The 44,828-nt window shown below is 41.2% G+C and carries 43 protein-coding genes and 2 tRNA genes; 25 read left to right on the plus strand and 20 right to left on the minus strand.

From position 1 onward, the window contains the following. Positions 1 to 303 precede the first annotated feature (303 nt). The 6 genes from NWQ57_RS11060 to NWQ57_RS11085 form a co-directional block, all read right to left on the minus strand. A tRNA-Val gene (locus tag NWQ57_RS11060) sits at positions 304 to 380 on the minus strand. A gap of 176 nt (positions 381 to 556) precedes the next feature. Beyond that, the gene (locus NWQ57_RS11065) at positions 557 to 1,600 is read right to left on the minus strand and encodes a DUF3080 family protein (protein WP_306022208.1); all 1,044 of its coding nucleotides are present in this window, start codon (positions 1,598 to 1,600) and stop codon (positions 557 to 559) included. Next, entirely contained in the window at positions 1,581 to 1,781 is a 201-nt protein-coding gene (locus NWQ57_RS11070; protein WP_372340914.1) for a CPXCG motif-containing cysteine-rich protein, read from the minus strand. The genes NWQ57_RS11065 and NWQ57_RS11070 overlap by 20 nt, the downstream gene beginning before the upstream one ends. A gap of 15 nt (positions 1,782 to 1,796) precedes the next feature. Continuing rightward, a complete protein-coding gene (locus NWQ57_RS11075; protein ID WP_306022209.1) occupies positions 1,797 to 2,540 on the minus strand; it encodes a pteridine reductase in 744 nt (247 codons plus the stop codon). A gap of 67 nt (positions 2,541 to 2,607) precedes the next feature. Then, positions 2,608 to 3,468 (minus strand): fructosamine kinase family protein, encoded by an 861-nt coding sequence (locus NWQ57_RS11080; RefSeq protein WP_306022210.1) that lies wholly within the window; start codon positions 3,466 to 3,468, stop codon positions 2,608 to 2,610. A gap of 91 nt (positions 3,469 to 3,559) precedes the next feature. Beyond that, positions 3,560 to 4,216 carry an START domain-containing protein gene (locus tag NWQ57_RS11085; protein ID WP_306022211.1) on the minus strand — a complete coding sequence of 219 codons (657 nt, stop codon included), beginning with the start codon at positions 4,214 to 4,216 and terminating at the stop codon, positions 3,560 to 3,562. Positions 4,217 to 4,387: 171 nt separating this feature from the next. On the opposite strand from NWQ57_RS11085, the gene thrS reads away from it, so the two are divergent. The 7 genes from thrS (at position 4,388) to ihfA (ending at position 11,452) form a co-directional block, all read left to right on the plus strand. Further along, positions 4,388 to 6,304 (plus strand): threonine--tRNA ligase, encoded by a 1,917-nt coding sequence (thrS, locus tag NWQ57_RS11090; protein WP_306022212.1) that lies wholly within the window; start codon positions 4,388 to 4,390, stop codon positions 6,302 to 6,304. Positions 6,305 to 6,339: 35 nt separating this feature from the next. After that, the gene (infC, locus tag NWQ57_RS11095; protein ID WP_306022247.1) at positions 6,340 to 6,867 is read left to right on the plus strand and encodes a translation initiation factor IF-3; all 528 of its coding nucleotides are present in this window, start codon (positions 6,340 to 6,342) and stop codon (positions 6,865 to 6,867) included. 114 nt (positions 6,868 to 6,981) lie between these two features. Then, a complete protein-coding gene (gene rpmI, locus NWQ57_RS11100) occupies positions 6,982 to 7,179 on the plus strand; it encodes a 50S ribosomal protein L35 (RefSeq protein ID WP_068375755.1) in 198 nt (65 codons plus the stop codon). A gap of 14 nt (positions 7,180 to 7,193) precedes the next feature. Then, positions 7,194 to 7,550 carry a 50S ribosomal protein L20 gene (gene rplT / locus NWQ57_RS11105; protein ID WP_068375759.1) on the plus strand — a complete coding sequence of 119 codons (357 nt, stop codon included), beginning with the start codon at positions 7,194 to 7,196 and terminating at the stop codon, positions 7,548 to 7,550. A 221-nt stretch (positions 7,551 to 7,771) separates the two neighbouring features. Then, on the plus strand, positions 7,772 to 8,752 hold the full coding sequence (gene pheS / locus NWQ57_RS11110) for a phenylalanine--tRNA ligase subunit alpha (protein ID WP_306022213.1): 981 nt from the start codon (positions 7,772 to 7,774) through the stop codon (positions 8,750 to 8,752). Between the two features lie 14 nt (positions 8,753 to 8,766). Then, positions 8,767 to 11,151: a phenylalanine--tRNA ligase subunit beta gene (pheT, locus tag NWQ57_RS11115; protein ID WP_306022214.1), complete on the plus strand. Its 2,385-nt coding sequence runs from the start codon at positions 8,767 to 8,769 to the stop codon at positions 11,149 to 11,151. Between the two features lie 4 nt (positions 11,152 to 11,155). Then, positions 11,156 to 11,452, plus strand: a complete 297-nt coding sequence (gene ihfA, locus NWQ57_RS11120) for an integration host factor subunit alpha (protein ID WP_306022215.1) — start codon at positions 11,156 to 11,158, stop codon at positions 11,450 to 11,452. A gap of 62 nt (positions 11,453 to 11,514) precedes the next feature. Here the strand turns inward: ihfA and NWQ57_RS11125 are convergent, their stop codons facing one another. The 4 genes from NWQ57_RS11125 to NWQ57_RS11140 all read right to left on the minus strand — a co-directional run bounded on the left by NWQ57_RS11125 (position 11,515) and on the right by NWQ57_RS11140 (position 15,780). Further along, positions 11,515 to 12,705: an amino acid aminotransferase gene (locus NWQ57_RS11125; protein WP_306022216.1), complete on the minus strand. Its 1,191-nt coding sequence runs from the start codon at positions 12,703 to 12,705 to the stop codon at positions 11,515 to 11,517. An 84-nt stretch (positions 12,706 to 12,789) separates the two neighbouring features. Further along, complete coding sequence (locus tag NWQ57_RS11130; RefSeq protein ID WP_306022217.1) at positions 12,790 to 13,563, minus strand: NRDE family protein; 774 nt, start codon at positions 13,561 to 13,563, stop codon at positions 12,790 to 12,792. A 13-nt stretch (positions 13,564 to 13,576) separates the two neighbouring features. Then, positions 13,577 to 14,533 (minus strand): FHA domain-containing protein, encoded by a 957-nt coding sequence (locus tag NWQ57_RS11135; protein WP_306022218.1) that lies wholly within the window; start codon positions 14,531 to 14,533, stop codon positions 13,577 to 13,579. After that, positions 14,524 to 15,780, minus strand: a complete 1,257-nt coding sequence (locus tag NWQ57_RS11140; protein WP_306022219.1) for a serine protease — start codon at positions 15,778 to 15,780, stop codon at positions 14,524 to 14,526. Before NWQ57_RS11140 ends, NWQ57_RS11135 begins: the two co-directional genes overlap by 10 nt. 133 nt (positions 15,781 to 15,913) lie before the next feature. On the opposite strand from NWQ57_RS11140, the gene NWQ57_RS11145 reads away from it, so the two are divergent. After that, positions 15,914 to 16,546, plus strand: a complete 633-nt coding sequence (locus tag NWQ57_RS11145) for a lysophospholipid acyltransferase family protein (protein ID WP_306022220.1) — start codon at positions 15,914 to 15,916, stop codon at positions 16,544 to 16,546. Then, on the plus strand, positions 16,543 to 17,781 hold the full coding sequence (locus NWQ57_RS11150; protein ID WP_306022221.1) for a cystathionine gamma-synthase family protein: 1,239 nt from the start codon (positions 16,543 to 16,545) through the stop codon (positions 17,779 to 17,781). Before NWQ57_RS11145 ends, NWQ57_RS11150 begins: the two co-directional genes overlap by 4 nt. 121 nt (positions 17,782 to 17,902) lie before the next feature. Here NWQ57_RS11150 and yfaE read toward each other — a convergent pair whose 3' ends face one another. The 4 genes from yfaE to ubiG all read right to left on the minus strand — a co-directional run bounded on the left by yfaE (position 17,903) and on the right by ubiG (position 22,975). Further along, a complete protein-coding gene (gene yfaE, locus NWQ57_RS11155; protein ID WP_306022222.1) occupies positions 17,903 to 18,172 on the minus strand; it encodes a class I ribonucleotide reductase maintenance protein YfaE in 270 nt (89 codons plus the stop codon). A gap of 6 nt (positions 18,173 to 18,178) precedes the next feature. Next, positions 18,179 to 19,309, minus strand: coding sequence for a class Ia ribonucleoside-diphosphate reductase subunit beta (gene nrdB / locus NWQ57_RS11160; protein ID WP_306022223.1), 1,131 nt, complete (start codon positions 19,307 to 19,309; stop codon positions 18,179 to 18,181). A gap of 77 nt (positions 19,310 to 19,386) precedes the next feature. Continuing rightward, entirely contained in the window at positions 19,387 to 21,702 is a 2,316-nt protein-coding gene (nrdA, locus tag NWQ57_RS11165) for a class 1a ribonucleoside-diphosphate reductase subunit alpha (protein WP_306022224.1), read from the minus strand. A 559-nt stretch (positions 21,703 to 22,261) separates the two neighbouring features. Further along, entirely contained in the window at positions 22,262 to 22,975 is a 714-nt protein-coding gene (ubiG, locus tag NWQ57_RS11170) for a bifunctional 2-polyprenyl-6-hydroxyphenol methylase/3-demethylubiquinol 3-O-methyltransferase UbiG (RefSeq protein ID WP_306022225.1), read from the minus strand. Between the two features lie 268 nt (positions 22,976 to 23,243). On the opposite strand from ubiG, the gene gyrA reads away from it, so the two are divergent. The 9 genes from gyrA to pyrF all read left to right on the plus strand — a co-directional run bounded on the left by gyrA (position 23,244) and on the right by pyrF (position 33,680). Then, entirely contained in the window at positions 23,244 to 25,931 is a 2,688-nt protein-coding gene (gene gyrA / locus NWQ57_RS11175; protein WP_306022226.1) for a DNA topoisomerase (ATP-hydrolyzing) subunit A, read from the plus strand. Between the two features lie 127 nt (positions 25,932 to 26,058). Then, complete coding sequence (gene serC, locus NWQ57_RS11180; protein WP_306022227.1) at positions 26,059 to 27,144, plus strand: 3-phosphoserine/phosphohydroxythreonine transaminase; 1,086 nt, start codon at positions 26,059 to 26,061, stop codon at positions 27,142 to 27,144. Then, a complete protein-coding gene (aroA, locus tag NWQ57_RS11185) occupies positions 27,144 to 28,427 on the plus strand; it encodes a 3-phosphoshikimate 1-carboxyvinyltransferase (RefSeq protein WP_306022228.1) in 1,284 nt (427 codons plus the stop codon). The genes serC and aroA overlap by 1 nt, the downstream gene beginning before the upstream one ends. 106 nt (positions 28,428 to 28,533) lie before the next feature. Next, positions 28,534 to 29,232, plus strand: a complete 699-nt coding sequence (cmk, locus tag NWQ57_RS11190) for a (d)CMP kinase (RefSeq protein ID WP_306022229.1) — start codon at positions 28,534 to 28,536, stop codon at positions 29,230 to 29,232. A 101-nt stretch (positions 29,233 to 29,333) separates the two neighbouring features. Next, complete coding sequence (gene rpsA, locus NWQ57_RS11195) at positions 29,334 to 31,004, plus strand: 30S ribosomal protein S1 (RefSeq protein ID WP_306022248.1); 1,671 nt, start codon at positions 29,334 to 29,336, stop codon at positions 31,002 to 31,004. Between the two features lie 92 nt (positions 31,005 to 31,096). After that, a complete protein-coding gene (ihfB, locus tag NWQ57_RS11200; RefSeq protein ID WP_306022230.1) occupies positions 31,097 to 31,378 on the plus strand; it encodes an integration host factor subunit beta in 282 nt (93 codons plus the stop codon). A 160-nt stretch (positions 31,379 to 31,538) separates the two neighbouring features. Beyond that, complete coding sequence (locus tag NWQ57_RS11205; RefSeq protein WP_306022231.1) at positions 31,539 to 31,811, plus strand: LapA family protein; 273 nt, start codon at positions 31,539 to 31,541, stop codon at positions 31,809 to 31,811. Further along, the gene (gene lapB, locus NWQ57_RS11210; RefSeq protein ID WP_306022232.1) at positions 31,811 to 32,980 is read left to right on the plus strand and encodes a lipopolysaccharide assembly protein LapB; all 1,170 of its coding nucleotides are present in this window, start codon (positions 31,811 to 31,813) and stop codon (positions 32,978 to 32,980) included. The genes NWQ57_RS11205 and lapB overlap by 1 nt, the downstream gene beginning before the upstream one ends. A gap of 1 nt (position 32,981) precedes the next feature. Beyond that, entirely contained in the window at positions 32,982 to 33,680 is a 699-nt protein-coding gene (gene pyrF, locus NWQ57_RS11215) for an orotidine-5'-phosphate decarboxylase (protein WP_306022233.1), read from the plus strand. Between the two features lie 91 nt (positions 33,681 to 33,771). Here the strand turns inward: pyrF and ald are convergent, their stop codons facing one another. Further along, on the minus strand, positions 33,772 to 34,905 hold the full coding sequence (gene ald / locus NWQ57_RS11220; protein WP_306022234.1) for an alanine dehydrogenase: 1,134 nt from the start codon (positions 34,903 to 34,905) through the stop codon (positions 33,772 to 33,774). 139 nt (positions 34,906 to 35,044) lie between these two features. On the opposite strand from ald, the gene lrp reads away from it, so the two are divergent. The 6 genes from lrp to serS all read left to right on the plus strand — a co-directional run bounded on the left by lrp (position 35,045) and on the right by serS (position 41,748). After that, entirely contained in the window at positions 35,045 to 35,530 is a 486-nt protein-coding gene (gene lrp / locus NWQ57_RS11225; RefSeq protein WP_306022235.1) for a leucine-responsive transcriptional regulator Lrp, read from the plus strand. 125 nt (positions 35,531 to 35,655) lie between these two features. After that, positions 35,656 to 38,067, plus strand: a complete 2,412-nt coding sequence (locus NWQ57_RS11230) for a DNA translocase FtsK (RefSeq protein WP_306022236.1) — start codon at positions 35,656 to 35,658, stop codon at positions 38,065 to 38,067. A gap of 6 nt (positions 38,068 to 38,073) precedes the next feature. Next, positions 38,074 to 38,706: an outer membrane lipoprotein chaperone LolA gene (gene lolA / locus NWQ57_RS11235; RefSeq protein ID WP_306022237.1), complete on the plus strand. Its 633-nt coding sequence runs from the start codon at positions 38,074 to 38,076 to the stop codon at positions 38,704 to 38,706. Then, entirely contained in the window at positions 38,703 to 40,052 is a 1,350-nt protein-coding gene (locus NWQ57_RS11240) for a replication-associated recombination protein A (RefSeq protein ID WP_306022238.1), read from the plus strand. Before lolA ends, NWQ57_RS11240 begins: the two co-directional genes overlap by 4 nt. Then, on the plus strand, positions 40,053 to 40,445 hold the full coding sequence (gene crcB / locus NWQ57_RS11245) for a fluoride efflux transporter CrcB (RefSeq protein WP_306022239.1): 393 nt from the start codon (positions 40,053 to 40,055) through the stop codon (positions 40,443 to 40,445). It abuts the gene before it with no gap. Positions 40,446 to 40,455: 10 nt separating this feature from the next. Next, positions 40,456 to 41,748 carry a serine--tRNA ligase gene (serS, locus tag NWQ57_RS11250; protein ID WP_306022240.1) on the plus strand — a complete coding sequence of 431 codons (1,293 nt, stop codon included), beginning with the start codon at positions 40,456 to 40,458 and terminating at the stop codon, positions 41,746 to 41,748. 321 nt (positions 41,749 to 42,069) lie between these two features. Here serS and NWQ57_RS11255 read toward each other — a convergent pair whose 3' ends face one another. The 5 genes from NWQ57_RS11255 to NWQ57_RS11275 all read right to left on the minus strand — a co-directional run bounded on the left by NWQ57_RS11255 (position 42,070) and on the right by NWQ57_RS11275 (position 44,237). After that, positions 42,070 to 42,408 carry a TusE/DsrC/DsvC family sulfur relay protein gene (locus NWQ57_RS11255; protein WP_306022241.1) on the minus strand — a complete coding sequence of 113 codons (339 nt, stop codon included), beginning with the start codon at positions 42,406 to 42,408 and terminating at the stop codon, positions 42,070 to 42,072. A gap of 23 nt (positions 42,409 to 42,431) precedes the next feature. Next, positions 42,432 to 42,719 (minus strand): sulfurtransferase complex subunit TusB, encoded by a 288-nt coding sequence (tusB, locus tag NWQ57_RS11260; protein WP_306022242.1) that lies wholly within the window; start codon positions 42,717 to 42,719, stop codon positions 42,432 to 42,434. After that, positions 42,719 to 43,087 carry a sulfurtransferase complex subunit TusC gene (tusC, locus tag NWQ57_RS11265; RefSeq protein WP_306022243.1) on the minus strand — a complete coding sequence of 123 codons (369 nt, stop codon included), beginning with the start codon at positions 43,085 to 43,087 and terminating at the stop codon, positions 42,719 to 42,721. The genes tusB and tusC overlap by 1 nt, the downstream gene beginning before the upstream one ends. 20 nt (positions 43,088 to 43,107) lie before the next feature. After that, the gene (tusD, locus tag NWQ57_RS11270; RefSeq protein ID WP_306022244.1) at positions 43,108 to 43,497 is read right to left on the minus strand and encodes a sulfurtransferase complex subunit TusD; all 390 of its coding nucleotides are present in this window, start codon (positions 43,495 to 43,497) and stop codon (positions 43,108 to 43,110) included. A 71-nt stretch (positions 43,498 to 43,568) separates the two neighbouring features. Beyond that, positions 43,569 to 44,237, minus strand: a complete 669-nt coding sequence (locus tag NWQ57_RS11275) for a Bax inhibitor-1/YccA family protein (protein WP_306022245.1) — start codon at positions 44,235 to 44,237, stop codon at positions 43,569 to 43,571. Positions 44,238 to 44,498: 261 nt separating this feature from the next. On the opposite strand from NWQ57_RS11275, the gene NWQ57_RS11280 reads away from it, so the two are divergent. Next, a tRNA-Ser gene (locus NWQ57_RS11280) sits at positions 44,499 to 44,590 on the plus strand. The last annotated feature ends 238 nt before the right edge of the window (positions 44,591 to 44,828 follow it).

Here is a 44,828-nt window from a genome sequence, read left to right on the forward strand (position 1 = left end):
CCTATTGTTGGAAGATGTTTGGTTTGAATGTGAAGAATTAGGAAAGAAAATTTGAAACATCACTTTTGGGTGCTTTTGAAAAATATGATGAGGCGGAACATATTGTGAAAGCTTTTATTCCTATTAGCGAAACGCTAGTTGACTTGATCGAGCCTGAAAATGAAGTGTTAGCTTAATCTGAATCGATGCTTTCACATCTAAATACATCAATATACGAAGACAAACAGTGTATGTAATTGTGCGACATATGAGAGGTTTTTAAAGGTATCGTTAGTGTGTACTTCGGCTAAAAGCCTTTAGAATTGGTACAACCGAGTGGACTCGAACCACCGACCCCTACCATGTCAAGGTAGTGCTCTAACCAACTGAGCTACGGTTGTATTTTGCATTTGCTTGTCGGTCTGTTCCCCTCTAAGCGGCGCGTATAATAACGATGCACTTTAGTCTCTGCAAGTTCTTTTTACACTAAACTAGATTAGTTGCTGGACAATTAAACGATTTACTAATTTTCGCGTGTTAATAATGGATGACGAACGCGATTTAAGTCTGCGTTAACTCATTTTCCTGGTTTGAGATGACACGAACGGTACAGTGTTTGCCAATATTCAATATGTTTTTTCATTGCTATTTGATAGTGGCCGAAGTGTTGATGGTGTTGTAGTGCAATATAGTGAGTGAATGACTTGGATAGGTGTGGATTTTGTATCAGTCGGTCAAGGACAGGATTAAGCTGATAGTGGTAATAGTTGACCTGACTTGCTACTACTTGAATTTTTTCTATAAAGAATAACTGAAACACGTTATTTAAGTAGGAGATTTTTTGTTTATTGTGTGACGATTCCGTGGTGCACATCTCTCCAACTGCCTGTTGTTCGAGCCACTTGGTGGTATTTTCAATATTGTTGGCAAGTAAGGTTTGACTGCGCCACAATTTAGCCAACAATGAAAGTTGAGCGAACTTTTTAAGATGGCTTTCTAATTCAGCTGAGCTGAGATCAGTGCTTTCAATACTTTGTTCAAAAAAAGTCAAAGCCGCGATGGTGTCACTTAAACCATCATTTTCATCTCCCTCAATAAAACCATTATTGGCACTCATTCCTTGTTTTATTTCTGAGCTGGTCTGCAGCATGTCAGTCCAAGCATGTCTGACACTTTGTTGTTTGCGGTTTAACCAGATGTTCAGTTTTGCTTTTAACTCTGTATCTCGTGTTTCTAAAATGCAGGCTTCCAGAGCTTTAGTAACTGTTTTCTCGTAGATAAATCGTGTAGAAGGCAGTTGTACTTTACCCAGAGTGGTGTTGCGCACCGCTATGACACTGGAAAGCTGACAATGTTTTAATTCGTAAAACTCAGTGAGTTTTATAGAGGTGTTTTGGGTCTGTTGACGCAGCTCTGTTAAGGCAGGATATGGCGGTAAAAGGACGTCATTGAAGTTGGCTTCAGTTTGTTCAAGTACTGAGGCCATTCTCTGCTGATAGCTTTGTATATTATTAGCTAATTGATGCTGTGAATTGCAGGCTACCAATATACTGGCTGATAACCATAAAAGAATGTATTTAATGTGTGATTGGTGTGTCGCTTTAATATAATTGCTCGTCATCTGCACTCACGGCTAGTTCTAATTTCTTAGACAAGTCATTTATATGCATATTGAGGTGAATTGGACTAAAGCAATTTGCGCAATCTTCAAAATAGTCTTGGTCTCCTTCACAAAAATCAAGATCTAGATGCACTGGGTGGCCACAGTGAGGGCAACTAATAATGGTGTGTTTCATATTCATGTTATTTACCTCTGCTTATGCTTTTTCATTAGAAGCGATGCTTCGACCTCCGTCTATGGTTAAGATTTGGCCGGTGACATAACTTGCATTGACCAAATACTCGATCCCTTTAGCAATGTCGATCATTGACCCTAATTTTTGTAGGGGGATCTGTTTGAGTATTTTTTCTTTTTCCTCATCCAGTAAGGAGGATTCTGGCCACAAAATTGCGCCAGGGGCAATACCATTGACTCTTACCTTTGGGGCCAGCTCTTGCGCTAAGGATTGGGTCATAGTGATTAAAGCCGATTTCGCCATGCAATAAAGAGTATGGCTTCTTAGTGGATGACTTGCATGGATATCGACCATGTTTATTATTGCCCCATTATTTTGCTGTAAACTGGGTGTGCAGTATTGCGCTAAAAACAAAGGGGCTTGCATATTACTGCCCACTAGATTTAGCCAATCATTTTCAGTGATTGAACCGATGGGGGTGGGATAAAAGGCTGAAGCATTATTAACTAGCGCATCTAATTTACCGTAGGCATTTATTGCCTGAGCAGCCACCGCTTCGGTGTCAACAATAGTGGATAACGAGCCTTGTACGACTTTGACTGAATTGGCTCTCCCTGCGTTTAACTCTTCACTTAGGGCGAGGGCTTGTTCTTTAGAATGATTGAAATGTAAGACGATATTCCAACCTAATTGGTGGAAATATTGGACGGTAGTGGCGCCGATTCGTTTTGCACCACCGGTAACTAACATCACTTTAGGACTCATTAATTTGGCTATATTTGGTTAATATAACGCTAGGATAACGTGACATCCTTTTAAGAATAAAGTCATTTTATTGCTCCATATTTTTTAAGATAGCTTGGGCTGACTGAATATAGTGCTCACCAAAAATTAGCGCATGGTTGAGCACGTGGTATAGCTGATACACAGGTTTACGATATTCGTAACCCGGATCCAAAGGCCATGTTGCTTGGTAACCCTCATAAAAAGCGGTGGGTAAGCGCGCAAATAGTTCACTCATGGCAATATCGGTTTCACGATCACCGTAGTACAAAGCGGGATCAAAAAGGGTGGGAAGACCTTTATGAAATCCACTGTTACCTGACCAAAAATCACCGTGTAACATACTGGCAACAGGCACATGTCCGGCAAGTAATTTGAAAACTGCGGCGACTATCTTATCGATATTAGCCAAGTTTTTGCCTTTTTCTGCCAATAACTGCAGCATAAAACCGATGCGTTGCTCAGCAAAAAACTGACACCACTTTTTATTCCACTTATTGGGCTGCGGGCTTAAACCGATATAATTATCTTCTTGCCAACCGTACATATTTTGCGTTTGCGTTTGGTGTTGTTGTGCGAGTAGTTGACCGAATTGGAACCAGTCTTCTGTAGTACCTTCGCTTAGGGTCAAAAACTCTAAGACCAGAAAGGCTTTATCAGCAACAACACCTGAGCAAATTATTTTGGGTAGCCTAAATAGCTGGGCTTTGGAAAGATGCGTTAAACCATCTATTTCAGATTCAAAATGGGGCAAATAGGATTTTTGATTCGTTTTCACAAAGTATCGAGATCTACCATCTGTGATTTTGAATGCCTTGTGTGAATGACCAGAGCTGATTTCTCTGATGTCGTCACAAATAAAATCTTTGTTGATACTTTTAGATATTTCTTCGCTAATAAAATGCCACATAATTTGCTCCAGCAATAAGCGTTTTGCCTAATTATGGTCGAGCTTTAATTTTTGTATGTTCGATTACGCTATTTCAAGGTAGTTCATTAGATTAAGGAGTAATTAGGCCTCTCTGATAGCTCTGCTCGGTAATGATCTTGTTTAATCGCAAAAATGTCGAAAACGTTGAATCAACTAATACTTTATTGGCAAGCCAGGTTGGCACTTTGCCAGAAGCATTACCTGAACCTTGATACGATATTCTGACTAGCTCTTGGGATAATTGCGTCACAGTCCACAAGCCGCGAATATGAGTCATACGCACAGTGTTATTTTGTTCAGGGTACTGCTGACCTGCATCTGTTACTTCTATGAAAATAGAGTCCGCATTAACCTTGGTCACTGATTGAATAACCATATCCCGGTTTTGTAGTGGCCACGGCGCAGCAAAAGTACTTCTTACTATTTTAGTATTTGAAGTAGCTCCCGCTAGTACTTTTACCTCTAAGCAGTTGTCTATCCATTCAGGGGCGTTGGCTGTGTCATCTAACAATGCCAGTAAAGAAGCGCTTGACGCTTTGACTACCGTTGTTGCTTTCACTTCTTTTTCGGCTTGCTTCTCGCTGTTTTCGACCAATTGACGACTTGAAATCTGGGTTTGTCCAGAAGATTTTTCTATTTGCCACTCTTGACTATGGGCGCTCATAACGAGACTAAAATACAACAGCAAAATCGCTATCTTACTGCTAAACGTGATTGTGCGTTGCATCGGGTACTCTCTTATTTGTATAATCACATTTTGCTCTGATGGTAACAGAGCGTGTTATCTTAACACCCTAAAAGGGTGTTTTTTTATGAATAGCAATAAGAGTTGAGCTCTCGATGCTTTCCCATTTGCACGTGGCGCTTGGTAGGTGTCACCACTGCGTAAGGAATTTATATGCCCATAATTACACTTCCCGACGGTAGTAAACGTCAATTCGATAAGTCTGTATCTACTTTAGATGTTGCCCTTGATATTGGTCCAGGTCTAGCTAAAGCCACCGTTGCTGGCAAAGTAAATGGTAATTTAGTCGATGCCTGTGACTTGATAGAGCAAGATGCGACCTTGCAAATCATTACCGCTAAAGACCAAGAAGGGATCGAAATCATTCGACATTCTTGTGCTCACTTAATTGGCCATGCAATCAAGCAACTTTATCCAGATGTTAAAATGGCAATAGGTCCAGTTATCGATAACGGCTTTTATTATGATGTTGACTTAGAAACACCGTTAAATGAAGCGGATTTAATCAAGATCGAAAAACGCATGCTTGAATTGGCAAAGACAAATTACGACGTTGTTAAAAATGCCGTGAGTTGGCAGGAAGCACGCGATACCTTCGAGCAGCGCGGTGAGATGTATAAGATGCAAATCTTGGATGAAAATATACCAAAAGACAGCTCACCCGCTTTGTATCATCATGAAGAATACACTGATATGTGTCGTGGTCCTCACGTGCCTAATATGCGTTTCTGCCAACACTTTAAATTGATGAAAGTAGCCGGTGCTTATTGGCGTGGAAATAGCGACAATAAAATGTTGCAACGAATTTATGGCACAGCGTGGGCAGATAAAAAACAACTAGCGGCATATTTACAACGTTTAGAAGAAGCTGAAAAGCGTGACCACAGAAAAATTGGTAAGGCTTTAGACTTATTCCATTGGCAAGAAGAAGCACCCGGTATGGTGTTTTGGCATAACGATGGTTGGACTATTTACACTCAGCTCGAAAAATTCGTGCGGGAGAAACTAGGTAACTACGATTACGACGAAGTTAAAGGTCCGTTAATGATGGATCGGTCGTTGTGGGAACGCTCAGGTCACTGGGAAAAATATGCTGATGCGATGTTTACCACCACATCAGAAAAACGTGAATACGCTATTAAACCCATGAACTGCCCAGGTCATGTGCAAATCTTTAACCAAGGTTTGAAGTCTTATCGTGATTTACCGTTGCGTATGGCTGAGTTTGGCTGTTGTCACCGTAACGAACCCTCTGGGGCCTTGCATGGTTTAATGCGAGTCCGTGGTTTTACCCAAGATGACGCACATATATTCTGTACCGAAGAACAAGTGTTGGCAGAAGTCGGCGGTTGTATTGATATGATCTACGATACGTACAAGACCTTTGGTTTTGAAGAAATCGTAGTGAAATTGTCTACTCGTCCAGAAAAGCGTGTCGGTAGCGAAGAAATGTGGGACAAGGCAGAGCTCGCTTTAGCTGACGCATTGAAGAGCAAAAACATTGAATTTAGCTATTTACCGGGCGAAGGTGCTTTTTATGGACCTAAAATAGAATTTACTTTGCATGATTGTTTAGATCGCGCTTGGCAATGTGGTACAGTACAGCTCGATTTTTCCATGCCAGGTCGTTTAGGGTCAACTTATGTGGCTGAAAATGGTGAAAGAAAAGTTCCAGTAATGATCCACAGAGCAATACTGGGCTCGATTGAACGTTTCATTGGGATTTTAACTGAAGAGTATGCGGGTCTGTTTCCTTTATGGTTGGCTCCTACTCAAGCAGTCGTAATGAATATTACCGACAATCAAGCTGAATATTGTCAAAATGTGGTAAAAAAACTGAAAGAAAGTGGATTTAGAGCAAAGTCTGACTTGAGAAATGAGAAGATTGGCTTTAAAATCCGCGAGCATACGCTCAAGCGTGTCCCGTATTTGTTAGTAGTTGGTGATAAAGAAATGGAAACCGGCGAAATTGCAGTGCGTTCACGCAAGGGTGATGACCTTGGAAAGATGTCTATAGAGGCATTTATACAGCACGCAGGTGCTGAGGTCGCAAACAAACAAATCCGATAAATTTCGTGGAGGAATGACATATTAAAGGCGCTAACATTAAGGCTAAAGATCCGAATAAAGCTCGGATTAACGATGAAATAACGGCAAAAGAAGTCCGTTTGGTTGGTAAAGATGGTGAGCAAATTGGCGTAGTGTCGATTCGTGAAGCGATTGAAACTGCTGAGCAATCAAGTTTAGACTTGGTTGAGATTAGCCCTAATGCAGAGCCGCCCGTATGTAAAGTAATGGATTACGGGAAATTCATCTTCGAAAAAAGCAAGTCTCTTAAAGAGCAAAAGAAAAAACAGAAGCAAATTCAGGTCAAGGAGATTAAATTTCGCCCTGGCACTGATGAAGGCGATTACCAGGTAAAACTGCGCAACCTGCGTCGCTTTCTAGAAGGGGGTGATAAGGCTAAAGTAACGATTCGTTTTCGCGGACGTGAAATGGCTCACCAAGAGATCGGCATTAATCAATTAACTCGAGTTAAAACCGACTTAGCTGATATTGCAAACTGCGAATCTTTCCCAAACAGGGTAGAGGGTCGTCAGATGATCATGGTGCTCGCCCCAATTAAGAAGTAGTTAAGGTCTACAAGTAATCAGGATTCTGCCCCCTGACTCACCTTACTACATTGTAATCACAAGACTTATCGTTTCTGCAAAACTTTAAGTCATTAACAATGCGGAGTTTTAGCAATGCCTAAAATGAAATCAAACCGTGGAGCAGCCAAGCGTTTTAGAAAAACCGCTTCAGGCCGTTTCAAAAGCAAGCAGTCTCATTTGCGTCACATTTTGACAAAAAAGAGCTCTAAACGTAAACGTCACTTACGTGGCAAAAAATTAGTTCATACGTCGGATACAGCACTTATCCAACGCATGTTACCGTACGTTTAAGAGGAGACTGAACAATGGCAAGAGTAAAACGTGGTGTTGTAGCACGTGCCCGTCACAAAAAGGTACTGAAGCAAGCCAAAGGTTATTACGGAGCTCGTAGTCGAGTTTATCGTGTTGCTGTCCAAGCAGTAACTAAAGCAGGTCAATATGCATATCGCGACCGTCGTCAGAAAAAACGTCAATTCCGTCAATTGTGGATTGCACGTATTAACGCTGCCGCTCGTCAAAACGGTTTGTCTTATAGCCGATTCATCAATGGTTTGAAAAAAGCCTCTGTTGAAATCGATCGTAAGATTTTGGCCGATATCGCGGTTCATGACAAAAATGCATTTAGCGCATTAGTAAATGCTGCTAAAGGTGCATTAGCTTAATATTAAACATTAAGTTTAAGTTCTTTCGGAAAACGGCGAGCATGATGCTCGCCGTTTTTCGTTTTGGAACTGGAAAAAGTACAAATTGCTGTTAGAGCGTTAATTTATCAAGACTTTTTATTTTTAGCGGTGGCGAGCTCACATCGTGATCGTGTAGAATTGCCGGTCATTTTTAAGTATCTAGACCAGATACGTATTATCTAATTCAAATTGGGGAAACTATGGATCTCAATGCCATAATTGCACAAGCCGAAGCACAGATTAATGAGGCACAAGATGCGGTGTCTTTGGATTTAGTACGTGTTGATTTTATGGGTAAAAAGGGGCTGTTAACTGAGCAGCTTAAAAGCCTTGGGAAATTAACTTCGGAAGAACGTCCTGCGGCTGGCCAGCGCATAAATGACGCGAAACAGCTTATTCAGCAATTAATTCAAGCTCGAGGGGATTTACTTCGCAGCGCTGAGCTAGAAACGAAATTAGCCAGTGAGAAAATTGATGTGAGTTTACCCGGTCGTGGTTTAGGCATGGGTGGACTACATCCGGTTACCCGCACCATTAATCGCATTGAGAGTTTCTTTAATGAATTGGGTTTTCAAGTTAAAACCGGCCCTGAAATTGAAGATGGGTTTCATAACTTCGATGCTTTAAATATTCCGGCTAATCATCCAGCCCGCGCTGACCACGATACTTTTTATTTTAACCCAGATGTGATGTTAAGAACTCAAACCTCTGGCGTACAGATAAGAACAATGGAAACCGAAAAGCCGCCTTTACGCATTATTTCGCCAGGCCGTGTATACCGAAACGACTACGATCAAACACACACACCGATGTTTCATCAAGTAGAAGGGTTGATGGTTGATAAAAATGTCAGTTTTGCCGAACTAAAGGGCATCTTGCATGATTTTCTGAATAACTTTTTTGAAGCTGATTTACAGGTTCGTTTTCGTCCTTCTTATTTCCCTTTTACCGAGCCGTCAGCAGAAGTTGACGTGATGGGTAAAAATGGCAAATGGTTAGAAGTATTGGGCTGCGGTATGGTGCATCCCAATGTGCTTAGAGCAGTGAACATTGATCCTGAAATCTATACAGGTTTTGCTTTTGGTATGGGTGTAGAGCGCCTAACTATGTTGCGTTATGAGGTCAATGATCTACGTGCATTTTTTGAAAATGATTTACGTTTCCTTAAGCAATTTAATTAAGTCGAGTTGAGCATATGAAATTTAGTGAAAAGTGGTTAAGGGAATGGGTCAACCCAAATATTAGCAGTGAGCAGTTGTCAGACCAACTCAGTATGGCCGGTTTAGAAGTCGATGGTATGGATGCTGTCGCTGGTGAATTTAGTGGTGTGGTGGTTGGTGAGGTTGTTGAGTGTGGCCAACATCCTGATGCAGATAAACTGCGTGTGACTAAAATCAACGTTGGTGAAAACGAACTGATTGATATTGTTTGTGGTGCGCCTAATTGCCGTCAAGGCCTAAAAGTAGCTGTTGCCAGAGTAGGGGCAATTTTACCGGGTGATTTTAAAATCAAAAAAGCCAAATTACGCGGTCAGCCTTCAATGGGAATGTTGTGCAGTTTTTCTGAATTAGGTATTTCAGATGATCACAATGGCATTATTGAATTGCCCCTCGATGCACCAATTGGCGTTGATATTCGCGATTATTTGCAATTAGACGATATTTCCATTGAAGTGGATTTAACACCCAACCGAGCTGATTGTCTTGGAATTAAGGGCTTAGCTCGTGAAGTTGGTGTACTTAATAGCTCAGAGGTATGTTCACCTTCAGTAGACGCTGCTACCGTCACTATTGAAGAGACTCGTAATATTATCCTAGATGCGCCAGAAGCCTGTCCACGTTATCTAGGGCGCGTCATTAAGAATATTAACGTAGATGCAATTACTCCCTTATGGATGGTTGAAAAATTACGTCGTTCAGGCGTAAGAAGTATCGACCCGGTAGTTGACGTGACTAATTTTGTCTTATTAGAGTTAGGTCATCCTATGCACGCTTTTGACAATGATAAGCTGCAAGGTGATGTGGTTGTCAGGTACGCTGAGCAAGATGAGAAGCTTACCTTGTTAGACGAAAGTGAAGTGACATTAAAACCTGAAACCCTTGTTATTGCAGATGAAAAACAAGCTTTAGCTATGGCGGGCATTTTTGGCGGGCTGAACTCCGGGGTCACCGAAGCGACTCGAAACATCTTTTTAGAAAGTGCTTTTTTTGCACCTGACTTAATCCGTGGCAAGGCAAGACTGTATGGATTGCATACCGATGCCTCTCATCGTTACGAGCGTGGGATTGATCCACAATTGCAGCGCACTGCAATGGAAAGAGCGACCACTTTGTTACTTAGTATAGTGGGCGGTCAGGCAGGACCTATTGTTGAAGCTGTGAGTGAAGAGAACGTCCCGCAAGAAAAGCAGGTCAGTTTACGCCAATCACGTTTAACAAAAGTATTAGGCCTGGAAATTGCTCAAACAAAGGTGACTGAGATTTTAAGCCGACTTGGTTTTGCGGTTACATTTAAAGATGCAACATGGACTGCAATCGTTCCTGCTTATCGTTTCGATATAAGTATAGAAGAAGATTTGATTGAAGAAATTGCTCGGGTATATGGCTACAACCAAATACCTAACATTGCACCAGTTGCCAGTTTACAGATGTCTAAACATCAGGAACAAGCGATTCAAATAAATCAGTTAAAACAAAGTTTAGTGGATAACGACTATCAAGAAGCGATTACCTATTCGTTTGTTGATCCCAAAATTCAAGGTTTATTGTTTCCTGAATTGTCAGGCCTAACTTTGCCTCACCCCATTTCAGTAGAAATGTCTTGCATGCGCGTAAGTCTATGGACGGGTTTGTTGCAAGCTGTGTCTTACAATCAAAAACGCCAACAAGGCAGAGTTAGACTGTTCGAAGCGGGCTTGCGTTTTATCCCTGACTCGTCTGAAAAAACCGGTGTCGTGCAACAAGCTGTAATTGGTGGTGTGGTAAGTGGGCTAGTTAGCGACGAACACTGGGATAAAACGACTCGGCCGGTGGATTTTTTCGACCTCAAAGCAGATGTTGAACGTTTACTCGCTGTTACCGGTCGCAAGGATTTCAGATTTGAAGCATGTAAACACAGCGCTTTGCATCCAGGTCAATCTGCTGCCATATTTAGTGGCGACTTATGCCTTGGGTACATGGGCGCTATTCATCCTCAATTTGAGAAAAAATTGGGTATTAATGGCCGAACTTTTGTTTTTGAATTAGAAATTGCTCAGCTAGGGTTAAAAAAGCTACCTCAAGCGAAAGAAATTTCAAAATTTCCAGCAAATCGACGTGACATTGCAATCGTAGTAGACGATGATAAAGTTATTGGCGAAATATTGACTTGTATTGAAAAATTTGGCGCAAATCAATTAGTTGGCCTAAACTTGTTCGATGTGTACAGAGGTAAGGGAATTGCTCCGGGCTTTAAGAGCTTAGCAATATCTTTAATATTACAAGATAAAACCAGAACACTTGAAGAACAAGAAATTCAAACATTTGTTGATGGTATTCTGACGGAATTGTCAGAGAAATTTGGGGCATCTTTGAGGGATTGACGATATGGCGTTAACCAAAGCCGAAATGGCTGAACACTTATTTGAAAAGTTGGGTATTAATAAACGAGATGCAAAAGATCTTGTAGAAACTTTTTTCGAAGAGGTGCGTGAAGCTTTAGAATCTGGAGAGCAAGTTAAATTATCAGGCTTTGGTAATTTTGATTTGCGCCAGAAAAATGAAAGACCTGGACGTAACCCAAAAACAGGGGAAGACATTCCGATTAAAGCACGTAGGGTAGTGACATTTAGACCAGGGCAAAAGCTCAAAAGTCGTGTGGAAAATACTAAACCAGTTGAATAATAAAATCTTGTAATAAAAAACCGGCTCATCATGGCCGGTTTTTTAATGCTCAAATGTTAATTTTATAACACTGAAACCAGTGATTTGGCCAAGCTGTCTACATTTTTTAAGCTGATGCCGGCGATATTGACTCGACTAGACTCAACAAAATAAACGCTGTGCTTATCACGCATCGCTCTTACTTGCTCTGGGGTAATACATAAATAAGAGAACATGCCTTTTTGACGATTAACAAAATCAAAATCACGTTTAGCACCATATTCTTTCAACTTGCTGACTAAAAGTGCTCTCAAATCCTGCATACGGTTACGCATCATATCCACTTCGCTGATCCACTCGGCACGCAACTCAGCATTGTTTAATACGATATCAACTAAAGCACCACCGTACGAAGGGGGCATGGAGTATATTGCTCGTGCAATTGATTGGATCTGTGTTTGAATCGCGTTTCGTGTCGTACTATTTTGCGTGACCATCAACGCTAAACCCACTCGCTCGCGGTACAAACCAAAGTTTTTAGAACATGAAGCGGCAATAATAACTTCAGGAAGGTTGTTTACTAACAAGCGAGTACCGTAAGCATCATCTTCTAAGCTATCACCAAACCCTAAATAGGCCACGTCGATAAAAGGGATAAACCCGGTTTTCTGGGCTAATTTTAGAACCACCTGCCATTGCTCTTTGGTTAAATCAGCTCCCGTTGGGTTGTGGCAGCACCCGTGTAAAAGTACGACATCACCTGATTTTACATTTTCAAGAGATTCAACCATGGCATCAAAACGTATGCTGGCTTGGTCTTTATCGAAATAAGGGTAGGTTTCAATTTTTAAACCCGCATTACCGATCAATGGAATATGATTAGCCCATGTTGGATCGCTCACCCACACTGTCGTCTCTGCATTACAGCGCTTGATTAACTCAGATAAAATACGCAGCGCTCCACAACCGCCAGGAGCTTGTACCGCAGCGACGCGGTTTTCTAGTACGGCTGGATTTGCTTTACCAAGTAACAATTCAGTTAAGCCGTCAATGTAACCTTGTACGCCCTGTGCAGGTATATAAGTTTTAGATGTTTCGGTCTCGAGCAAAATCTTTTGTGCTTTAGCGATGGCAGTGACAATCGGGGTTTGGCCATTTTCATCTTTATAAACACCTACACCTAAATCAATCTTTAGGGGGTTGGGATCAGCCTTGAATGCAGCTGATAGGCCCAATATAGGATCGGCGGGAAGTTGTGGTAGTACTTCAAACATAGGGTTCCTCAAAAACTCAAGATGATAGGCAGGTTAGGGCGGTCATTATGCCATCGACATTAAAAATTTCGAGAGAAATAGTAACTAATTTATATCAAATTGGTAGTTTTGTTCAGAAATACACACAGCGCCGCTGTTGTAGGTATGCTCGCACCAGCTTACTTTCTGATTTGTATCAATTTTTAATACTGTCGAGGCGCGAGTCCCGTAATGATCGGCCTGAATAAATATCGATGAGAGTTTGCGCTCCCATTCCATCGGGATACCTGTCCTAGGTAACTCATTTTCATTGGCTTTGTTGGGGTCTCGTAAAAGTTCAAATAGTTGCTTATCAATAATATGCTCTGGATCTTGGGATGTATTCTCACAGTAGGTTTTTAAGCGAGCGAGCCCCTTTACTATTTTAGGCCAAGGGCTGTTTAAACTGGCGTTTGATAAACCGTAAAAACCCTTTTTTAAGTGAGTAAGATGATTGAGATGGTTATTATAAACGTAAAGATTCTTCCAGTGTCCGAAGAGTAAGTTGTAGCCGTTGAAGTCTTGCCGTGATTGTTCCAAGGCTTGCTGATAATTAGTAGTAGGCTGTTGAAGATAGTGACTTACCAATTCGCCACGACTTTTGACATGTGGCTTGAGTGTCTGTGGTGCTCTAATATTGGTTAAGGCAGCCAAATAACCCGCTTTATTTACGCCCATCCATGTACCGCCAGCTTCTTGATCAATGCCTGACACTATATTACGAGACGGTCCCCAAACATGGGATGGGAGAGTGGGGCGATTAAAAAACTCATCCCTATTAGCCGCAATAATGAGCGGATAACGTGGATGCTGTTCAATCGCCACAAAAACGATACACATAAATGATCGCTGGCTATAACTCTTTTTGTTTGTCTACACGGCTAAATAACGATTCGCTGCTTTCTATGAAAGCGCTTGTTTCAACAGAGCCCGTAATATTGTATGCGGGTGGCAGCAGCGTTAAATCGTAATCAGGGCGGCTACTGAAGTCTTCTTCATTGAAAAAGCCAAAAAGGACTAAGGGAGCAAGTATTAAAGTGGACATAAACAAAGTAATGGCATTGCGCTTAGCTGTGGGTTGATGGAAGGCCACAAACAAGCTAAGCCAAATAAAAGCCATCATAATTAAGGCCACGATGAGCAATTCTACCCACGCAAACCAACTTCCCGGATTGACGTTAAACATGAAAAATGACTGCAACAAATTCAGCACAAAAAACACTAGGGTGACAATCAAAGTCAAATTTATTTGGTTTATTAAGTGACTCTCTTTTTTCACTACTTTAGCCAATACTGCAAAGGTCAAAGGCCATAAGCTAATGACAGCCAGTTGGCCTAACTCACTGGGTAAGGCGGCAAGTAATTTAAACTCGGCCACGGTGTTGATGTATTTAGAGAATAATAAATAGCCTAAACACGCGATACTTAAACTCATCGCTAGAGTGGCTTTGTTCAACCAACTTAAGTTTTCTTCCAACTCACTCAGTGGCATTGCCTTGGGTAATTGCGCCTTAGTATCAATGATTCTGAGGCGTGTGCGGCCAATCTTAATTATATCGTTAGGTTTAAGTGTTGATTGATTCACAAACTTATTATTGATTTTAATGCCATTGGTAGATTGGCAATCATTAACCATTAACAAGCCTGATTCTGGATCAACAGCAACCAGCATGTGACTGGGACAAACATAAGGATCATCAAGTCTTAGGTCATTGTTAAAATCCCGACCTACGCACACATAGTCTTGCTCAAATTTGTAATGCTTAAGGGGAATGTTTTTGCGTGATAAAAGCTCTAATACTATTGCCATTCGACAGCATCCATAAATTGTTTGATGAAACGTAACGCAGAGTCTTTGGCAACACCAGCTAAGGTAAAATGACTAATCAGTCCCTGTTCTTTATGATCTAAGGTTGCTCCAACAAACAAGACATCATAAAGCCCATCAAATTCTTTGTACGCTCTGATACATAATACTGTTTTACTCGTGACATTATGTTTGTTGGTCACTTTATTATTTTTACACTGGTAGTTTGTTACATCGGTTTTGGTCGCTGCATTACCTGCGCCCGCGCCGATAACACTGCTGTTATACAAGGAGTAAAAACGGTTTTCACCGAGCTTTTGGCCGTTTAGCCACTCAAATTCCAACTCAATCCCACCACTGCGTAAACCGCTATGTAAAAATATTTGCTCATCTAAACGGCAGCGGTTTTCAACGGATAAAAACAAAGCGTCTTCGTCGTTGGTATTAGAATCACCCCAGCACGATAAAAATTCTCCTACTTTAGCTGGAATACTGGCTCGGCCTAACGGGGCCATTTGCCATGCTGCATTTTGTAATTTACTAAACAACTCGGTTTGGTTAGCCAAAAGTTGTTGCGCTATTGCAGTTTTAAATCCATCAATAGGTAGAGGTGCATCAGCGTGTTTGGCGGCAAGATGTTCAATTTTGCTCAGAGGGATCAAAAAACCTATTTGGTTCCCGGCCGTTGCTACATTTACGCCCATCACCTGGCCATTTTCGTTCACTACTGGCCCCCCGCTCATGCCTGGGTTGATGGCGCCGGTAAAATGGATGCGTTGATAAAAGCTATTTTTCTTAATGCCATTAAAGGTGCCAGGCACCACAATCATACCTAAATCATGCGGATTACCCAGTGAATATATGGTGGTACCTTGATCGGGCAGCGTAGTCGCCAATGGAAAAATATCTTCTGTTTCTCCAAGTTCGGTTTTTCTAACAAGGGCCAAATCGTTAACAACATCAAAATTAATCAGTTCGAGAGGGCCGCTGTTACCGTTTATGGTTAGATATTCAATCCGATATTTATCAGGGTTATAAACGTACTCAGATACCACATGGTAATTAGTGACCATGTTGCCTTGAGCATCAATTTGAAAACCAGAGCCAATCGATGATTTGTTACCCGACTCTAATTCTATTATTCGAATTTGATAGAGAGCCGACTGATATTGACTAAATAGATTTTGGGCGGTTTGTTGACTGTGGGCAAATGCACTAAAAATAAACAATAAAATTAAAAAACGTCTCAATATCATCTTCCTGTAAATTAAATAACGTCAATTACCTACGACTTGCTTAGCAATAAGACGGGGCTGCGGCTCGACAAAATGTATTAGTTAAGCGAACATTGTCCTAGTTTAAATTGCACAAGCAAAGAATTAAATGGGCAAACCATTAAATATCCCTGTCCTAGCAGAAGAAATTCCTAGGATAGGCAATAAATTTAGTTGTTGGTTGGGCCAACGAGTCCTAAACGTAATGGGGTGGAGTTTTTCAGGGGAATTTCCTCGACATCCTAAAATGATCATTGCCGTTGCACCTCATACATCAAACTGGGATTTTGTTATTGGTATAGCCGTGGCGTTTTCATTGCGCTTGAAAATCACTTTTTTTGGAAAACACAATTTATTTGTTCCCCCCTTTGGTTATTTTATGCGGCGTTGGGGCGGGGTGCCCGTAGAGCGTTCAAAATCCCATGGCGTAGTCGAACAAATGGCTGATGCAATGCGCAAGGCTGATAAAATGGTTTTGTGTTTAGCGCCAGAGGGCACTCGAAGTCGTGTCGAGCGTTGGAAAACAGGATTTTTACACATTGCCTATAAAGCTCAAGTGCCTGTTTTTTTAGTGGCATTTGATTATAAGAAAAAACAGATTGAATTTGGTCCTTCGCTGATTATCGGTGATGATATTCAATATGAGCTAAATCGCATTTATACATATTTTAATGATGTTGAGGCCAAGTTTCCTGACAAAGTGGCCACCATCGTTGTACCTCAAATTGGAGATAAAGATTGAATAACAAAGGCTTCACCACTCGCCTGATCCACGCAGACCGTTTAATAAATCAACCTGAAAGTGGCGCTGTTCATCAAGCGACAAATAATTCAGTACTATTTGAATTTAAACGTGCTCAAGAGTTGGTTGATGTATTTCAAGGAAAACAAACTGGACATGTTTATTCTCGTTCATCATCGTCTTCAACAGTGGCACTACAAAATATTCTCAATAATTTAGAAGGTGGTGCAGGGGCGGTTACGTTTGCAACCGGCATGGCCGCTATTACCGCGACTATGCTGAGTCTTTTCAAAGCTGGCGATCATCTCATTCTAAGTCGGTTTTTATTTGGCAATACCCGCAGTTTAACCGAAACCATGGAAAGCTTAGGGATATCACTTAGTTTTGTAGATGTGACTGATTTAACAAAAGTTGAAAAGGCCCTACAAGTCAATACTAAAGCGGTGTTTCTAGAAACTATCGCTAACCCTGTTACGCAGGTTGCAGATTTGACTGCTATTGGACGGTGGTGCACAGCGAATCAACTGTTGTTTATTATTGATACCACGATGACACCACCCAATTTATTTGATGCAAAATCAGTATTGGCTTCGCTGACTATCAGTTCTTTGACTAAGTATATCGCTGGACATGGCAATGTTTTAGGTGGTGCAGTCGTAGATTGTGGGACGTTTGATTGGTCAAAATTCGACAATATACTCGACATTTATCGAGGAGCCGCTGTGGCGCAATGGGGATTAACCCAAATTCGCAAAAGAGGCTTACGAGATATGGGCGGGACGCTTGCCCCTGACTCTGCTCATGCTATTTCGGTAGGTTTAGAAACGTTAGTACTCAGAACACAAAGGATTTGTGATAACGCTTTGCGTTTAGCAAGGTATTTACAGTCACATCCTAAAATAGCCAAGGTGTATTATCCTGGGTTAGCTGACCATCCCCAGCACGCTCGTGCTAAAGAGCTGTTTAAAGGCTTTGGTGGTATTCTGAGTTTAGATTTAGCCGATGGAATCGATCCGATTGCGTTTTTAGATCAATTAAAATTAGTTATCTGCGCAACTCACTTAGGCGATACCCGCACCTTAGCTTTACCGGTTGCATCTACCATTTATTTTGAGAGCAGTGCAGAGCAGAGAAAGCAAATGGGGGTTAACGACAACATGATCCGCATGTCTATTGGTATTGAAGACTTTGAGGATTTGGTCAGTGACTTTGACCAGGCCTTTAGTCATTTTTAAAAAAAAGGCCATTTGTGTTGCGTTGGACGTTTTTGATGTGGTCTCATCAGACCTGCAAACGTCCACCTTACCTAAATGGCATATAAACCGCTGTGAAATGAAGGGTAAAGATCATCAGGCCCTAGGCGAGTTCTATTTCAATATCTGTCGTTGGATAGCAGCAGCAAGGTAGAATTTCATCGTCGTCAATGTAGGCGAGTGGAAAGTTAGGATACTCAACTTTTCCGCTTAATAATTTTGTACGACAAGCCCCGCAGTAACCCTCTCGACAATGAAAGTGCACATCAATTTGGTGCACTTCAATACTTTCTAATAAGGTACGCTGGGGCTGATGCAGAACAGTTTTATGTTGCTTAATATTGACCTGCAAACTGTCCTTGTTGTTACTCATAATTAATTAAAGATCAAAATCACCAAAGTCGTCAGCATTAACTTCAGAGTCGATTTGACCCACTAAGTAAGAGCTAATTTCAGATTCTTGTGGAGCGACTTGCACGTTGTCTGAATTCAAATAATTGTTCATCCATGGTAAAGGGTTGCTCTTTATATCAAAAGGTTGGCCCAAACCAATGGCTGACATGCGATGATTGGCAATAAATTCAACATACTGGCACAAAATTTCTTTATTCAAACCAATCATTGAGCCTTGTTGGAACAAATAAGCAGCCCATTCTTTTTCTTGTTGCACAGCATTCAAAAAGATTTGGGTGGCTTCTTCCTTACACTCTTCAGCAATTTCGGCCATTTCTGGATCGTCTTTGCCTTTAGCCCACAAATTAATGATATGTTGGGTTGAAGTCAGATGTAGATTTTCATCACGAGCGATGAGACGAATAATTTTAGAATTACCTTCCATCAACTCACGCTCTGCGAAGGCAAAAGTACAAGCGAATGATACGTAAAAACGGATAGCTTCTAAAGCGTTGACTGAGTTCATACACAAATACAATTTTTTCTTCAGTTCACGCATTGAAATAATGTGAGTCACACCATTTATAGTGTGTGAGCCTTCGCCCAAGGTTTGCCATAATTGGGTCGCAAATATAAGGTCGTCATAATATTTTGAGATATCTGAGGCACGTTTTTTTATCTCTTGATTTTCAACGATATCGTTGAAAATACTGCTAGGATCGCCAAACAAATTTCTTAAAATATGCGTGTATGAGCGTGAATGTATGGTTTCAAAAAATGACCATGTTTCTACCCACGTTTCTAACTCAGGAATCGAAATAATCGGTAAAAAAGCAATATTAGGGCTTCGGCCTTGAATAGAATCAAGCAGGGTTTGATATTTTAAGTTTGAAATAAAAATGTGTTTTTCAGATTCACTTAACTTTTGAAAGTCAACTCGGTCTTTACTGACGTCAACTTCTTCAGGACGCCAAAAGAAACTAATCTGTTTCTCAATCAATTTTTCAAAAATTTGGTGTTTTTGTTGGTCGTAACGTGCCACATTGACAGGATTACCAAAAAACATTGGCTCAGTCAGAGGATTGTTATTAATTTGATTAAAGGTTGTATATTTCATAGTAGATTGATTCGGCCATCTCAGATTAAAACCAAGTCCACTCTGAAGAGGTCACTTCAGAGTGGTGCTGTTAGTTGTTAAATTTTACAAGCGCCACCTGCGCAGTCATCATCTTCTTCAACAACCACTTCTTGAGCTACTGATCTATTGGCTGGTAAGGCTTGCTGTGATGCATCAGTCGCACCGTCACGGGTGTTGTGATAATACAAGGTCTTAATGCCCAATTTATAGGTAGTAAGTAGGTCTTGAAGTAATAACTTCATAGGTACTTTACCGCCTTCATACTTGTTAGGATCATAACTGGTGTTAGCGGAAATAGTCTGGTCAACAAATTTCTGCATAATACCGGTTAGCTGCAAATATCCTTCGTTAGAGGGCAGATCCCATAACAATTCATATTGGTCTTTTAGGCGCTCGTATTCAGGTACAACTTGTTTTAATACGCCGTCTTTACTTGATTTAACACTGATATGGCCACGTGGTGGTTCAATACCATTTGTTGCATTAGATATTTGTGATGAGGTTTCAGACGGCATTAATGCCGACAAGGTACTGTTACGTAAACCATATTGTTTTATATCTGCGCGAAGGCCTTCCCAGTCACAATGTAAAGGCTCACTACAAATTTTATCTAACTCTTTTTTGTAGGTATCGATTGGCATTAAACCTTGGTAATAAGTGGTTTCGTCAAACTTAGGACATGCCCCTTTTTCCTTCGCCAAATTACACGATGCCCGCATTAAATGGTATTGCATGGCTTCAAATGTTCTGTGAACTAAGCCATTTGCACTACCGTCAGAGTATTTCACGCCATTTTTAGCAAGATAATAAGCAAAGTTAATCACACCTATTCCGAGAGTTCGGCGACCCATAGTGGCGTTAAATGCGGCAGGTACCGGATAGTCTTGGTAGTCCAGTAAGCTATCTAAAGCTCTTACCGATAAATCTGCCATTTCGGCGAATTCGTCAAGGCTCTCAATTGCTCCTAAATTAAAGGCAGATAAGGTACAAAGCGCAATTTCACCGTTTTCATCATTAACGTGCTGTAAAGGTTTAGTGGGCAGAGCAATTTCTAAACACAAGTTGCTTTGACGCACAGGCGCTAATTTAGGGTTAAACGGACTGTGGGTATTACAGTGGTCAACGTTTTGTAAGTAAATACGACCCGTACTCGCACGTTCTTGCATAAACAAACTAAAAAGCTCAATCGCTTTGATTTGTTTTTTGCGGATGCTTGGGTCTTGTTCGTATTTTACATACAGTTTTTCAAATTCATCTTGATCAGCAAAAAATGCGTCGTACAGTCCAGGCACATCAGACGGGCTGAACAAGGTAATGTACTGATCTTTAATTAAGCGTGTGTACATCAGTTTGTTAAACTGAACACCATAATCGAGATGACGAACTCGATTTTCTTCTACGCCGCGATTATTTTTAAGCACCAAAAGCGACTCAACTTCTAAGTGCCACAAAGGGTAAAACAATGTAGCAGCACCGCCTCTTACGCCACCTTGTGAGCAACTCTTAACGGCTGTTTGAAAGTACTTATAAAAAGGAATACAACCTGTATGGTATGCTTCGCCTCCACGGATAGAGCTACCTAGGGCTCTAATACGACCAGCATTTACACCAATTCCGGCACGTTGGCTTACATATTTAACGATGGCACTCGCCGTTGCATTAATGGAATCTAAGCTGTCTCCAGCTTCAATTAAAACACATGAGCTAAATTGACGAGTGGGTGTTCTTACCCCAGACATAATCGGAGTAGGTAAGGAAATTTTAAATTTAGAGGTGGCATCATAAAAACGCTTGATGTAGTCCATCCGCGTTTCTTTTTCATAGTTAGCAAATAAACAGGCTGCCACTAAAATATAAAGGAACTGTGCGCTCTCATAGATCTCACCCGTCACACGGTTTTGTACTAAATATTTGCCTTCTAGCTGCTTCACGGCCGCGTAGCTAAAATCCATATCACGCCAATGATCGATATGTTTATCCATTTCGGCAAATTCAGCTTCACTGTAGTCTTTGAGTAAATGTTCATCATATTTACCTTTTTCGACCATGCTTTTAACTTGCTCAAATAAGGTGGGGGGTTCAAATTTTCCGTAGGCTTTTTTACGTAGATGGAAAATTGCCAAACGTGCGGCCATGTATTGATAATCTGGTGTTTCTGTCGAAATTAAATCAGCGGCTGAACGAATCAACGTTTCATGAATATCTGCGGTTTTAATGCCGTCATAAAACTGAATATGTGCTTTTATTTCGACTTGTGAAACCGAAACATTGTTCAAACCTTTTGCAGCCCACTCAAGTACTTGGTGGATTTTGTCTAAATCGATAAGTTCACGTTCGCCGTTTCGTTTAGTGACGTAGAGATCATTAGTCATGTTTTTGCCGTTTTTGTTTTAGTTTAGCGTGAAAATGGAGAGGATTTTGTGCATCCAAGCCCGTGATTTTTAGTGTTGTTGTTCGATCCGTTTTATTAACGACTATGCCAATATTGGCCGTTTTTTGTTCTAAGTGTATTTAACAACGGAACACAAGATAGTGAGGTTTTGACTCGAATGCAACCCAATATATAGTGTTCGAGCGCCCACATTTAGTGCATGTCAATTTAGGTTAGTATTGACTCACCTAAAAAAGCGTTTCTTAGAGCGACTAAGGTAATTGCAAGTAAAATTTTAAACTAATTTTAGGCTTAAAATATTTTAGATCTAAAAAATCTGGTTTTATGAATTAACGATATATAGTGTTTTAAGCAAGACGAAACCACTATATATCGTATTTTGATGATTGAACGCCTTTTAAACACTTACGAATTTAAGGCGTTTAATTCTTGCTCGAATCGAGATCTTTTTATTCACAAGTGCAGGCTACTTACAACAAGTCGGCCTTACTCAAACTGAAGAGTGCGTTGCTATTACCTGCTGGTCCTTTGTTCAAATCCTAAAGACTATTTTGGCAGTGTATAATGTAATTCACGTCCACATTTTGAGCAGATAAATAATACTCTCTGGTCATGGGATTAAGATGAAGTCCTGTTATGTGCTTTATTAAAAGAGGAGTGTTATCGATCCACTTCATCAATTCACTTGGCTTAATAAATTTATCATGCTGGTGAGTACCTTTAGGAACGAGACCAAGTAGATATTCCGCTGCGACGATTGCCATTAAATAGGACTTTATATTGCGATTAAGTGTTGAGAAAAACACATGACCACCTGGTTTCACTAATTTATAACACGCCGCGACGACCGAAGCGGGGTCGGGTACATGTTCTAACATCTCCATACATGTCACTACGTCAAATTGTGCAGCACGCTGTTCGGAGAATTCTTCGGCAGTTGTTTGCTGGTAGTCAACGTTAACGCCAGTTTCTAAACCATGTAGGCGGGCTATTTCAAGAGGCGCTTCACCCATATCGATGCCGCTTACATTAGCACCTTGTTTCGCCATACTTTCTGCAAGGATCCCCCCGCCACAGCCTACATCGACAACCGTTTTACCCGTTAAGCCCCCGGTGTGTTGCACAATGAAATCGGTGCGCAATGGGTTAATCTGATGCAAAGGTTTAAATTCCCCAGTTAAGTCCCACCAACGATTGGCAAGTTCAGAAAATTTTTGAATTTCAAGCGGGTCAACGTTTTGCTGATTAGTCATTTATATATCCTGTTTCAAACTGGCACCATTATAGCCAGCTAGTGATTTCAGTATCCACTATAAAAAGCGCTACTAGCTAACTGACTGCGCACTATATGAGCGATCTCTGACTGTTTATTTTTCTCAGTCAATGCTAGAATCGCTCGGATGTTTAACGAAGTATTTTAGCTAACATGTTTATATCTTTTCAAAATCCTAGCTTAGTAGATATAACGCGAAAACTTCTCAATTAATACTCCAATAATAATGACTAGGGACAAGGCTGTATATGACTGATAACGCCCAAGAAATTCTTCCAGTAAATATCGAAGAAGAACTAAAAAACTCTTATCTTGATTATGCGATGAGCGTTATTGTAGGCAGGGCGCTGCCTGACGTGCGAGATGGGTTGAAACCGGTACATCGCCGCGTTTTATTTGCCATGAATGAGCTCAAAAATGATTTCAATAAACCTTACAAAAAATCTGCCCGTGTGGTGGGTGATGTTATAGGTAAATACCACCCACATGGTGACTCAGCGGTTTACGATACAATTGTTCGTATGGCGCAGCCGTTCTCTTTAAGGTACATGTTGGTTGATGGTCAAGGAAACTTCGGCTCGGTCGATGGTGACTCCGCGGCAGCAATGCGTTATACCGAAATCCGTATGGCCAAAATCGCCCATGAATTGCTGGCTGATCTAGACAAAGAAACGGTTAACTTTGTGCCCAACTATGACGGTCAGGAAATGATCCCTGAGGTCCTTCCTACCAGAGTGCCGAATCTGCTTGTCAATGGTTCGTCGGGTATAGCTGTAGGTATGGCCACCAATATTCCGCCTCACAACTTAACTGAAGTGGTTAATGGTTGCATCGCGCTTGTTGATAACCCTGAATTAACAATTGATGAGTTGATGACCTATATCCCAGGTCCAGATTTTCCAACCGCAGCTATTATCAGCGGTAGAAAAGGAATCGATGATGCCTACAGAACAGGGCGTGGCAAGATATACATGCGCGCTCGAGCGGAAATTGAAACCGAAGCCAATGGCAAAGAAACCATCATCGTTCATGAAATTCCGTATCAGGTTAATAAAGCACGTTTAATTGAAAAAATAGCCGAGCTTGTTAAAGAGAAAAAAATTGAAGGCATTTCTGCGCTACGTGACGAATCTGACAAAGATGGTATGCGTATAGTAGTTGAAGTACGTCGTAACGAGTCTGCTGAAGTATTACTTAACCATTTATACACACAAACACAAATGCAAACTGTGTTTGGTATCAATATGGTGGCATTAGACAAAACTCAGCCTAAAGTTATGAACCTGATGGACATTTTGAAGGCGTTTATTTTACATCGCCGAGAAGTGGTCACCAGACGAACGGTTTACGAGCTTAAAAAAGCACGTGAACGGGCTCATATATTAGAAGGCTTGGCGATAGCCTTAGTCAATATTGATCCTATCATTGCGTTAATTAAAGCATCCAAGAGCCCCGCAGAGGCTAAAATAGGCTTAACCGCACAAGGTTGGTCATTAGGTGATGTCGCTGAAATGCTTGAAAGAGCGGGCGATAATGCCGCTCGTCCTGATTGGTTAGAACCGCAATTCGGCATTCGTGAAGGTTTGTATTACCTAACTGAGCAACAAGCTCAAGCGATTTTGGATTTACGTTTAAATAAATTAACGGGTTTAGAACACGATAAGATTCTCGATGAATACAAAGAATTACTAAATATCATTGCTGAATTGTTGCACATTCTTGCGAGTCCTGAGCGTTTAATGGAAGTCATTCGTGAAGAATTAGAGAAAGTTCGTGACGAATATGGCGATGCTCGTCGTACCGAAATAACCTCTGCATCTCACGATATTGATATCGAAGATTTGATCGAGCAAGAAGAAGTGGTCGTGACCTTGTCTCGCGAAGGTTATGTTAAGTATCAAAAACTCAACGATTATGAATCTCAGCGTCGTGGCGGTCGTGGTAAATCAGCCACTAAGATGAAAGACGAAGATTTCATCGAGAAGTTATTAGTCGCCAATACCCATGATCATATATTGTGTTTCTCAACACGTGGCCGCTTGTATTGGTTGAAAGTCTATCAACTACCACTGGCTAGTCGAAACGCGCGTGGTCGTCCTATCATCAACATATTACCTTTGGAAGAAAACGAGCGCATCACTGCTATTTTACCAATCAAAGAGTTTGAAGAAGGTAAATATGTATTGATGGCAACTGCCAACGGAACGGTGAAGAAAACTCCATTAGTGGAATACTCCCGTCCTCGTTCAAACGGTATTATTGCGGTTAATTTAAATGACGGTGATGAACTTATTGGCGTCGATATTACTAATGGTACCAATGACATCATGTTGTTCTCTGACGCGGGTAAAGTTGTTAGATTTAATGAGAAACAACGTGACGCTGAAACCGGTGAAGTCAAACTCGATCCAGAAACTGGCGAAGAATTATTAGCCTTACGCCCAATGGGTAGAACCGCTACTGGTGTTCGTGGTATCAGATTGCAAGATGGTCAGCGAGTTGTATCGTTGATCGTACCAAACGGTGAAGGTGCGATATTAACCGCAACAGAAAACGGTTTTGGTAAACGTACTCCGGTGCAAGATTACCCAGCTAAGAGTCGCGCGACCCAAGGTGTCGTTTCAATCAAAGTATCTGAGCGAAATGGTAAAGTAGTTGGCGCGGTTCAGGTTAACGAAAGCGACGAAATCATGTTGATCAGTGACCAAGGTACGTTAGTGAGAACACGCGTGAGTGAAGTGTCTACTGTTGGCCGTAATACTCAAGGTGTTCGCTTAATTCGTACCATTGAGGGTGAACATGTTGTCGGTTTACAACGTATTGATGAAATAGAAGAAGCTGAATTAGGCGACTTTGAAGATGTTGATAATGAAGTAGAGACCTCTGACGCTGACAGTATCGCGCCAGACACCGAAGAAGGAAGCGACGCTGAATAAGACAGCGTTAATTCTTCTATAAAAACACTGTCAAATCGAATATTAAACTTTAATAATCGAATTCCAGAGTAAAAACGAGTGGCTTGTGCCACTCGTTTTGTTTGTATTAGGGCTAAATAGGAAGCAAATGTCAGATATATTTAATTTTTGTGCAGGTCCCGCGATGTTGCCAACAGAGGTTATGCAACAGGCACAAGCTGAGTTCATTAATTGGCAGGGATTAGGTTGTTCAGTGATGGAAATTAGCCATCGTAGTAAAGAATTTATCGCGCTTGCAGAACAGTCAGAGCAGGATCTTCGGGACTTACTTAACGTGCCTAAAGATTATGCAGTGCTTTTTGCTCACGGTGGCGGTCGCGGTCAATTTTCGGCGGTACCACAAAACTTAGCACATGCAGATCAATCAGCAGCGTATTTAATCAATGGCTCATGGTCAGAAGGAGCTCACAAAGAAGGCAGTAAATATCTTAACGCCCAAGTTATAGGGCGCTCAGTGATTGAACAAGGTTTAGCCTTAGTGCCTGAAATTAACGCTGCGGATATTGATCAGAGTCTTGCCTATTATCATTATTGTCCAAATGAAACCGTAGAAGGTATGGAGATCAACTGGTTGCCAGATAGCGGCAATGTACCATTAGTCGCTGATATGTCTTCGTGTATTTTATCAAAAGAAATTGACGTGTCTAAATTTGGTGTAATTTATGCCGGTGCGCAAAAGAATATTGGTCCCTCAGGCTTGTCTGTTGTGTTAGTTCGCAATGAATTATTGGATCAAGCGCGAGATACTACCCCGTCTTTCATGCATTACAAGACCATGGCTAATTTTCAGTCAATGTATAATACGCCACCTACTTATGCGTGGTACTTAGCAGGACTGGTATTTAAATGGTTAAAAGCGAAAGGTGGAGTAGCAGCAATAGAAAAAATAAATAACCAAAAAGCTGCGCATTTGTATGACTGCATTGATGGCTCAGATTTTTATCTAAATCATGTGCATGCAGATTATCGCTCAAGAATGAATGTAGTCTTTCATTTAGCCGATCCTACACTTGATGCTCTTTTTTTAAGTGAAGCAGAAAAAGCGGGTTTACGAGCTTTAAAAGGACATCGAATAGTGGGCGGTATGCGAGCGAGTATATATAACGCAATGCCACTAGAAGGGGTTAAGGTGTTAACAGAATTTATGCGCGAATTTGCTAGGAGTCATGGTTAATGGAACAATTGCTATTAGAGCCGATAAAACATGTATCAGGTACTGTAAATGTACCGGGTTCCAAGAGTCTATCGAACCGAGCTTTATTACTTGCTGCACTTGCTAAAGGCGAGACGCATTTAACGAATTTATTAGACAGTGAAGATATACACCACATGCTTACTGCCTTGACTGCATTAGGTATTCAATATCGCTTATCATCTGATAAGACAGAATGTTGGGTAACAGGCAATGAAGGCGTATTTAACACAGGCCAAGAGCTAAGTTTATTTTTAGGCAATGCGGGTACAGCAATGCGTCCTTTATGTGCCGCACTTGCATGTAGTCACGGTCGGTTTGAATTAACTGGTGAACCCAGAATGGAAGAGCGCCCTATTGGTGCCCTTGTTGATTCATTAGAGCAAGCAGGAGCACAAATTACCTACTTGAAAAGTAAGGGCTATCCACCTCTAAGTATTCAAGGAATACCGCTAAAAGGCGGTGATATCAGTGTAGATGGCAGTGTTTCAAGTCAGTTTTTGACTGCCTTATTAATGGCTGCTCCTTTATTTATTGGTGACTCACGTATTCAAATCAAAGGGGAGTTGGTTTCTAAACCCTATATCGATATTACCCTTGATACTATGGCAAAGTTTGGTATTGAAGTTGAAAATGAAAACTATCAAGCATTTAACGTTAAAGGTAATCAGCAATATCAATCGCCAGGCAAATTTTTAGTTGAAGGGGATGCCTCATCTGCGTCGTATTTTCTTGCGGCGGGCGCAATTAAAGGTGGTAAGGTCAAAGTGACTGGGGTTGGCAAAACCAGTATTCAAGGCGATGTGAGATTTGCTGATGTACTTGAAAAAATGGGCGCTCATATTTCATGGGGAGATGATTATATTGAAGTTGAAGGTGCACCTTTGCACGGTGTGGATTTAGACTTAAATCACATTCCAGATGCTGCGATGACTATCGCTACCACCGCATTATTCGCTACCGGTCCAACGACAATCCGAAATATTTATAATTGGCGGGTCAAAGAAACTGACCGCCTAGCTGCAATGAGTTGTGAATTACGAAAAGTGGGAGCGACAGTAGAAGAAGGAGATGACTATATTTTTATAACGCCTCCGGTCAAACTGACTCATGCCGCAATTGATACCTATAACGATCATCGAGTAGCAATGTGTTTTTCCTTAGTTGCACTTAGTGATACTGCGGTGACTATTAATGATCCTGGCTGTACCGCGAAAACATTTCCAGACTACTTTAGTCGGTTTGCCACCATATGCAGTGATTAATTAATGTTCAAGCACGGCTAATAATTTTTTCTGCAGCATTAGTGTCATTGCTTATAACTGGGCAATGCGTATAATTGCGCCCGATTTTCACCACTCAGGAGAGGGCATGTATTCTGAACCCATAATAACTGTGGATGGACCCAGTGGTGCTGGTAAAGGAACTATTAGTGTCTTACTAGCCAAAAAGCTTGGTTGGCATTTTTTAGATAGCGGCGCAATTTATCGGGTATTAGCCATTGCTTCTATTCATCATCAAATTCCAGCTGATGACGAAGCAGGCTTGTTACCTTTGGCAACCAGTCTTGATGTTAATTTTGAAACCTCGGAATTTGGCACCAGAATTATGTTAGAGGGAGAAGATGTCTCTGACGCAATTCGGACCGAGGAAGTGGGTGCTGTTGCATCTCAAATTGCATCATTACCAGCAGTAAGAGAAGCCTTGTTACGACGTCAGCGGGCATTTAAACAATCACCAGGCCTTGTTGCCGATGGTAGAGACATGGGCACAGTGGTTTTCCCAAACGCCCAGGTAAAAATATTCTTAACTGCGAGTGCTGAAGAAAGGGCCTCTAGGCGCTTTAATCAGTTGAAAGATGCTGGTCACGGTGTTAGCATATCGCGCCTTTTGGAAGACATCAAGGCTCGTGATGAACGAGACGCCAACAGAAGTGTTGCTCCTCTTGTGGCTGCCGATGACGCATTAATTATTGATTCTACGGACTTGTCTGTAAATCAAGTAATTGAAAAGATTGAGGAATTTATTGATTTGAAGTTAACTGAAACTTCTGTTCATAAAACTCTGTAAACCGTAAATTTGCCGACGTCAGGATGACATTGGCTATGAATAACAACCCCGCGTTAACTGGATTGTAATGTGGCTGTCAATTAAAGAAACTATTGAAAACTATGATTGAAAATTTTGCTCAACTATTCGAAGAGAGTTTGAAAGAACTCGAAACCCGTCCTGGTTCTATCGTTAAAGGTACTATCGTCTCTATTGATAAAGACATCGTATTGGTAGACGCCGGTTTGAAATCTGAAAGTGCTATTCCTGTTGAGCAGTTCAGAAATGCAGACGGCAGTTTAGATATCGCTGTTGGTGATAAAATTGATGTTGCACTAGACGCTATTGAAGATGGCTTCGGTGAAACAATTCTATCTCGCGAAAAAGCTAAACGTCATGAAGCGTGGGTTGAATTAGAAGAAGCGTATACTCAAAAGAAAACCATCATAGGTATTATTAACGGTAAAGTTAAAGGTGGTTTTACAGTAGAAGTGAACACAGTGCGTGCATTCTTACCTGGTTCATTAGTAGATGTTCGTCCAGTACGTGATACTGCGCATCTAGAAGGCAAAGAATTAGAATTTAAAGTTATTAAACTTGATGCAAAACGTAACAACGTTGTTGTTTCTCGTCGTGCTGTAATCGAAGCAGAAAGCAGTGCAGAACGTGATTCATTACTTGCTAACCTTGAAGAAGGTCATGAAGTTAAAGGTATCGTTAAGAACCTTACTGACTACGGCGCATTCGTAGATTTAGGCGGTGTTGATGGTCTACTTCACATTACCGACATGGCTTGGAAACGTGTTAAACATCCAAGTGAAGTTGTAAATGTTGGTGATGAAATCAATGTTAAAGTATTGAAATTTGACAAAGATAAGTCTCGCGTATCTCTTGGTATGAAGCAAATGGGCAACGATCCGTGGCAAGAAATTGCTAACCGTTACCCTGAAGGTGCTAAATTAAGCGGTGCTGTCACTAACCTAACTGATTACGGCTGCTTCGTAGAAATCGAAGACGGTGTTGAAGGTTTAGTACACGTTTCTGAAATGGATTGGACCAACAAAAACATTCACCCATCTAAAGTGGTTAACTTAGGTGATGTGGTTGAAGTTATGGTTCTTGAAATTGATGAAGAGCGTCGTCGTATTTCTCTTGGTCTTAAGCAATGTATTCCTAACCCATGGGAAGAATTCGCTAAGGCTCAAAGCAAGGGCGATAAAGTTTCGGGCAAAATCAAATCTATCACTGACTTCGGTATATTCATCGGTCTTGATGGCGGCATAGATGGTTTGGTGCATTTGTCTGATATTTCTTGGAATAAAACAGGTGAAGAAGCTGTTCGTGACTACAAAAAAGGTGACGAAATCTCAGCTGTTGTATTACAAGTTGACCCTGAGCGCGAGCGTATCTCTTTAGGCGTTAAGCAAATCGAGGAAGACCCATTCAATCAATATTTGACTGACACCAAAAAAGGCACAATCGTTACTGGTACAGTAACTGCAGTTGATGCTAAAGGTGTATCTGTTAAATTGGCAGATGAAGTAGAAGGCTATATTCGTGCAGCTGACCTAGCACGCGAAAGAGTTGAAGATGCTTCTGAAGTAGTAAGCGTTGGTTCTGAAATCGAAGCTAAGTTTATGGGTGTTGATCGTAAGAACCGCATCGTAAACCTTTCTGTTAAAGCGAAAGATCAAGCTGATGAGAAAGATGCAATTGATAAAGTGAACCAGCAAGAAGAAGTGACTTTCACTAACGCTTTTGCTGACGCTTTCAAAGCAGCTAAAAACGACTAATATAAGTGTGAGTGCGTACAATTAGTTTTACATTAGTTGCTGCGCACTTTAATATCGGAAATAACAGTTTTTTTGATTAACGGAGAGGTTATATGACCAAATCAGAACTTATCGAAAGACTCGCCGATAAAGCACGTCATATTCCGGCCAAAGATGTTGAATTGGCTATAAAGGAAATACTCGAACAAATGGCACAAACCTTACAAAAAGGTGAGCGCATTGAAATACGTGGCTTTGGCAGTTTTTCTTTGCATTTCCGTGCTCCACGAGTTGGCCGTAATCCTAAAACAGGTGAGACTGTGAAGTTGGACGGTAAATACGTTCCTCATTTCAAACCAGGTAAAGAGTTACGCGAACGAGTAAATGAATTTTAGTAGTAACAGTTTTTATTGAATTCTTATTAAACGGCACTCCAATTTGGGTGCCGTTTTTGTTACAGTAGAAAACAATTCATTATTCTTTAAAGCATTATCGTTTAGCCGGTTATTAATCCCGCAGATTTAACAATGTTTTACTCAATTCTTATAGGTAACAATGAAAGTTAAAGGCTTATTAATACTTATTGCTATACTGATCCTGCTTGTTATAGCCAGTTTTATTGGCTCTTACAATGGTCATCTTGTATCACTTCACTATTTGATTGCTAAATCTGAGATCAAGTTATCCTATGTTTTAGCCGCATCATTTTTGTTAGGGGTATTTGTTTGCTTGTTGAGTATTTTGCCTTACATCTTACGGTTGAAATGGAAAATGGCCTTAGTGAATCGTCAAAACAAGAAACTGCAACAAAGGAATACTGATTCCTAATGCTAGAACTGTTATTTTTGTTATTACCTGTTGCCGCCGGGTATGGTTGGGTAATGGGCAGAAATAGTGTACGCCAAGCGCAGCGTAAACAATCCAGTATTTTATCCAAACACTATTACCGTGGTCTCAATTTTCTTTTATCTGACGAGCCAGACAAAGCCGTAGATACGCTAATCAAGATGATTGATTTGGATAGTGACACAGTTGAAACCCATATTGCCATGGGAAAATTTTTCAGACATCGCGGTGAATTAGATCGTGCTATTCGTGTTCATCAAAATCTTGTTAGCAAAGATGAAATATCCGCCAGTCAAAGAGAGTCAGCGTTAAAAGAATTAGGTAGAGACTATGTATTGGCAGGTTTTTTAGAGCGTGCTGAAAATGCTTTTTTACAATTACTCAACAGTGAAAAACATTTTGTCGAAGCACAAACTCAGCTGTTTAACATTTATCAAACCACCAAAGAATGGGGTAGGGCAATTGAGTTAGCCGAAAACATGATAAACGCCGGAGGCGACAGTGATGAGTTGTGCGCACGGGTTGCACATTTTTATTGTGAACAGGCTCTTATCGAATGGCGTAAAGACAATTTGAGTGCAGCGGAAGACTATTTAAAACAAGCCATTAAAGTTGATGAAAAAACCGTTAGACCTTGGTTAATGTTGGGCGAGTTAGCGATTCAAAAAGAGCAGTATGAATTAGCAATCGAACACCTATCGCAGGTACCCATGCGTGACATTACTTGGCTTTCTGAGGCAATCCCATTAATAGAGAAATGCAGTGAGAAACTGGGTGACGAACGCAAGCTGAGCGGCATTCTTGATTTGTATTGGGAGCAATGTGCTACAGCTTATTTGGCTAAAGTTAAGTTGGTCGCCAAGGATGAATCATCTGTTAAAGCTGCAGAATTGTTACTTGGCCAGCTTAGAACGCATCCCACCATGAAAGGCTTCAAGACGCTGATGGGTTTGTATATCGAGCAACAAGAAGATGAAAATTCTACAAATAGTCTTCGACTGTTAAAAGAATTAGTTGAAGAACAAATCAAGTTAAGACCCAAATATCGTTGTCATAGCTGTGGTTTTTCTGGCAGTCAATTACACTGGTTATGCCCATCTTGTAAAAAGTGGGGAGTGGTAAAGCCCATTAAAGGTTTAGATGGTGAATAGTATGGTAGAACCGAAAATTGTCGTTGCATTAGATTTTGACGATGTTAAAAAGGCCTATAACTTTATCGACAAAGTTGAGCCAAGTTTGTGTAAATTGAAGGTTGGCAAGGAAATGTTTACGCATTTCGGACCTGATTTTGTCACATATTTAATAAAAAAAGACTTTAACGTATTCTTAGATCTTAAGTTCCATGATATCCCCAATACCGTCGCTAAAGCCTGTGTTGCCGCGGCCGATCTTGGTGTATGGATGGTGAATGTTCATGCTTCTGGCGGTCCACTTATGCTGGAGCAGGCTGCAAAAGGCTTGGAGCAGTTTGGCAACGAAAGACCACTGTTGATTGCAGTAACAGTCTTAACCAGTATGGATCAAGCGCAGTTGAATGCGATCGGCATTACTGTTTCACCAACTCAGCAAGTGATGAATTTAGCAAAATTAACTAAATCGAGTGGCTTAGACGGAGTTGTATGCTCCGCCCAAGAAGCGAGCATGTTAAAACAAGAACTCGGTCAGGACTTTGTTTTAGTCACTCCAGGAATCAGACCAGCAGGGAGTGAAAAAGGCGATCAAATGAGAATTATGACGCCAAGAGAAGCGGTGATAGCCGGTTCTGATTATTTGGTTGTTGGTCGTCCAATTACTCAAGCCCTCGATCCCTTAGCGACATTAATTGAGATCAATAACACCCTTGTGGATTAGTATGGTGTATCACCTCAATAGAAAACGAAAAGGCCGCTTACAAAGCGGCCTTCATTTTTAACTTTATGGATATCGGTTATACCTATTGTTATTACAGAGTCTCTAGCGCTGTTTTTGCATCCATGTATTCCAAGTTTAACGTTTTGCCTAAGGCATCGGTCACTGCTTTGTAGGTCACCCTTCCTTGATAAACATTTAAGCCATTAAGTAGATGCGGGTTGTCTAACATGGCTTGTTTGGGTCCTTTATTAGCCAAGGCTAAACCAAATGGCAATGTGGCATTGTTCAACGCCATTGTTGAGGTCCTAGCAACGCCACCAGGCATATTAGCAACACAATAATGAACTACGCCGTCAACGGTATAAACGGGATCTTGGTGAGTCGTTGCTTTTGATGTTTCGAAACATCCACCTTGGTCAATGGCCACGTCTACAACGACAGATCCTTCTTTCATATTTTTAATATGTTCATGGCTTAAGAGTTTTGGCGCGGCAGCGCCAGGAATTAAAACGGCACCAATCACTAGATCCGCTTTACTAGAGTAATACTCTATTGCGTCTACAGTAGAAAATACGGTTTTAAGACGACCATCAAAAATATCATCTAACTCTCGTAAACGGGGAAGTGATCGATCAAGAATCGTCACATCAGCACCGAGACCTAAAGCCATTTTAGCAGAATTAGTTCCTACCACTCCACCACCTATAATCAATACTTTGCCAGGGGCAACGCCAGGTACGCCACCGAGTAAAGTACCGCTGCCGCCATGGGCTTTTTCTAAGTAGTGTGCACCCGCCTGGACAGCCATACGGCCGGCTACTTCACTCATAGGAGCAAGTAAAGGTAAGCCATTTTTGATATCGGTTACGGTCTCATAAGCGATACACGTGGCACCTGATTCTACTAACAATTTAGTCTGTTTAGGGTCTGGCGCTAAGTGCAAATATGTATAAAGAGTCTGGCCTTTACGTAACATAAGGCATTCATTTTCCTGTGGCTCTTTTACTTTTACAATCATGTCTGCACTTGCAAAAATAGTTGGCGCGTCGGCAATTATCTTCGCTCCGGCGGCAATGTATTCTTCGTCAGTAAAGCCAATGGCGCTACCAGCATTAGTTTCTACCCAAACTTCATGAGAGAAGGTCACGAATTCTTTAACGGCGGCCGGGGTTAAGCCAACACGATATTCATGGTTTTTTATTTCTTTTGGTACACCAATTAACATAGTTTCGCCTTTTCAGTTGGATAGAGTTTGGGTTTAATTTTGCAGCGGCAGTATAGGCGAACTTTGTTAGAAATTTATCCTGTAATTAAATAGCAATAAGTATAATATATTGATAAATAGTGATTTTGCAGAATTTAATATGCTCATCAAAACGCCTAAACACCTAGATAGGATCGATAGAAACATCCTAATCGAATTACAAAAGAATGGAAAAATATCTAATACTGACTTAGCGACTAAAGTAGGGCTTAGTGCAAGTCCTTGTTTAGAAAGAGTAAAACGCTTAGAGCAGCAAGGTTACATCAAGGGCTATCATGCCAGAGTCGACCCAACAAAACTGGGCGCGTCTATGCTGGTCTTTGTTGAAATAACCTTAGTAAAAACTTCAGTCGATATTTTCGAAGACTTTTCTGCTGCGGTGAGAACCCAAGAAGATATTCAAGAATGTCACCTAGTTTCAGGCAATTTTGATTTTTTGCTAAAGGCTCGAGTGGCTGATATGTCGAGTTATCGTAAATTATTAGGCGACACCTTGCTCAGATTACCCGGTGTGAGTGAATCTCGAACTTACGTGGTGATGGAAGAAATTAAAGAATCAATGCAGGTAAAAATTAGTCTCAAATAGCCATGATTTATGAAATTTGGTGAAATAACCAGCGAAAGCATTGGCTTAGCTAGGATTTTGAAGTTTGCACTGGTATCTTAGCTTTCTTAAATTTGTAGATGTACATATAAACGATAATTGGAACTATGGCGCGACTAACTGGTATTCAAAGGATAATGGAAGTAGGCATGATGCTGAGCTGTGCATTTGCCTTTTTCATTTTATTGGCCTTATCCTCATTTCATCCAGCCGATCCTGGTTGGAGCCAAGCCGGTTTGCAAAGTGATGTGCATAATTGGGTAGGTCCTATTGGCGCGTGGTTTGCCGACATATTATTTTTTACACTTGGCGCTTTCGCTTATGGTTTACCTTTTTGCGCGGCTTTCTTGGGGTGGTTTTTATTTCAACAAACTAAAAGTATCTTAGAAATTGATTACCTTACTATTGGGCTAAGAATTATAGGTGTGTTGTTGTTGGTATTGGGTGCTACGGGTCTACTAAGCATGAATATTGACGATATATACAGTTATTCTGCTGGCGGTTTGGTGGGGGACGTCATGAGTACCGCCCTTGTTCCTTATTTTAGTGTGGTGGGTACCACTTTATTGTTGCTATGCTTTTTTTGTACAGGCTTTACCTTAGTCAGCGGTATTTCCTGGTTAAGCATTGTGGATAAGCTAGGTGCAATTACCATTGCGGCTGGCAAGCTGATTTATCGCACGCCCAGTAAAATCAAACAATCTACCGTACCTTTACTCAATTTTACTAGTAAAGAAGCAAACGAAGATGATTCTGCAGAAAAGTTTGTAGCGACAAAACCTGTTATTAGTTCACCTTTTACTAAGTCTAAAGTGGAAGCTAAAAACGAGCTAAACACACGCAGTGAACCCAAGATTTTTATTCCTGACGATGTATTTGATGATCCACAAGAGTCTGAGCCCCATATTCAATCAGCGAACGAAATTCGCGCCAAGGTTAATGAGGCGCGCAAAACTAAAGTTGTCACTGCGCCTGTAAGCCAAATTGATGATAGTGAAGAAACTACGGATGAAACAGATCTCTCACAACCTTTACCCTCTTTTGATTTATTGCAGCGCGCTGATAAGATTAAAAATCCTATTACTCCTGAAGAACTCGAAATTGTTTCACGCTTGTTGGAAGAGAAATTAGCGGATTTTAATATTGAGGCCAACGTGGTTGGAGTGTATCCAGGACCGGTTATTACCCGTTTTGAAATGGAATTAGCGCCCGGTGTGAAAGTCAGCAAGATATCCACTTTGTCTAAAGATTTAGCGCGCGCGATGTCTGCTATGTCGGTGCGCGTGGTGGAGGTGATACCAGGTAAATCTGTTATTGGTCTAGAATTGCCAAATAAAAATCGCGACATGGTTCGATTAAGCGAAGTGATAAGTTGTGATGTGTTTCAGTCAGCCGATTCTGCACTGACTATGGTATTAGGCGCAGATATTTCGGGTGAACCCGTTGTGGTTGATTTGGCTAAAATGCCTCATTTACTCGTGGCTGGTACAACTGGCTCGGGTAAGTCTGTGGGCGTCAATGTCATGATCCTTAGTTTGCTTTACAAATCAACGCCCGAAGATGTGCGTATGATCATGATTGACCCCAAAATGTTAGAACTTTCTGTTTATGAAGGGATTCCGCATTTATTGGCGGAAGTTGTCACTGATATGAAAGAAGCTGCGAATGCTCTGCGCTGGTGTGTCGGTGAAATGGAGCGGCGCTACAAGTTAATGTCAGCACTTGGAGTGCGTAACTTAAAGGGTTACAACCAAAAAGTGAAACAAGCAATTGCCGATGGTGAGCCTATTCGAGACCCTTTGTGGCGATTTGAAGAAAGTATGCTCACCGAAGCCCCATTTTTGGAAAAGCTCCCTGCTATTGTTGTAGTGGTAGATGAATTTGCTGACATGATGATGATAGTCGGTAAAAAAGTGGAAGAACTCATTGCTCGTATCGCACAGAAGGCGAGGGCGGCTGGTATTCACTTAATTCTTGCCACCCAACGTCCCTCTGTTGATGTTATTACTGGGCTTATAAAGGCTAATATTCCTACCCGTATCGCTTTTCAAGTATCATCAAAAATTGATTCAAGAACTATCCTCGATCAGCAAGGTGCTGAAGCTTTATTAGGTATGGGGGATATGCTGTATTTACCGCCAGGCACAGGTGTACCTACTCGAGTGCATGGTGCGTTTGTTGATGATCATGAAGTACATGCGGTGGTCGCTGACTGGAAAAAACGTGGAGCACCGCAATATATTGATGAAATACTCAATGGTGATGCAAACGCTGAAATATTATTACCCGGCGAACAAGCTGAAGGCGAAGATCAAGAATTTGATGCATTTTATGACGAGGCAGTGGCCTTTGTGACTGAATCACGCCGAGCGTCAGTGTCTAGCGTGCAGCGAAAATTTAGAATTGGTTACAATAGAGCGGCGCGTTTAGTTGAACAAATGGAACAAAGTGGCGTCGTAACACCACCAGGTCACAATGGCAGTCGTGAAGTACTCGCGGCCGCACCACCACGAGATTAATAATACATGTTTAAATCTAGCAAAGTGATACGCATCGCAGTTTGTATGATCACAGTTATCAGCACGCAGGTTTTTGCTGGTTCAGTAGATGCTTCGCTACTATTGAAACAAAGGCTTACGCAATTACACACCTTTGAGGCACAATTTAATCAACGAGTGACTGATGCTCAAAACACCGTGTTACAAGAAGCGACAGGGCGCATTGCGCTGCAGTACCCAAATAAGCTTTATTGGCAGCTATATGCTCCCAATGAAAGTGAGTTAATTGCTGATGGTCAAACACTGTGGCAAATCGACCCTTTTATGGAGCAAGTAGTTGCTGTTAATCAAAATGCTGCCATTGATAATAATCCGCTAATTTTGCTGACCAATCCTAATGGCGCTGCTTGGGATGATTTTAACGTTAGTGAAGATAATAATGAATTTAGTATTACACCTAAGCAAGACCAAGCTAATGTGGTTGAATTGATTTTAACTTTTAATGAAGCCGCATTGGTCGCCATGAAAATTGTCGACGGTCAGCAGCAAATTAGTGCATTGACGTTTAACGACATAAAGCAAAATAAAAAATTGAATGAGTCATTATTTATCTTCAAAAACAACAGTAACTTTGAACTAGACGACCAACGTACTCAATGAATAGCGAGTTTAACTTTAATCAGAGCGTAAACTCTTCTGCATTTTTACCTTTAGCCGCAAAGATGCGGCCAAACACTGTTGAAGAGTATTTTGGTCAACAACATATCATTGGCCCTAATACTCCTTTGCGTCATGCCTTATTACGTAAACAATGCCACTCGATGATCTTGTGGGGGCCGCCCGGTACAGGTAAAACAACTTTAGCGGAATTAGTTGCCTTACATTGTGATGCGCACATTGAACGTTTGTCAGCGGTCAGTGCTGGCGTTAAAGATATCCGTCAAGCCATCGATTCTGCTAAGCGTTATCAAGAACAAGGTCAACGTACGATATTATTTGTTGACGAAGTACACCGCTTTAATAAAAGCCAGCAAGATGCTTTTTTACCCTATATCGAAGATGGGACTGTCACGTTTATTGGTGCAACTACTGAAAACCCTTCATTTGAGTTAAACCGCGCTTTACTCTCTCGTGCACGGGTGTATGTATTAAAAAGCCTTTCAGAGGCGGAGTTAAATGCGGTACTAATCCGCGCTTTAAACGACAAAAAATGGGGTTTAGGTGAGCTTAATATGCAAATTGAGCCAGCGGCTAAAAGCCTACTAATAGACCTAAGTGGTGGCGATGCTAGGCGGCTGCTTAATTACCTTGAGTTAAGTGCTGATTTTTTACCCGCAGATCTCGAGCACAAAGTACTTAATGTTGAGCTAGTTAAAAAGGCCGTCGGTGAAAAAGTCGCTCAGTATGATAAACAAGGTGATCAATTCTACGACCTGATTTCAGCCTTTCATAAATCGGTTCGCGGCTCTTCACCTGATGGTGCTTTATACTGGTATGCCCGCATGTTGGTTGCAGGTTGCGACCCTTTGTACATTGCAAGACGACTCCTAGCTATTGCTACCGAAGACATTGGCAATGCAGACCCTAGGGCGATGCAAGTGTGTTTAAATGCTTGGGATATATTTCAGCGTGTTGGCCCTGCAGAAGGAGAGCGGGCTATCGCTCAAGCGACCATATATTGCGCCAGTGCTCCCAAAAGTAACGCCGTTTATGTTGCATTTAAACAAGCACTTAGAGATGCGAAGGAACAAGCGGACTACCCGGTACCTGAACATTTACGTAACGCGCCTACTAGTTTAATGAAAGACTTAGGGTATGGCGCAGAATATCGTTATGCCCATGATGAGGCCCATGCTTTCGCAGCTGGAGAAAGTTATTTTCCTGAACAGCTTAAACAAACCCAATACTACCAGCCCAATGAAAGGGGGCTAGAAATCAAATTAAAAGCGAAATTGGCATTTCTAAATCAATTGAATAATCAGAGCCCAATTAAAAGGTATGAATAAATGCAAGGTGCAATGATATACCTTTACATTGCAGTAGGCGGTGCGAGCGGAGCTTGTATGCGCTATTTTCTATCACAATTGATCTTTCAATGGTTTGGCAAAGGCTTTCCCTTTGGTACACTAGTGGTCAATGTATTAGGTTCGTTCAGCTTGGGTTTGCTATATTCGTTAATCGAACACGGGCAAATGGAAGCTACTTTGTGGCGTGCTACTGTCGGTATTGGCTTTTTAGGCGCATTTACCACCTTCTCTACATTTTCTGTTGATACCTTGTATTTGCTTCAACAAGGCCTCTGGGTAAAGGGAATACTAAATATGTTCCTGAATATGCTGGGGTGTTTATTGGCAGCTTGGTTAGGTACTATTTTTGTTACTTTTTTTGTTAAAGGCTAATTAATACAATATGTTAGATGCAAAATATCTTCGCAGTGATATTGAACAAACCGCTGCAACACTTAAAAAACGGGGTTTCGACCTAGACGTTGCGACGTTTAATTCTTTAGAAGAAAAACGTAAAACCTTGCAAATGCGCACACAAGAATTACAAAACGAACGTAATGTGCGCTCCAAATTAATTGGTAAAGCGAAAGCCTCAGGTCAGGACATCGCCCCCTTGTTAGCTGAAGTAGGTCAACTTGGTGAAGAACTAGACAGTGCGAAAGCAGAACTGACCGCATTGTTAGATGAGATCCAGCAGCTTTCTCTAAGTGTGCCTAATTTACCTGACGAGTCAGTGCCTGTCGGCAAAGACGAGAGTGAAAATCAAGAAATTTTGCGTTGGGGAACACCGCGCACTTTTGATTTTGAGATTAAAGATCACGTTGATTTAGGAGCAAACCTAGCTAATGGTCTCGATTTTGAAACTGCAACCAAGATCACTGGGTCTCGGTTTGTGGTGATGCGAGGGCAAGTTGCTCGCCTAAATCGTGCAATTGCACAGTTTATGTTAGACCTACACACCTCTGAACACGGCTACCAAGAGATGTATGTTCCTTACTTAGTTAATGTAGAAAGTCTTCTAGGTACAGGCCAATTACCCAAGTTTGGTGAAGATTTATTTAATATTAAGCCAGCAACTGAAGAAGGGCAGGGTCTGTCCTTGATCCCGACGTCTGAGGTGCCCTTGACTAATATTGTGCGCGATGAAATCGTTGCAACCGATAAGCTTCCCCTAAAAATGACGGCACACACCCCTTGTTTTAGAAGTGAGGCAGGTTCGTATGGCCGTGATACACGAGGCCTAATTCGTCAACATCAATTTGATAAAGTCGAGATGGTCCAAATAGTGACACCTGAGACCTCATTTGATGCTTTGGAAGAGTTAACTTCTCACGCTGAAAATGTATTACAACGTCTTGAATTACCCTATCGAAAAGTATTATTGTGTACGGGAGATATGGGCTTTGGCGCGTGTAAAACCTATGACTTAGAAGTGTGGTTACCCGCGCAAAATACGTATCGTGAAATTTCATCATGTTCTAATATGTTAGACTTTCAAGCGCGTCGCATGCAGGCTCGCTATCGAAACCCTGAAACCAATAAACCTGAATTAGTACACACATTGAATGGTTCTGGTTTGGCGGTAGGGAGAACCCTAGTTGCTATTTTAGAAAACTATCAACAAGCTGACGGCAGTATTGTTGTACCTAAAGTCTTACAGGCTTACATGGGGGGCCTTGAAGTGATCGGCGGCTAATATTAGCTAGAGTTTGAATTTTCAAAAAAACGACACGATTTAAGTGTCGTTTTTGTTTGTCTCATTCATTGTGTTTATCGTTCGTGCTGTGAGTGTGGTCATCTGACAAGTTATCGACTATGCAGCAAGGACGTTCCCCTTAAAGTGACGATAATGTCGTATAAAAACCAAACTCGCTACCCTTTGGCTCCATGTAAGAATAATCGACCTTTGTCGCTCAAACTTTTCATGTAACAACGATGCTATATCTCTGGAGTAATGATTTAATCGCTCTTAGATTGAACAAATCCTAACTTTGAAAGATAAAAAACGTCTCTGTCCTTAAAGGCATTTTGCTGGTTTTGGTAAACCTGCAATTTTAGTCGCTTGTTTGGCAGGACCTTTGGGGAACAATCGAAATAAATAGCGGCTATTTCCTTTCTCTGAGCCCAGTGTTAGAGCCATGGCTTTGACTAAAGCACGCATTGCAGGGCTTGTTTCAAATTCGAGATAAAAATTACGTACAAAGTTGACTACTTCCCAATGAGCTTCACTGAGCTCTATGTCTTCTTGCTTGGCTAACTCTGGTGCCAAGGCAGGTTGCCAATCAGCCACACGCAGCAAATACCCCGCTTTATCGGTCTCGATCTGTTGGCCATTAAATTCTAAATAATAATCCATCTTATTTTGCACTCATATTCAATTTATGACCAAGTGACTACTTTGTGGTATTGCAAACATAAAGCCAACCACTGCCCGTCATTTACTACTGTAATATTGGTAGTCTGCAGAGTTAGGCCGCGAGCTGCCAGATCTTTTTGTGAGACATAGACGCTCAGTCCTCGAGCAATTGCGTGTTTTATAAGGCTGTGCAGATGCCCATAAACCCCTTCCTGCATCAATAGTATGCCGTCTTCATCGCCACAGATGTCGAGGCATTGTTGCAAATGTGACTCAGTGCTAGGGTTAGTGAAAATTTGATGTAATATCATTAAAAACGGATCACCTGTTTGTGGTTCTGCAATAAACCTGAAATCTCATCTTTGCTCAGGGCTTGTGCTTCCATCATCAGATCGTCAGGCGTTAGCCCGCGCTCAAGTAGACTATTAGCGCAGACATAGATATTTTCAATATCATAGAAGTGCAGGGCGGCAAAGCCTTTGGTAAAGTGTTTACGACCTATGATGCTCGGATTTTGATTAGTTAAAAGCTGATACACCCCATCCTCAATAAAGAACACACTTACTTCTTGGCCAAAGTTCGACATGGCCATAACCAGCTCAAGGCTTTCTTGAGCGCTGTTTCCAGCATACGGACCGCAGCGATTAAGCACCGCTAATTGATTTGAAGATTCTTTCATAGAAATTTACGCTGTAATGTTCAAAATTGGATTAAGCGATCACTTGAATGAATAAGCTCTGATAGCTCACCTAATCCTACCGATTGAAAAGGTGCCTCAAGGGTAGTGTGATTCAAATCATTCTCCTTGGCATCTTTTATAGATAAGATGCCGCGTTTTGTGGCCGCGGTCACACAAACCAACAAGGGGCAGCCATGTTGTAGCGCTAACTCACACCAAGCTGCGTATAAGCGGTGCTCATCACTGGGTGTTAATTGCAGACCATTAGCATTGTGCACACCCTCAGAGTAAAAAAAGACACCTTGTAAGGTATGCTCGGACTGAACAACTGTTTGCGCAAAGCGTAATGCAGAGTGAGCACTTTGCGACATTAAGGGGGCCGATGTGATTAATAAACTGATCGTTGCCATATATAGTCTGTTCCACTAAAAAAAACACCCCAGCAAGCTGAGGTGTTCTTCGGATAATTTACCCTAGTTTATTAGTCGTCGCTACCGAAAACGCCCAACAAATGTAGGATGGAAGTAAACAAGTTATAGATGTTTAAGTACATAGAGACAGTCGCTCTAATGTAGTTAGTTTCACCGCCATTAATAATACGGCTAGTATCAAACAGGATGAAACCAGACATGATAAATACGATGGCAGCGCTTACGGCCAAGCTTAACGCTGGAATCTGGAAAAAGATGTTTGCTAAAGAAGCCACTACCGCTACGATTAGTCCAACGATCAAAAAACCACCCATGAAGGAAAAGTCTTTCTTGGTTGTTAATACGTAACCAGACAAGCCAAAGAAAACCAATGCAGTTGCACCAAAGGCTTGCATAATTAATTCTGAGCCGCCTTGAAAACCAGCATAGTAATTCAAGGTATAACCCAAAGAGCCACCTAGTAATCCAGTAAAAGCAAATACGAACAAAATGCCTGCTGAACTTTGTGAGGCTTTATTTAAAAAGAAAATCATCACCAAAGCTGCTAGGTTCATGCCTAAAGCCATACCTGGAGAGATATTCATTGCTGCGGTTATTCCAGCACAAATTGCGCTGAACGTTAGGGTCATTGCGAGCAACATGTAGGTATTACGCAATACCTTATTGGTTTGCAAAACCGACGCTTGACTGCCACTGGTATAAACTGAACGTTGTTCCATTTGAAACTCCAAGATTGAAATAAACTATACTTTACCATTAATAGTGTATTTGTATGGCTTTTGGTTCAAATTTTCAAGCATTAAAGACCTAATAAACTGTTACAAAGCGCAACACGCTGTAAAAATAGTCACCTTGGGCAAACATTAAGCAAACAAACCTTTTTATTAAATTAAGGCTTTACAAGGCAAAAAAACGTCATTAATATGCGCTCCACAGTTTGAGGAGCAGCTAAGGCAGCTAAACAAACTAAAAAAGTTTAAGGAGAGCTGGCAGAGCTTGGTTTAATGCACCTGACTTGAAATCAGACGTAGGGTCAAACCTACCGGGGGTTCGAATCCCTCGCTCTCCGCCATATAATAAATGACCCGCACATGTTGCGGGTTTTTTATTGCCCTAAGAATATGCCTAGACTGTAGCTCTGGTAAACGCTACCTGAGGTAATCCATCATATTGATCATATATCCTGTCTACTATCATAGTCGATAACAAGACTTTAATTTACTCACTCTCAAATCTAATTTTCTGCCTATCCAGTAATTGACTGATTTTAATGGGTTTTCCAGTAATATCTAATTCAACTAAGCCAATTC

Origin of the sequence: Paraglaciecola sp., from assembly GCF_030730205.1 — a bacterium.
Classification (GTDB): domain Bacteria; phylum Pseudomonadota; class Gammaproteobacteria; order Enterobacterales; family Alteromonadaceae; genus Paraglaciecola.

What these genes read in the sequence shown, in the direction of transcription:
- tusD (WP_306022244.1), bottom strand. Translation starts at nt 43,497, where the DNA reads ATGGCAACGATCAGTTTATTAATCACATCGGCCCCCTTAATGTCGCAA.
- rplT (WP_068375759.1), top strand. Translation starts at nt 7,194, where the DNA reads ATGGCAAGAGTAAAACGTGGTGTTGTAGCACGTGCCCGTCACAAAAAG.
- NWQ57_RS11255 (WP_306022241.1), bottom strand. Translation starts at nt 42,408, where the DNA reads ATGGATTATTATTTAGAATTTAATGGCCAACAGATCGAGACCGATAAA.
- NWQ57_RS11240 (WP_306022238.1), top strand. Translation starts at nt 38,703, where the DNA reads ATGAATAGCGAGTTTAACTTTAATCAGAGCGTAAACTCTTCTGCATTT.
- aroA (WP_306022228.1), top strand. Translation starts at nt 27,144, where the DNA reads ATGGAACAATTGCTATTAGAGCCGATAAAACATGTATCAGGTACTGTA.
- ald (WP_306022234.1), bottom strand. Translation starts at nt 34,905, where the DNA reads ATGTTAATTGGTGTACCAAAAGAAATAAAAAACCATGAATATCGTGTT.
- serC (WP_306022227.1), top strand. Translation starts at nt 26,059, where the DNA reads ATGTCAGATATATTTAATTTTTGTGCAGGTCCCGCGATGTTGCCAACA.
- NWQ57_RS11125 (WP_306022216.1), bottom strand. Translation starts at nt 12,705, where the DNA reads ATGTTTGAAGTACTACCACAACTTCCCGCCGATCCTATATTGGGCCTA.
- pyrF (WP_306022233.1), top strand. Translation starts at nt 32,982, where the DNA reads ATGGTAGAACCGAAAATTGTCGTTGCATTAGATTTTGACGATGTTAAA.
- rpmI (WP_068375755.1), top strand. Translation starts at nt 6,982, where the DNA reads ATGCCTAAAATGAAATCAAACCGTGGAGCAGCCAAGCGTTTTAGAAAA.
- rpsA (WP_306022248.1), top strand. Translation starts at nt 29,334, where the DNA reads ATGATTGAAAATTTTGCTCAACTATTCGAAGAGAGTTTGAAAGAACTC.
- lolA (WP_306022237.1), top strand. Translation starts at nt 38,074, where the DNA reads ATGTTTAAATCTAGCAAAGTGATACGCATCGCAGTTTGTATGATCACA.
- tusC (WP_306022243.1), bottom strand. Translation starts at nt 43,087, where the DNA reads ATGAAAGAATCTTCAAATCAATTAGCGGTGCTTAATCGCTGCGGTCCG.
- NWQ57_RS11130 (WP_306022217.1), bottom strand. Translation starts at nt 13,563, where the DNA reads ATGTGTATCGTTTTTGTGGCGATTGAACAGCATCCACGTTATCCGCTC.
- lapB (WP_306022232.1), top strand. Translation starts at nt 31,811, where the DNA reads ATGCTAGAACTGTTATTTTTGTTATTACCTGTTGCCGCCGGGTATGGT.
- NWQ57_RS11205 (WP_306022231.1), top strand. Translation starts at nt 31,539, where the DNA reads ATGAAAGTTAAAGGCTTATTAATACTTATTGCTATACTGATCCTGCTT.
- NWQ57_RS11085 (WP_306022211.1), bottom strand. Translation starts at nt 4,216, where the DNA reads ATGCAACGCACAATCACGTTTAGCAGTAAGATAGCGATTTTGCTGTTG.
- thrS (WP_306022212.1), top strand. Translation starts at nt 4,388, where the DNA reads ATGCCCATAATTACACTTCCCGACGGTAGTAAACGTCAATTCGATAAG.
- NWQ57_RS11230 (WP_306022236.1), top strand. Translation starts at nt 35,656, where the DNA reads ATGGCGCGACTAACTGGTATTCAAAGGATAATGGAAGTAGGCATGATG.
- pheS (WP_306022213.1), top strand. Translation starts at nt 7,772, where the DNA reads ATGGATCTCAATGCCATAATTGCACAAGCCGAAGCACAGATTAATGAG.
- serS (WP_306022240.1), top strand. Translation starts at nt 40,456, where the DNA reads ATGTTAGATGCAAAATATCTTCGCAGTGATATTGAACAAACCGCTGCA.
- NWQ57_RS11075 (WP_306022209.1), bottom strand. Translation starts at nt 2,540, where the DNA reads ATGAGTCCTAAAGTGATGTTAGTTACCGGTGGTGCAAAACGAATCGGC.
- cmk (WP_306022229.1), top strand. Translation starts at nt 28,534, where the DNA reads ATGTATTCTGAACCCATAATAACTGTGGATGGACCCAGTGGTGCTGGT.
- ubiG (WP_306022225.1), bottom strand. Translation starts at nt 22,975, where the DNA reads ATGACTAATCAGCAAAACGTTGACCCGCTTGAAATTCAAAAATTTTCT.
- NWQ57_RS11275 (WP_306022245.1), bottom strand. Translation starts at nt 44,237, where the DNA reads ATGGAACAACGTTCAGTTTATACCAGTGGCAGTCAAGCGTCGGTTTTG.
- yfaE (WP_306022222.1), bottom strand. Translation starts at nt 18,172, where the DNA reads ATGAGTAACAACAAGGACAGTTTGCAGGTCAATATTAAGCAACATAAA.
- ihfA (WP_306022215.1), top strand. Translation starts at nt 11,156, where the DNA reads ATGGCGTTAACCAAAGCCGAAATGGCTGAACACTTATTTGAAAAGTTG.
- NWQ57_RS11145 (WP_306022220.1), top strand. Translation starts at nt 15,914, where the DNA reads ATGGGCAAACCATTAAATATCCCTGTCCTAGCAGAAGAAATTCCTAGG.
- tusB (WP_306022242.1), bottom strand. Translation starts at nt 42,719, where the DNA reads ATGATATTACATCAAATTTTCACTAACCCTAGCACTGAGTCACATTTG.
- crcB (WP_306022239.1), top strand. Translation starts at nt 40,053, where the DNA reads ATGCAAGGTGCAATGATATACCTTTACATTGCAGTAGGCGGTGCGAGC.
- pheT (WP_306022214.1), top strand. Translation starts at nt 8,767, where the DNA reads ATGAAATTTAGTGAAAAGTGGTTAAGGGAATGGGTCAACCCAAATATT.
- lrp (WP_306022235.1), top strand. Translation starts at nt 35,045, where the DNA reads ATGCTCATCAAAACGCCTAAACACCTAGATAGGATCGATAGAAACATC.
- ihfB (WP_306022230.1), top strand. Translation starts at nt 31,097, where the DNA reads ATGACCAAATCAGAACTTATCGAAAGACTCGCCGATAAAGCACGTCAT.
- nrdA (WP_306022224.1), bottom strand. Translation starts at nt 21,702, where the DNA reads ATGACTAATGATCTCTACGTCACTAAACGAAACGGCGAACGTGAACTT.
- NWQ57_RS11080 (WP_306022210.1), bottom strand. Translation starts at nt 3,468, where the DNA reads ATGTGGCATTTTATTAGCGAAGAAATATCTAAAAGTATCAACAAAGAT.
- NWQ57_RS11070 (WP_372340914.1), bottom strand. Translation starts at nt 1,781, where the DNA reads ATGAATATGAAACACACCATTATTAGTTGCCCTCACTGTGGCCACCCA.
- NWQ57_RS11135 (WP_306022218.1), bottom strand. Translation starts at nt 14,533, where the DNA reads ATGGCAATAGTATTAGAGCTTTTATCACGCAAAAACATTCCCCTTAAG.
- nrdB (WP_306022223.1), bottom strand. Translation starts at nt 19,309, where the DNA reads ATGAAATATACAACCTTTAATCAAATTAATAACAATCCTCTGACTGAG.
- NWQ57_RS11065 (WP_306022208.1), bottom strand. Translation starts at nt 1,600, where the DNA reads ATGACGAGCAATTATATTAAAGCGACACACCAATCACACATTAAATAC.
- gyrA (WP_306022226.1), top strand. Translation starts at nt 23,244, where the DNA reads ATGACTGATAACGCCCAAGAAATTCTTCCAGTAAATATCGAAGAAGAA.